Genomic DNA, 57,671 nt, shown 5'->3' with positions numbered 1-57,671 from the left:
AGCTTGGAATTTAATCACTTGGTACTATGGTATTCCAAGTAGTTCTTCGCATGCAATCATTGGCGCAATCGCTGGTGCAGCAATTGCTGCTGCTGGTGTTAACGCATTAAACTATAAAGGGTTTATAAAAATTCTTGAAGCTTTAATCATTTCACCGATTATCGCTTTTGTTATTGGTTATATCGTATATAGTATTTTTAAAGTCGTCTTTAAAAACTTTAACTTAACGAAAACGAACAAAAACTTCCGTATATTCCAGATCTTTACTGCAGCATTACAAGCTTTTACACACGGTACGAATGATGCACAAAAAGCAATGGGAATCATTACGATGGCTCTTATGGCCAATAACTATCATACTTCTGACGACATCCCTTTCTGGGTACAATTAGCTTGTGCAACTGCAATGGGCCTTGGTACTTCTGTCGGTGGATGGAAAATTATTAAAACTGTCGGTGGACAAATTATGAAGATTCGTCCTGTAAATGGTGTAGCTGCCGATTTATCATCATCACTTGTTATTTTCGGTGCAACATTCATTCACTTACCGGTTAGTACGACGCACGTTATCTCTTCTTCTATTTTAGGGGTTGGTGCTTCTCATCGTGTGAAAGGTGTAAAATGGGGAACTGCAAAACGCATGTTAATTACATGGGTTATTACACTTCCAATTTCAGCTTCTTTAGCTGCTCTATTTTATTACCTACTACAATTACTATTCTAATCAAAAGTCGTCTTCCTTATTTTTCTAGGAAGACGACTTTTTTGTGAACAAGCCTATTTCTTATTAAAAAGCGTGTATAATGATTGTTGGATAAGTTATATAGAGGAGTTGGCAATTTTGGAATACATCATGTTACTTTTCATCGGATTAATCGCTGGGACAGTCGGGAGCCTAGTCGGACTTGGGGGCGGAATTATTATCGTTCCGTTATTAATTGGATTGCACAGTTTATCCCCACAACTCGCAGTGGGAACTTCTATGGTAACAGTCGTTTTTACAGGGCTGTCTTCTACCCTTACTTATATGAAACATAAACGGGTAGATTATAAAAGTGGACTTATTTTATTTATCGGGAGTGGTCCTGGTGGTATTATCGGATCATGGGCAAACAAATTTTTAAATCAAGATACATTTTCTTTATACTTTGGGATTTTTCTTATATTCGTCTCCATTCTTCTTATACTACGAGACAAATTGAAACCTCTTTCCCTATCAAATATGACTGTAATTAAGCGATCTTTTACAGATAACGAAGGAAATACTGTAGACTATCAATTCCCACCATTTCTCGCTATCTTTATTGCCTTTATAGTTGGATTTATATCCGGATTATTCGGAATCGGTGGTGGCGCCTTACTTGTGCCAGCGATGATGCTCCTTTTTGCGTTCCCAGCACACATTGCTGTAGCAACTTCAATGTTTATCGTATTTCTCTCAGCAATTGTAAGTTCTTTAACTCACATCTCTCTAGGAAATGTCAGCTGGGCTTATGCATTAATTCTTATTCCTGGTGCATGGATTGGCGGAAAAATCGGGGCTTATATTAACACAAAATTAAGCGGTAATGCAGTAATTAATTTATTACGTATCACATTAATTATTCTTGGAACTAGATTAATCATTACTTCATTTTTATAACGCGTTCTTTCTAGAATGCGTTTTTTCTTATACACATGAATATAAAAAGGCTCCTAGGAGAACAAATAAAACTAAACAAACACTTAATAGCATAAAATTTGAAATATGTACTTTCTTCAAGTTGATCACTCCTATAGCTATGACTGTTATCTTTATGATAGCGAAAAAACAGTTATCTTACAGTTACAAAGTGCTAACAATGCAAAATCATTTATTACAAATTTTATCCTTATATTGCATTTCTTTGTATAATCTATCGATTAAATAAAAAAAGATGTCATATTGACATCTTTTTAGTGAAGAAGTGACCATCCCATAAAGTCTTCATGTACTTGGCACGCCCTCTTATCGTTTCGATCATATAATTCAGCATAACTATCTGTTTCTTCATCATAAGCCATCGTATAAATAATTTGGCCGTCTATTTCAACGGATAAAACGACTCCACCTTTCATCTCTTCTACATGAATGATAGCATTCGCCGGAATTCTCATATCCGTCATCTTCATCGCATCTAACAATATACTAAACCCCCTACAGCGTATTCATTGCTAGTACTATTACACACTAAATAGTATACTACTGTAATAGCATACATTTCGTCAATGAAATTGCTGTTTAAAAAGCATATTATCTTTATACATATACGCTAAAATAGAAGAGATAGAAATGTTTTAATGGGGGGCTAACATTGATTCTACATAAGGGAGATGTATTATTCCGTCAAGGTGAGGACGGTCCTTTATACTTTATAAAAACAGGTTTATTAAAAGTTATTCGATTAGAAGAAGACGGAACACCATTTTTATTTAATATTATCGTTCCTGGTGAAACGATACCTCACCATTCTTTAATTTCACCTAAGGAATATCACGGCACAGCTATCGCTTTAATGAAAACAGAAGTTGAGCCTATAATTAGTAATGAATGGTACGATAAACTTCAGGCGAATCCCGCATCATATGCAAATATCGCTATGCAATTACAATCGAAATTACGAATGATGCAACAGCGTATCGATCAATTGACAACTGTCTCTCCTAAAGAGCGCCTTCATCGTTTACAAGAGTGGTTCACCTTATATTTAGGTGACATCCCTATTTATGAAATATTAACACAAACTGAAATTGGTCAGCTCATAGGTGTACGCCGTGAAACAGTAAATCGATTATTAAGAGAACAAGCAAAAAACGAGGTAAAATAATACCTCGTTTTTTGCTTGGCAACGTTAATCTATTGTAAGCTTGCTGCGGGACCGAAAAATTCATAATGAATGTTCTCTTGTTTAACACCTAACTCGATTAATGCGGCATAAATATGTTTCATAAATGGCACTGGACCACAGAAATAAAATTCTGCTTCAGTTGTCGGAATAATAGATTGTAGCCACTCACCTTCAATGAATCCTTCTTTATCAAAATTCTTCATTTCCACATCTTGCTCTGTCGGTGAAGAATAGCAAGTATATGCTTTAACTTGTTCATACTCTTTTTCTACTGTCTCAACATGCTCTTTCATCGCATGTGTATTACTATTTATCGCCGCATGAACAAAGCATACATTACGCTTTGATTCTTGTTCAATTAACGTATTTAACATACTCATCATCGGTGTAATACCTACTCCACCACTAATTAGTACAACAGGTAATGTTGACCCCATATTTAATACGAAATCTCCCGCTGGTGCACTTACTGGTAAGACATCTCCTTCCCCTACATAATCATGTAAGTAATTAGATACTTTACCATCTGGTGTATCTACACCTTTTTCTTTCTTTACACTAATACGATAATATCCTTTTCCAGGAGCATCAGATAAGCTATATTGACGATTATGCGTATATGTTTCACCTTCAATATTTATTTGAATCGTTACATATTGTCCTGGGATGAATGAAGAAACTTTCCCACCATCTTCAGGTTTTAAATAAAATGATGTAATAACGTCGCTTTCCTTCACTTTTTTAACAATCACAAAGTTGCGGAAATCTTTCCATCCACCTTCTTTATGTGCAGCTTCTTCATACATATCCGCTTCAATGCTAATGAATGCATCAGCAATGACGCCATATGCTTCTCCCCATGCATTTAAAACTTCATCAGGTGCGCCTGCGACCTCTTTAATCGCTCGTAGTAAGCATGTACCTACTATTGGATAATGCTCTGCTTTAATACCTAAACTTCTATGCTTATGACCGATTTGTTTTACAACTGGAATAATAGCTTCTAAATTATCAATGTACATTGCAGCTGCATAAACAGCATTTGCTAACGCTTGTTGTTGTCTTCCCTTTTTCTGATTCGTATGGTTAAAAATATTCAATAACTCCGGATGTTCCGAAAATAAAATTTGATAAAATCTCGTTGTAATTTCAACGCCTTTTTCTTGTAATAACGGTACTGTTGACTTTACGATTTCAATTGTTTTTGCACTTAACATTGCATCCCACTCCTCTATTTCCTTAACTGTTTTTAGTTTAACTGAATTGTGTAATACATATTGTGATTTTAATCACTATTAACATGGTGTTTTTGTGAAAAATATATGAACAATGCACATATTAAATAAATTTTAACTAGTGGCGTGCTCCCATCCGCTACTAATTATTAGCCCTCATTAATTGTGCTCAAAAAAAAGCTAACTAGAATTCTAGCTAGCCTACTACTTTGTTTGTATTGCTTGTTCAATTACTTTTAGATTCTGCCCGTTTCCAAGCTCTGTATACCCCCATATATTCGTTTCACCTTTATATTTATTCATAAGTATATCCAAGTCATGATATACGCGATGAGCATAGATCACATACTCCATATTCTGAAGCTCCACACCTTTTTTTACAATTTCATAACTTCTATTCACATCGCGTTTTATTTTTTCATTTTTTATTTCTTTATGTATATTTTTTAAAGAGGCTTCTTGCTCTTGAAACCATTGTTTAAAATGTTTCCAATCCCCATCTGTATATTTCTCTGCCTTACCATAATTCAAGAAATTATTATAACTTTCATGTGTCGTACGAACAAAATCGAGTGTCTTCTTCTTCTCTTGCACCTCTTCCATTTGTGCTACTGTATTTACTCCAGCAGACTTATTCGCATAATATAATAGTATTTTCATAAGACTATAGCTCGCTATTGCCATCACAGTAATAGCTACCAATACACTTAACAATTTCTTCATATACAGAACTCCTTTTCTACTATGAATATTACAATGTACTTTTACACTTGTAACATTCTCTCGCAGAAATACAATTCCTGTTTAAACCTTTCCTATCATTTCGACACTATTTTTCTACAAACTTCTCTTTGGCAAGTGTTCTTGTAAAACAACATAACCTTCATAAGCTGTATAACCGAGTATAGCCATTAATCCGATATAACAAGCAAATACTGTCCATTTTGTTTTTGTATCGACTTTATAATAATTTTCTTGTTGTTTCTTTTCTGTTTCCCATTCATTTAATTTTCTTTCCGACAGTTCAAACGCTTCTCTTATACGAATTGTATACTCATCTTGTTCATCTTCATATGGAACATAATCAAGTGGCTCAAATTTTGGTAAAAGATACTCTAGCACTTCAATCTTTTGAAGTTCTCCTGTTTTTAATTCTTTTTCACGTTCTCTTTGTCTTAATACATTCATCTCATGGTGAATCATATAAATCGTTCGATGCACCGCACCAGTTTCTTTTAATTCCTCTTCAAGCCTAGCAACATATTCTTTCATTCCATCGATTTTATATCCTAATTCCTTAATCGGCTCATCTCTCTTTATTACTCTATATAGTTCCATACAGCCGATAATAAAAATAAATCCTCCTAAAATACTCTTGAAGTAAATAGAATAGCCGAGTAGTAAAGCTAGCCCTGCTCCCCAAATTTTCGTGCTTACAACTGAAATTATTCGTCCACCATCTAACGGAGAAACTGGAATTAAGTTAAAGAAATTAATCATACTTCCAAGTAAAATAATAAGCGCCCAAAACGGCTCTTTCGTTATTATATACAGTGGGATCGCGGGTAAAAATGAAAGCAATCCGAAAAGAGGTCCCATATATGCAATGTAAGCTTCATCTTTTGCATTTTTCGGCATCTCTTTCATCCCAATAAGAGCTCCCATAAATGGTATGAAGATTGCTGGCGATGTTGGTATACCTTTCTTTCTCGCTGCCCATAAATGCCCCATCTCATGTACAAACAATAAATACACGAGTGCTACCCCAAACTTCCAACCATATATGACTGCGTATGCACCAAGCGATAAAAACATACTAAATACTGTTGAAAATTTTGCTAACTTAAAAATTGCAAATACCCATTTTAACTTAGATAGTAAAAATAACCCTATTGCAACAATAATTCCCCATAACCCTTTTTTATTATTTTTCATATTCCTCTCCTTTATCTCGCTTTACTGAGCCATATACACTCATCAAAACTTATTCTTTTCTCTATTATGACATATTTTTTTCTATTGTTAGAAATAATGTTTATTTCATCCATTTTTAGCCAAAAATAAAAATAAAAGGAGGTAAATACAAATGAAATTACAATCTCTTATGATAGGCGCTCTATCGTTTTTAGCTTCAACTCTTATTTTTTATACCGTCAGTTACGTATTATTATTAGATTGGTTGCCAAATCACTTATTTATAGCCCTTATTATTCTTTCTGCTCTTATGATTTCCTTTCTAATTACACGAAAATCAATGAATGAGCCATCTGCAAAAGCAAAATAATAGAGGGGACCTTTCCCCTCTATTATCATTTCCTAGGAAAGGCCATATAGACTTTATGATTCTTACTGCCCGCTATTTGCGGGTAGTAAGAATCCCACCTCAAAATTCGGCTGGAGCAAAGAAGTTAGGTGGGAGTCATGCTAATAATCAGCGGGGGCCCCCCACTGATTAAAGTTTCACTTTATCTTTGTAAATTCATTTTTTCACCATACTCTTTAACAATTTGAATAATGTTTTGAAATGCTCCTACTTTTTCTTTCTTACTATTTAATATTTGCAAATCGTAATTATCATAATAGGTTTCTAGTGATTTTAATTGTGATTCTGAAGCATCTTTTATCGGAACAGTAACATTCAATTCATACTGTTTATACCCTTCCTTTACTTTTTCAGCTGAAATTATTTCACTCTCTTTTGCGCTAATTAATTTTTGAACCTTTTCCGGGAAAATTAATTGCAAATAATATTCTTGTTCCTTTGCTAACTTATTATATAGTGATTGTGAAATCGTATAACGTACTGTATAATTCATTTTTTGATCACCTGCTTTAATATGAAACGCAGTAATCTGCATGTCTTTTTTTGTTACTTCCGTTAAAGTACCTACCTGCATCTCATCTTCTTTTTGTTCTGGAATCTTTGGAAATATAGCCAAAAGCTTTTCCGTATCTTTTTCGTTAAGCATATACATATCTTTCTTATACTGTACCCATCCTCGGCGGTCTTCTCCTCTTAACCATGCATAATATGTTTCTTTTTTTCCATCTCTACTAATTTGTATTTCATATTCCGGTTCACCAAAACTACCCGTTACTTCTTGTTTTTCCGCTTTGTTTATAATATCCACCACCAACTCCGCATCCATTTTCTTTAAATTTTTTTCTTCTTTACCTTTTTGCATAACAGTTACTTGTAATGGTTCTTTCACTTCATTCACTGTCTCCTCTACTTGTTTTGATTCTTTCTTTTGCTCGGCTTGACCACACGACGCGAGTAAAATAACACATAAAAACATTAAATATTTCCCTTTCAAATCGATTCTCCTTTTCCAATAAGAAATTCTTATAATCCTCATACATAAAACAAAAACGTTACATTATATAGAATGAGCTATACTATACATTGAAGGGAGGATTTTACAATGTCCATTAATTTTCATGATGCAAATAATAAGTATACGTATGCAAATCGTAACGCACATATTTCATGGCAGGACACAATAAATAATATTGCAGATGTGCAAAATAAAAAAGTAATTGATATAGGTTGTGGTGGCGGCATTTATACGAAAGAACTTGCTCTTATGGGAGCCAAAAGTGTTGTTGGGCTTGATTTTTCAAAAGAAATATTACAAGCTGCAAAAGAAAATTGTAATGCCTTCCCAAACATTTCATTCATTCACGGTGATGCGCATAATATTCCATACCCTAACGAAACATTCGACCTTATCATTTCGCGTGCAGTCATTCATCACTTACAAGATATTCCTATTTTTATACGAGAGGCTTCTCGCATATTAAAAAAAGACGGTACACTTATTTTACAAGACCGAACTATTGAAGATTGTACAATTCCAGGAAATCCTGAACACATTCGTGGATATTTTTTCTCTGTATTTCCAAAACTCATTGAAATAGAATCAAAAAGAAGACCAAAAACCACTACCATACAGCAAGAATTACAAAAATATTCTCTTCAAGTATTCCCCATACAAACACAATGGGAAGTACGAAAAACACATGATTCTGTAGAAGCATTGCTGCAAGATTTATCTCCTCGAACCGGACGATCCATTCTATATGAATTAACAGATAATGAACTTTCTCAACTTCTACATCATATCCAAACCGCATTACAAAACGTCTCTCCTATCATCGAAAGAGATCGTTGGACAATTTGGAGCGCGAAAAAATTGTAAGGAAGGAAGCCTCACAAAATAATGTGAGGCTTCCTTCTTTCATAATCTAATTTTGCAACACTCTTGATATCCTCCACTCCTGGCCTGTGCACTTCCACACTTCGGACATACTAAATATCTAGACTGATTTGTCAACAAACTACCTTTTTGGAAGAGTAAAACTTCTGCTTGTTTAAACGAACGCGAATAATATAACCACATAAAACCAATTATAGCAATAATGCCAAATAATACTCCCATCGCAAGCATTTCAGTCACCTCTTTTGGTTTGTTCTTTCCAGCAAGTGGATTGTTGTATTATTCTCTGCAAATTCAAACAATTCCTCCCTTACTCCTATAAATATCGATTTTCTCCATAAACTTTACAATTCTCTATAATGTTTTACAGCATTTTTACAAACAGCATTAACCCTTATATTCTCAGCTATATTTCTATAGGAAAGTGTATTTCCCAAAAAATATGTTGACTTTCTAAAAAAAACATGTGAAAATATTGTCAGAATACTTGAATAAAAATTCATTGACGAGAACGAGTATGTTATAGAGCTGTTCCCCAGAGAGTTGGTATTTTGCTGAAAGCCAATGCTCAGTTCGTAACCGAAAATCATCTCCGAGAAGTAGAACCGAATGCTGAAGTAAGTTCTTACCGGTCGTCCCCCGTTACAAGGAACACGTATCATGTTGTACGTTGTAAAGCCGTATACATATAGATATATTTCTACATGTATAAATTAGGGTGGTATCGCGGGTAAATATAACTCGTCCCTTTCTTAAGGGACGAGTTTTTTGTGTTCTTACAATGAATTTACAAAAAAGGAGGAAAAAACAATGAACACTGTATCAAAAAAACATGTTTTTTTCACAGGTCTTATGCTATTTTCTTTATTTTTTGGAGCAGGCAATTTAATTTTCCCTCCAATGCTTGGACAAAATGCTGGTGAAAACTTTTGGCCAGCAATGATTGGTTTTTTACTAACAGGAGTCGGCTTACCGCTACTTACTGTTATCGCCATTTCTCTATCAGGAAATGGAATGCAACAACTTGCAAGTCATGTTCACCCATTATTCGGAATATTCTTTACGGTGGTTGTATACATTGCAATCGGTCCGTCTATGGGCATCCCACGTGTTGCTAATGTCGCTTATGAAATGGGAGTTAGTTCTTTCTTACCAGAAACTATTCGCTCTAGCAGCCTAACGCTATTTTTATACACAGTCATCTTCTTTGCTATCGTATTTTGGCTTAGTTTAAATCCTTCTAAACTCGTCGATCGTATTGGAAGTGTATTAACACCTATTTTATTACTCTCTATTTTCTCATTATTTGTTAAGGGTGTATTTACACCCCTCGGGCAATCCGGACCAGCAATGCAAGAGTATCAAATTTCTCCAATTTTCAAAGGTTTTATGGAAGGATACTTAACGATGGATACCATTTCAGCACTTGCATTTGGAATTATCGTTGTAAATACAATTCGCTCAAAAGGTGTGAATGACCGTAAATCAATTGCCATCGCAACAGCAAAAGCAGGACTTATTGCCGCTACTGGTCTCATACTTGTATATGGTGCACTTGGCTGGCTCGGTACAACTAGTGTCTCTCTCGGATACGCAACAAACGGCGGACAGCTACTTACCGTTATCGTACAACAATTACTTGGTCCCTATGGTCTAATTCTATTATCTCTTATCGTTACACTCGCTTGCTTAACAACATGTATTGGACTTGTATCTGCATGCAGTCAATACTTCTCAACATTATTGACAAAATTTTCATACAAAATGTTAGCAAGTGTCATTTGCACATTAGGATTATTAGTTGCCAACTTAGGTTTAACAAAAATCATCGCAATCTCTGTTCCTATTTTACTTGTTGTATATCCAATTGCGATTGTACTTGTATTACTATCCTTACTTCATAAATATTTCGGTGGATATCGTTCTGTTTATGTAGGTGCGTTAATCGGATCTGCAGTTGTGAGCGTATTTGATGGATTAAAACAAGGGAATATTCCTGTTTCATCTATCACATCTTATTTCGAGTTTATTCCATTATATAATGAAGGAATCGGCTGGTTAGTACCAGCATTAGTTGGGGCTATTATCGGTCTTGCTATTGCAAAATTAAGTGGTGCAAAAGCAGTACCATTAACGGATCATTCACCTGAATCGAAAGTATCATAAAAAAACTCCCATTTCGGGAGTTTTTTACATTTGATAAGAAGTATGATTAAAGCTACTTACTTTATAAGCTTTCGTATAGTAATCAATATTCGTATCCACTGTTTCTACTTTTACAACATCATAGCAATCTTCTTGCTTCACTAGAAATAAATAATATTCTTCTGTTGCCTCAATAATTGCAATACGATCTGTTTCAATATCATATTGTTCACAAAGTGCTTGCAACGCATTCACATAGTTACCTAATTTTTTCGTTTCATCCATTCCAAATATCGTTTGAACTAACATACACTCTCTCCCCTTTGTATGTACTGTTAACACCTTAATGATAACGCTTACATAAATGACCGTCAACAAAAAGCTTTGACCATATATAGTCAAAGCTTCCTTCTTATTTCGTCAATTGGTGTCTAAACGCATAAATAACCGCCTGTGTCCGGTCACTTACATTTAGCTTATTTAATATATTACTCACATGTGTCTTTACTGTTTTAAGGGCAATAAACAACTCATCTGCAATCTCTTGATTACTTTTCCCCTCTGCAATTAATAACAAAATTTCAGACTCTCTTTCTGTTAACTCCTCATGCAAAGGGTGTTCTTTCTTCTGACGCATACGAGACATCATTTTGCCAGTAACTTTCGGCTCTAATACCGTTTCCCCATCATAAGTAGCTCTTACAGCGTCTGCAATATCACTCGCTCTTGATGTTTTTAATAAATAACTTGTCGCTCCCGCCTCAATAACAGGATATAACTTTTCATCATCTAAAAAGCTCGTTACAACTACAATTTTCGCTTCTGGCCATTCTTGAATAATAGCACGTGTTGCTTCAACCCCGTCCATCTCATCCATAACAAGGTCCATTAAAATAATATCCGGTCTTAATTGCAAAGCTAACTCTGAACCTTTTCTTCCATTTTCAGCTTCTCCAACTACTTCAATATCTGGCTGCGTTGATAAATATGCTGATACACCCATTCGAACCATTTCATGATCATCAACTAGTAATACTTTTATCATGATTCTCCCCCCCCTCTCTCAATCATAATAGGTACTTTCACTTCTATTTGCGTACCTTTATTCGGAAAACTAAGAACTTTTAATGTACCACCAATTTCATGAACTCGCTCTTGCATTGACCTTAAACCGTATGAACCAGCCTTATTAACCCCAACTTTAAACCCAACACCGTCATCAATAATTTTCAAAATCGCATATTGATCAATTTTACGAAGGCGTACTTCGGTTTTCTTTGCCTTCGCATGCCGTAAAGTATTAGACAGCGCCTCTTGTACAATACGGAATAAATGATCCTCTACACCTTTTTTTAATTGAATCGGTTCAATTAACCATTCAATTTTCATATGTTGCTTTCTAGACAGTTCTGTTAATAATTCTTCTATACCCTCTGTTAGTTTCTTACCTTCTAACTGCACTGGGCGTAAATGAAGGAGCAATGCTCTCATTTCTGATTGTGCATTTACAACCATATTCTCAACAAGCTGCAACTGTTTTTTCGTCGTGTCTGGAATTTCAGCTACTTGTTCATTAATGGCTGACATCATCATCGACATTGCAAAAAGCTGCTGACTTACAGAATCATGCAGCTCTCTCGCTAATCGATGCCTTTCTTGAGAAATCGCTTCTTGTCTCATCTCTTCATTCCAATGGGCTCGTTCATTCGTTACTTTTTGAAATAGCCCAGCTTGCTCCTCTAAGCGACGAGCAAGACCAATTACTTTTCGTTCCACTTCATGAAATTCATCGTCCGCAGTAAATGAAACATCACTCGGAAAATTCCCTCGCTCTACTTCAAATAGAAAAGTATTTAATCCTTGTATACGCTGTTCTATATAATAACCGATTGCATATCCTACAATTCCTCCGATAAGAAGACTCGTACTCATAATAAACAAGCCAATTGGAACAGAAGCAATGGATTCTTTCCATAGTAAATCATAAACTTGTTGCTCGCTTTTCCATACATATACAATTGTACAAATAAGTGCGATACTTACAGAGGACAACATAGAATAACGAATATACATCCACGAAATATTCCTTTGTTTTTTCATTATACTTTCCTCACTTCCGTATCGCCTACGACAAGCGAAGAAATAATTTTAATACGACGAGGGGCTTCTTTATACTGTTCTGTTCTAAACGTAACATTACGGTTAAATCCTGTTTCTTCGTGTCCTGGCAGGAGCACTCGCCCAACAATAACAGAATGATTTAAAGACAATTCAATATCATATGGTACATATAAACGAATATTACCAATGACGCCCCGAATAACAATAACCGTTTCCCCCTCCGGAATCATAGCAGTTGTTAAATCAATCTCGACATCACAAGCGCCATATTGGACGTTAATATCCTCTAGTTCATAAATATGATCCATCATTCGTACATTACCTACAAACATATTTTTTATATACGGTTCTGTACGATATATTTGTTTTTCTTCATCTATATATCCCTTTTCTTTAATTTCAACTTTCATTGCTTTTTGCTGATGTCCTTGTTGAATAAGTTGATAACCAATTAAAGCTAAACAAGCAAACACAACAAGTACGAATGCTGCTGATGAAAATAAGAAGAATAAGAATACAATACCACCAACAAATAAAAATACATTCCCTCTTACATAACGGTTCTTCTTTCGATAATGTCTTCCAAACATAATCATAATAAATGCAAATATTAGACCACCTGGTTCAAAATGTCCAAGTAGCATATCAAGAAAAAGACCGAATCCAAATATGATGAGGAGCATCCCCATTAATTGTGTTTTTGAAAAGTGCTTCTTCATTTCAGCTCCCCCCTCTTTGTCACCTATACATAGAAGAAAAGGCATTGCTTTCCAACACCTTTTCTTCTATCACTATATCATAAGCCAGTTTTATTATATACTACAATTATTTTGTTACTTCTTTCGTTAACGATACTTCATTTTTCTCTTTCATTTCACGCTCTAGTTTTGCAATTTTCATATCAAATGTATCACGCTCATGCTCTTCATTTATACGAAGCTCTATGTCACGAATGTGATCTTCAATTTCTTCGAATCGTAAGAACGGATTATTTTCATCCATTTTATGCATAGCAGTATTCATACGGCGGTTTGCATGCGCCATATTTTCACGTGCCATTAATTCCATACGCTTTGCGTTCATTTCTTTTAATTTATTTTTCATTTCTGAAAGACGACGCTCTAACTCATCAATTTGCTCTACAACACCAGCATACATTTCTTCTAAGCGAGTTACTTGCCCTTCATAATACGCTACTTCTTCTAATGCACGTTCATGCAATTGCAATTCGCCTGCTTCTTGTGCGATGATAGCTTGCTTTGATCTTTTATTAATGAAATAACGTGCTTGCTCAAGCTCACGAGCGAAGTTAGATTTTAATGTTTTATGACGCTGAATTAACTTCTCAATTTTTGTTATTTCACGCTCACTATCGCGTAAATATTGGTTTAACATAGCAATTGGATTTTTTCTTTCTTTCTCATCTAACACATTATGAAAATCAGCTAAAATTGCATCGCGTACACGTCCTAATAAAGATTGTTTCATTATAATCTTCCTCTCTTCTACTTTATAATTTGATTTATTTTATATTAGTTTTTCATTAACTTGTTCCACTCATCTTCAAAGTTGCTATATGGTTTAGAACTTTCTGGAGCAGAATCAACAACTACATTTTTTCCTTTTTTCCACTCACGGTATCCGTAGTATAAAACTACTAATGCTGCGATACCGATTAATGCTGGGGAATGAGAAAGTGCAATGGACAAGCCGATCAAACCAACAATACCCCAAGCTAACTTTCCAAAAAATGATTTAGCTCGCACAAATGATTTATAGCTCCAGTACACAACTCCTGCTCCGATTGCGAATCCTATAATACCAGCAAGACTACCAAGAGCAATTAAAGCCAAAATACCGGCCGCGATAAACGCTAGAAATTGTTTCATCTTGTGCTTGCCTCCCTTCGATTTGATACTCTTATCTTAACTATTTTTTCATTTTTTCATAACGAGCTTAAGAACTGTTTTCAACTCAGACTTAAGACTGAGTTGAATTCAGCCTCTCTCAAAACGAACATGTATTCGATGTGTATAGATACAGAAAAATTCTTATTCAATAACGGGTGATAATCTCAACTTGCGCGTCCAAAAAATTAGCAATACGTACAAACGTTTATTAAATTACATTAAAAATATTATTAAGAAAATTATGTTAAAATACATCAGAAGGCTATATTTAAATTAAAGGGGATATATCATGAATTTACACATTACGAAAGAAATCAATACCACCGCTAAAAACTATATAAACAATCAGCTTTATGAATATAATTTAAAGCACTTTCCATCTGATTTAAGAGACAGATACTTAGAGATTCATTTATTTCTTAAAGATGAAAATAGTAAGATACGCGGGGGAATATTAGGTGAAGTCTGTTGGAATTGGTTAGAGATTCACTCTTTTATCATCGATGAAGATATACGTGCATTAGGGTATGGAACTAAACTGTTATTAGAAGTAGAAAAAATTGCTTTAGAAAGAAATTGTGATTTTATAAAAGTTGACACTTTAAGCTTTCAAGCATTAGATTTCTATAAAAAATACGGTTATAAAGAGTATGGTATCCTCGATAACGTAGGAAGAGATTATAAGCACTACTATTTGAAAAAGGATTTATAAATAATAAAAAACGCTCAGAGAATGTTCTCCGAGCGTTTTCAACTGCTAATAATAAATGTCTCTTTATTTTATGCAGTTTTATGATACTCTTTTTTTTCCGCCACTTTAGAAAACCTCGGGAAACCAATTAATATAGAAATGATTCCACATACTCCAACTAAAATTGGATAAAATGCATATGGTAACAATTCGACCGGAGATAACGCAGCAAATCCTGCCGCTGTTAACATTTGAGCACCATATGGGATTAACCCTTGTATACAGCAAGAGAAAAGATCCAGTACACTCGCTGATTTACGGGGATCAATTTCATACTGATCCGCAATATTTTTCGCAAGCGGACCTGTAAAAATGATAGAGATTGTATTATTTGCTGTACACATATTCGTCATACTCACTAAGCCAGCAATACCAAACTCCGCTCCTTTTTTCGAACGAATATTACGTGTTAAAAGATTCATTAAATATTGAATGCCGCCATTATACTGGATAAGTTCAACCATACCACCGATTAAAATGGCAAGTAACACTAACTCCATCATACCGCCCATTCCAGTCGTTACACTTTTAAAGAAACTCTCTAACGTATAACTTCCATCTATAAGACCGATAACACCAGATAGTACAGTTCCACCAGTTAATACAATGAGTACATTCCAGCCAAGTAGCGCCGTAACAAGTACACCTGCATATGGTAAAATCTTCACCCAATCAAACGTATGAGCTTTAATTTCTGTATCATTTCCTAAAGTAATCATTACTAATAGTACAATTGTAATGACTGCAGCTGGCAATACAATTAAAAAATTCGTTTTAAACTTATCTTTCATTTCTGTTCCTTGCGAACGAACAGCAGCAATTGTCGTATCAGAAATAAATGATAAATTATCGCCAAACATCGCTCCGCCCACAACAGTAGCCATCGTAAGCGCAATTGAGATATCAGTTTGCCCACTAATACCTACAGCAATCGGTGCTAATGCAGCAATTGTTCCCATTGAAGTTCCCATCGCTAATGAAATAAATGCCCCTATAACAAAAATTCCAGCAACGATAAATCCTTGGGGTAAAATAGATAACGCTAAGTTAACAGTGGAATCGACTCCGCCCATCCCTTTTGCTGTTTCAGAAAACGCCCCTGCAAGTACAAAAATCAGAACCATGATCATAATATCAGGGTTTCCTGCACCTTTAGCAAATCGTTCTACTTTCACATTAAAGCTTTCTTTACGATTCATCACTAAAGCGATTCCTACAGCAATTGAAATCGCTACAAGTATCGGCAATTTATAGAAATCACCTGTAATAATCCCAGAACCAATAAATAGCGCCAAAAATATTCCAAGTGGTAATAAAGCTAAACCATTTCCTCTCGTTTCTTTCAAAGTATCATCTCTCCCTAGTTTTCAACCTTTTCTAATAAACAACAAAAGACCTCTTCCAATGAGAAGAGGTCTTATACATCTATAAGAAACGCTCTTCTCATCTTTCAAGCACATGCTTGCTGGATTTGGCACAGCACTCTGAAATCGAGTCCGCTGCCGAGGCATCGTAGGGCCAGTCCCTCCGCCTCTCTTTATAAGAAGGTTTCATATTTAATTTTTAATAATAATTTCTTTCCTAACTTTACTCGCTTACAAAACAAAAGTCAATTATTTTTTGTATAGTTTTTTTGGTAATTATACAAAAAGGTGAATAAACCAATCATTTTAACTTTTTAATTTCTTTATCCAATATTGAGATCCAATAAAATTTTCTATTTTTTATAGTCGCTATAATCCATTTTGTTGTATTCCATGCTAACTCATATTCTTCCTTTGTAACATCACCAATTTTATAAGCATCCTCTAACTCGTCTTCATCCAATACATAGATTTCACCGTTCGGTAACAATACTACATCTAAGTATAAATCATCAAAATAAGGTAAACCACGATCGTCTATTTTAAATTCTTTCGTCACATCGATATAATATTGCACTAATTGTTTTTGATTGTCTAACATAGCTGTAATTGCAAAGTTTTTCCCGTTTATAAAATATTGCATCCATGTATACCCATCACCTGCAATGCAAAGCTCTTTACTATTGTATTCTTTATAACTAGGCTCTCTCACCTTTTTTATATCCAATATTCCTAACATACCTGCTTCAGCTTGTTTTACTGTGTATGTCTTCTCTAGTAATCGCTTCCACGTAGAACCATCACCGTACTTACGTTTCATAACTTTCTCTCCTCTTCTACATACAGAAAAGCTCTCACATAATATGTGAGAGCTTTTCAAATCATAATTAAGCCGCTTGACCCTTTTCAGATATCTCTTTTAAATAGGCTTGTCCTTTTTCAGCGTCATATTGACCTTCCCACTTAGACATAACTACAGCCGCTAAAGAGTTACCTACAACGTTAACTGCTGTACGAGCCATATCTAGAATACGGTCAATACCTGCGATAAACGCTAAGCCTTCTGCCGGGATACCTACTGTACCAAGTGTTGCTAATAATACAACGAATGATACGCCTGGTACACCCGCGATACCTTTTGATGTAACCATTAATACAAGTAATAATGTAATTTGTTCTGTAATGGATAATTCAATACCGTACATTTGTGCTAAGAAAATTGCCGCAATTGCTTGATATAAAGTTGATCCATCTAAGTTAAATGAATAACCTGTCGGAATAACGAAAGATGTAATTGCTTTCGGACAACCGAATTTCTCCATTTTCTCCATAATTTTCGGTAAAACTGTTTCTGAACTCGCAGTAGAATACGCAAGAATAAGCTCGTCTTTTAAAATTTTAAAGAATTGGAAAATGTTAATACCGAATATTTTCGCTGTAAGTCCTAATACAACTACAACGAAGAAGATCATTGCTCCGTATACTACAATGAGTAATTTCCCTAATGGAATTAATGAAGATAAACCGAATGTAGAAACTGTTACACCAATTAATGCGAATACACCAAACGGTGCAAATTTCATAACTTGGTTAGTCACGTAAAACATCGCATCTGCTACACCTTGGAAAAATTGAAGAACCGGTCTTCCTCTTTCACCAATCGCCGCAACTCCTAAACCAAATAGTACAGAGAAGAAGATAATAGCAAGCATATCGCCTTCAGCTAATGATTTCATAATATTCGTTGGAACGATATTCACAAATGTATCTGCAAACGAATGACTTTGTACTTGAGCCGTTGTTTCTGCATATTTAGAAATATCAGTCTTCGTCAATTGATCCATATTCACGCCTTTTCCTGGTTGGAAAATGTTCGCTATTAATAGACCAACAACAATTGCAAGTGTTGTAATAATTTCAAAGTAAAGAATTGTTTTTCCGCCTAGTCGGCCTAACTTCTTAACATCGCCAACACCAGCAACACCAACAACGATACTTGCTACAACAATCGGTACAACGATCATTTTAATTAATCGGATGAAAATATCACCAATTGGTTGTAAGTACTTCACCACTTCCGGATTGCCAAAGAAAATCGCCCCAACTGCAATACCAAGCGCAAGTCCTATTAAAATTTGCCATGCAAGTCCTATTCTTTTCATACTTGTTGTAACCCCCTCTTCGATGTGTCACTCTATCTCTCATTCTATCTCTATAAAACATGAAATTAAGAGTATTACATATTATTCGACAATTCACTACATTTTGTCCCTGTTAAAAATCATAAATCAAAATTTAAAATCTGACAACAAAATAAGTTTGCCCGAATACAAATAATTTTCTTGACAAAAACAAAGCCCATGTCAGAAAACCTCACATGAGAACGATTCCTTACTAGTGATTTAAAGGTTTTCAAAGTAATGTTTCACCATGGAAAACTCCATCATTTCCCATGACTTTTTTAGAAAAAATAGAAATTGATACCTTTTTCTATACATTCAAGAATTTTAACTTTATGACAAACACTACGAAAAGATACTAAATTCCGACAAAACTTAGCAAATTTATAAAGTTTTCTTTACATTATGATTACAACGATAGACACCCTTCTTCTTCTTATGATATATACATTCATAGGGAAAGGAGCAAGACAACAATGAAAAAGAAATTTGCAGCATTTAGTGTTTTAGCAGCTGGAACGATTTTCGTTTCCCCGTTACTTTCACCCGTATACGCTGAAACGAATGAAAATAAATTATCTAATATTCAATCCGAATTAGAAGGCAAACAAAATGACTTACAAAATAAATCAGCTGAGAAAGAACAAATAGAAAAAGAAATCCAGGAATTACAAAAGAAAATCGACGAATTAACTACTTCTATTAATAAAAACGAAGCTGAATTAAACGATACAAAAAAAGAAATTAGCAACACACAGCAAACAATTGCTGAAAAAAAGAAACATATCGAGCAATTACAAACAAACATAGATACACGTCAAGAGGTTATTAAACAACGGCTACAATCTATGCAAGAGAAGCCTCGTACGAGTATCATTACAGAAGTAATAACAAGCTCTGCAAATATTGCCGATCTTGTTGATAATATGTACTCCGTAAGTTTAATTTTAAATAACGATACAGATATTGTGAAAAAGCAAACAAGTGATCAAAATGCCGTGACGACAGAAAAAGAAGCTGTTGAGAAAAAAGAGCAACAATTGAAAGAATCTGAACAAAAATTAGAACAAAAACAACAAGAGTTACAAAGTAATCAACAACAGCAACAAACTCTTATTAAAGATCTACATACGAAAGTATCAAAAGTAGATTCCGAGATTGAAGGATTAGAAGAGTCACAAGGTATTTTAGAAAACCAGCGTCAAGCTGTTCAAAAAGCAATTGAAGAAGAAAAACGTGCGGAAGAAGCTCGGAAAGCTGAAGAGGCACGCAAGGCTGAGGAAGCAAAAAAACAAGCCGCCGCTTCTGCTAAAGAAAGCACACAATCCACACCAACACCGCAAGATACGAACAAAGGTGGATTTATTAAGCCAGCCGCTGGATCAAAAACTTCTGGATTCGGCGCACGTTCTTTAGATAACCATAAAGGAATCGATATCGCAGCTTCGGGAACAGTTCCAATTATTGCCGCTGCAGATGGCGTTGTTATCCGTTCAGAATTATCCTCTAGTTACGGAAACGTTGTTTACTTATCTCACCGTGTTAACGGAAAAACATATACGACAGTGTATGCACATATGAATAGCCGCTCTGTATCCAATGGACAAACTGTAAAACAAGGCGATCAACTTGGCTTTATGGGAAATACCGGTCAATCTTACGGACAACATTTACACTTCGAACTTCATATTGGGGAATGGAATGTTGGTAAGACAAACGCAGTTGATCCGTCTCCTTATATCGGATTATAAAAAAACTCGGTGCATACCGAGTTTTTTTTACTACTTCACACTTTTTAGGCATTTTACATAAACTACAACTAAATGCCTATATTTTGCGGGGTGATAAATATGAATACACAATTACAAGAAGAAATAGAAGAAGCTAGAGAAACATACATCGGCCGGTTATTTACATTCGGGGGCTCAGCGTTATTTTTAATTGGATCATTTATCGCAGTTGTCACAGCTTATAAAGCATATAATCGCTTATTAAATACTTCTACAACATAATAAAAAGACGGAGAAATCTCCGTCTTTTTATTATGCAAATATTTTAAATACGCCTACCGCATTTAAAAATACGATAATTACAGTTACCGGAATGACATAACGAAGTAAGAAGAACCAAATGTTAAATAATGTTTTCCCTTTCGTATCCGTAACTTCTAATTCTTTCATTAATAACTCTTTACTCATTTTATTTGGTACGAATAGCGAAATGGCTAGTACTCCTAATGGCAGTAATACATTACTTACCGAAAAATCGACGAAATCAAAGAATGTCTTACCAAATATTTTCACATCACTCATAATTCCAAACGATAACGCTGATGGAATTCCAACTGCAAAAATAAGAATACCAATTAATAACGAAGCTGACGGACGCTTCTTCTCATTATCTTTCGCAACAGATGCTACTACAATTTCAAGCATTGAAATAGCAGATGTTAAAGTCGCAAAGAAGAATAACACTAAAAACATAATGAAGAAAAATTGTCCAAATGGAATTTTCGCAAAGACAGCAGGAAGAACGATAAACAGTAGCCCTGGTCCTTCTGTCGGTTTAACTCCTAATGCGAAAATCGCCGGAAAAATCGCTAATCCTGCAAGTACTGTAATAAATACAGTTAAACTTACAATAGATGTTGCTGATTTAGCTAAATGCTCTTCTTTCTTTAAATACGAACTATACGTTACCATTACCGAGGCACCTACCGTTAGTGAGAAGAAAGATTGTCCCATCGCATATAAAATCGTATCTGCTGTAAGCTTTGAAAAATCTGGTTTTAAGAAGAACTCTACCCCAGCCATAGCACCATCAAGTGTTAACGCACGAATAATGATAGCAATAAATAAAATGAATAATAGCGGCATCATGTACTTACTTGCTTTTTCTATGCCTTTTTCCACACCTTTACTAACAACAAAAATGGTACAAAGCATAAAGATGAATTGCGCCCCAATCGCACTTACTGGATTTGAAATTGTTTCAGCAAACAATTTCCCATAATCGACTACTCCGTTCCAGAAACTACCTGTGACACTATAGTATAAATAAAGTAAAATCCATCCACCTACAACACTATAAAAAGATAGTACGCTAAAACAAGTAACAACTCCCATACGACCAATCCAAGGATATAACTTGCTATTCGGTACTAATACTTTATAAGCTGTAACTGCCTCTTTTTGAGTACTACGGCCAATAACAAATTCAGCTAAAAGAAGAGGCATACCAATAAATAAAGTTAATAGTAAGAATACAAGGAAGAATGCGCCTCCCCCTCCATTACCTGCAACATATGGAAACTTCCATATTGCACCAAGACCTACTGCGGCTCCGGCTGCTGCGAGTACAAATCCAATTTTCGACGTCCATTGCTGTGTTTCTTTCATCATAATTTCTCCTTTTCTGAATATTATAACTTTTATTAATTATACACTTTCATTTCATACTCGCACACCTCCTTTAGAAAATAAAAAAGTCCCCTACACGCAAATATGCATGTAGAGGACGATATATGTAATATAAATACCGTGGTACCACCTCAATTGGATTGATAAATCCCACTTGTTCAAGCACAGGAAAATTCCGATACTCTATCCTTTTAACGGCGGAACCCGGGTTGCCTACTGCAATGTTCAGCATACCTCTCGCAAGCCCATTCTGTATATTTTATCGTACCGGGCTCACACCTTACCCCAGTTCTCTGAACGCCTCAAATATACGTACTCTTCTTGCTCATCGATTTCATCTATTGAAGTTACTTGTGATTATAAATTATATTTTTATATTTGTAAAGCACAATTCACTCACTATCCTATATAAATTCCCCTCTCTAATTCTTGTAAAAAAAGCTCTCTTTTTTGTTCACTTTGAACATATATCGACTTTAATACTTCTTGCAACAATATATTTTTTTGCCTTTTCTCTACTTGTAATTCTTTCACTTTTATTCTAACTTCATATAAAAAATCAAGATACGATTCATACTTCTCATCATATTTATTTGCGATATCATCACGGATTTTTTTTGCAAGTTTCGGACTTGCCCCTCCAGTAGAAACAGCTACATTAAGTAGTCCACGATGAATTGCCGCCGGAAAATGAACATTTCCACTTTCCGGATTCGTAATAACATTTACCAATTGATTTACCGAGGCATCTTCAGCAATTTGTTCATTTAGTACCGAATCGCTAGTCGCTGCAACTACTAAAAAAGCATCTTTAATATCACTTTTCTCATACTCTCTTTGATACCAACGAATTTGCTTTTCTTCTACAAGTTTCACTAAATTCGCATCTAATTCTGTACTTACCACAACTATATCCGCACCTTGTTTTAGTAAAGGAATAATTTTAAACCCTGCTACTTTCCCTCCACCAATGACAACAACACGTTTCTTATCAACTCGCACTGTAAGTGGATACATATTGATCTCCCTTCAATATTTCCTCTGTTTTCTGAATTAACATCTCTCGAAACGCTACATTCTTTCCTAAATATGGACTTATTTTTATCTCTCCCGACTCATATTGACACACTTCTTTCTCAACATGCTTCATGAGTAAGCCTGTAAATAATAAGTAAGGTAACACAACAATGTTTCGTTCTTTTTGTTCTACAATTTCTTTCAACTTCTCATCAAACTTCGGCTCCGCGGCTGCTAAATAACAGACTTCCACCTCTTTAATGTTCTCTTCTTTTTGAAATAAAGAAGAAATCCACTTTATGTCTTGTAAAGTTTCCGGATCACTACTCCCTCTTGCAACAAGCAAAAGTGTTACTTCTTCATATTCTTTAATGCCACTGCCGTTATATACCGCTTTTACAAACACTTCTGATACACCAAATGGATTACCATACACTATTTTGATATCCGGATATTCCTCGTTTAACTTTCGTAATTCAAGCGGAATATCTTTCTTTACATGTCCTGCCGCTAATAAAAAAACAGGAATAGCAACAATCTCTGTAGCACCACGCTTCACACATGTACGAAATCCTTCTTCAATAGAAGGACTCGCTAGCTCTAAAAAACAAATTTCTTGAATATTTGCCTCTACACGGTTCATACATGACGTAATAAATGCAACCGCTTCTTCTTTTGCTGCTTTCAAACGACTTCCATGACATATATATATAACAGCCTTCATTTTACAATACTCCGCTTACTTGATATGCATTTTCCGTTTGTTTCTCAAACCAATGTATCTTTTCTCTAAAACGGACAACTTCTCCAATAATAATCATACTCGGATTTTGAATTTGTTTTTTTTTGGCAACATCTACAATTGTTCCTAACGTCGCTGTAACGGTGCGCTGCATAGATGTCGTTCCCCACTCAATGATAGCGGCGGGTGTACTTTGATCTTTTCCATGTTTTATTAGTTGTTCACATATGTAAGGTAAATTACTAACCCCCATATAGACCGCTAATGTATCTACACCTTTCGCTAAACTTTCCCACTTCACTTCCTCTTCAGCCCCTTCTTTCCGGTGCCCTGTCACAACAGCAAAACTTGCACTTGCATCGCGGTGCGTTACTGGAATTCCAGCGTAAGCAGGAGCAGCTATACCAGCTGAAATACCAGGAATAATTTCAAATGGGATACTTTGCTTCGCTAACGCTTCAGCTTCTTCTCCACCTCTTCCAAATACAAATGGATCTCCACCCTTAAGCCTCGTTACAACTTTTCCTTTTTTCGCATATTTAATAAGAAATGTGTTAATTGTCTCTTGCTTCATCGTGTGATAATTCGGGAGTTTCCCGCAATAAATTAAATCTGCTTCAGGCTTTGCATAAGAAAGTAACTCTTTATTCACAAGGCGGTCATACAAAATAACGTCCGACTTCTCGATACATTTCAATCCTTTAACAGTAATTAAATCTGGATCACCAGGACCCGCCCCAACGATATAAACCTTCCCCATCATCTCTCCTCATTTCTACTATAAAATGAAACTTCCACTCTTCATCACGAATGGAAGTTACTCTTATTTCGTGTTACACTGCTCCTTACTCGTGAATAACAAATGCCGCACCTTTTCGAATCTTCTTTTTTTCATATAAAGAGAGTTCTTTCACTTCTGGTAGCGGTAAAAAGTATTTTTCAAGTTCTATCTCTGCAAGCTTAAATGCTTGTTCTTCACTTTGAGCAACAACGACTATCGGAACAACACTATTCGCTAATACAGCTTCAAATCGATATAAATCCATATTGTCCCTCCTAAGACTCTATTACTTCTTCTAATACACGATTTAGTACAATTTGTAATTCTTCCACTCCAACACGTCCTACGAAATCATAAAACGTTTCGGCTAGTAATTTATTCTTTTGGAAATAACTTAAAAAGGACACGAGAACATCCGGCAAATCTTCTCCATCTATTTTCCCTTTTAATTTTTCGTTATATGCTCCTCCGTCTAATAGCGTTCCGCCCACATATATTTCAAACGCCTCAACGATTCCCTTTTCCTTCGTTTTCAGTTTTACCCCTTGCAAACCAATATCAGCAATTTGACGTTGACCACAGGAGTTCGGGCATCCTACCATATGAATTCGAACTGGAACATCGAGTGCAATTTGTGTATCTAAGTACTCTGCGATTTTGCGTAATCTTTCTTTCGTTTCTACTAACGCAAGATTGCAATACTCAATACCAGTACATGAAACCGCATGACCAATAAATGATTTCGGATTTGCAGAAATTGCTTCAAACAACGGTTCACTTAATAATCCTGCAACATTTTCTGGCGGAATATTCGGAACAATGAAGTTTTGAGAGTTACAAGTTCGAATTTGCCCGTTTCCATATTTCTTTGCAATTCTTGCAATCTCAAACATTTCCTCTGCATGCAAACGCCCTACTGGTACATTAAAGCCGACATACTTTAATCCTTCTTGTTTTTGATCTTGAACGCCATAAAAGTATCCTGCATTCCAGCCTTTGAGAGCACTTTCCCCTTTACTTTGCAATGGGCCTGTGTATTCTACTAGTTTCTCTTTAAATTTCTCAGCGCCCCAGTCAGCGACAAGAAATTTCAAACGTGCTAAGTGGCGTTTTTCACGATATCCAAAATCACGGAATATAGTAGCAATTGCAATCGATACTGCCTTCACTTCTTCTGGTAAAACGAATACATCTAATTCTTCCGCTAAGTACGGACGAGCTGATAAGCCTCCGCCTACTTTTATATGAAAACCAACTTTTTTCTCACCATCTATTTCTTTCGTAGCAGGTGTAAATGCCACACAGTTAATCTCTGCATTTGCTGAATTATAAATGTTAGAACTAATAGACATTTTAAATTTACGTGGTAGATTAGAAAACTCTTCATTATGTTGGAAGTAATCGTATATTTCTTTAACAATCGATGTTGTATCAAATAGTTCATTCGCATCAATTCCAGCAAGTGGATTACCTGTAATATTACGCGTAATATCACCACATGCCCCTGCTGAAGATAAACCAACTCTCGCTAATCTTTTAAAAATATCCGGAATTTGCCCAATTTCTAACCAATGAAACTGAATCGCCTGTCTTGTCGTAATATCTAACACATCACGCCCATAATCTTCAGCGATAGAAGCAAGTGCTTCTGCCTGTGCATTTGTAATAATCCCAGAAGGAATATTAACACGCATCATAAAATATCCTGCTTCTTTCGGACGTTGTAAATACAATCCTGCCCATTTAAAGGAGTCCCACTCTTCTTGCGGAATAGATTCAAATCCATTCTCCGCATAATACGGAATATCATTAAAGATTTCTAATCCATCTTTTTCTAATTTCTTTTTCTCGGACGGATTCATTTTTTCATTATTTGCCCATACTTTTTCATACCTCATCTTTTATCCCCCTATATAAAACTACGCTCTTGTAAGTAATTCACAATTTGTTCTGCACATTCTTCAATAGAATTCATGTGCGTTTCTACAATTAATTCCGCCTTTTCAGGTTCCTCGTAAGGTGAATCAATACCAGTAAACTGTTTAATATCACCTTGTCTTGCTTTTTTATAAAGCCCTTTCGGATCACGTTTCTCACACTCTTCAATCGGACACTTCACAAAGACTTCAATGAATTCATCTGCCGCTAAAAGGTCTCTAACTTGTTTACGATCTACTCGAAATGGTGAAATAAACGCTGTAAGGACAACTGTTCCTTGATCTACAAATAACTTCGCTACTTCACCAATGCGTCGTATATTTTCCATACGATCACTTTCAGAGAATCCCAAATCCTTATTTAAACCATGGCGAATGTTATCCCCATCTAGTACGTAATTCCCTATATTTTTTCCGAATAATTTTCGAGCAACTGCATTTGCTACAGTAGATTTACCTGAAGCCGACAAACCAGTAAACCAAACTACAAAACTATGATGCCCATTCTTCAATCTTCTCTCATCTTTTGAAACAGACGCTGTATGCCAAGTAATATTCGTATCCATGTCGTTCTCTCCCTATTCTGTTACTACTTCTTTTTTCAAACCTTTAATTAACACTTCTACTACCTCTTTACGACTAAATGTACTTGGCGGAATCTCACCATTTCTTAACATTTCTCTTACTTTTGTACCTGATAAAATGACACGGTCCTCTTTTCCGTGCGGACACGTTTTCGTTGAAGCCATTGCTTCACATCTAGTACAGTAAAAACTATGTTCAAAGAATAGCGGCGTAATCCCTAACTCTTCTACTGTAAAATTCGTAAAGATTTCCTGTGCTTCGTATGTTCCGTAATAGTCTCCTACCCCAGCATGATCACGCCCTACAATAAAGTGGGTACATCCAAAATTCTTTCTTACTAATGCATGAAATATCGCTTCCCTTGGACCTGCATATCGCATCGCTGCAGGAAATACCCCTAAAAAAACACGATCTTTTGGATAGTAATTCTGTAGTAATACTTCATAACTTTCCATCCTTACATCAGCAGGAATATCATCTGATTTCGTTTCACCAACGAGCGGGTTTAAAAAGAGACCATCTACAATTTCAAGTGCCGACTTTTGAATATACTCATGGGCACGATGTACCGGGTTTCTCGTTTGAAATCCGACTACTGTTTTCCAACCACGTTTTTTAAATCCTTCTCTCGTTTCAATTGGATCTAAATGATAAGAAGGAAATAGATTATTTTCAAAGCGTTTTATAAGAGTAATAGCTCCTCCAACGTAAACATTTGATCGTTCATATAATTTTTTCACTCCTGGATGAGCCTCATCCGGCGTTTTATATACAAGTAACGCTTCTTTTTCTTTATCTGGTACAAAAATATCTTCTATTCTAATGACACCATATACATTTCCGGCGTTGACAAGTTTTACTTCCTCTCCAACCTGCAGTTTCTCTGCTACTTCTTCTGTTACCGGTAATGTAATCGGTATACTCCATACGCTACCATTTGCTAAACGAAGCGTTTCTACTACTGAGTCATACTCTCTCTTCCCTAAAAATCCTGTAAGAGGGCTATATCCTCCTGTCGCCAAAAGTTCTAAATCACTAAGTGCAATTTTGTCTAGCTCGATTCCCTTTACAATGTTCGATATGTCATATGTTTCATCAATGCGATTTACTAATTCATTTGTTGTACTCATCTTCTTATATCCCTTCTTAGCTTTATTTCAAAATCTATCTCATTGAAAGTGAAGTCCACATTCTGTCTTCATTTTCCCAGCCCATCTTCCATCTCTTGAGTCGCCACCATCACCTACAGGTAATGTACATTTCTCACACCCAATACTCGGATAGCCAACATCATGCAATGGGTTATATGGCAAACTATGTTTGTATACATATCGCCAAACTTCTTTCCAAGTCCAATGAATGAGCGGACAAACTTTAATAGATTGAAAACGACGATCTTGATTTATAAACTGTGTATGCTTACGCGTTTCTGATTGTTCCCTTCTAAGGCCTGATATCCACGCTTTTTCGGCTGCTAATGATTTTTCTAGCGGCAAAATTTTTCTTATCTTACAACAGAGATTCGGATTACTTTCCCATAACTTCTCTCCATGAAGCTTCGCTTGTTCATCAAGTGTAAGTTCTGGCTGTTTTTCTATAATATTTAATGAAGGAAATCTCTCGCGTACCTTCTTAATTAATTCGTATGTTTCTTGAAAATGAACATTTGTATCTAAAAATACAACTTTAGCAGATGGATTTACTTGGTTTATAAGATACAATAAAACCATTCCCTCCACCCCAAAGCTACATGCATATACAATTTCATCTTTATACTCTCTATAAGCCCAACTTAATACCGATAACGCACCCTTCGTTTCATTTTCTTCAGAAAATGAAACACTATTTTCTTTCCACGTTTCGTACGTCAACATGTTTTTTCCCCCTGTAAAAGCAAAAAGACGGTTTTAATCTAATAAAATAGATTAAAACCGCCTCTAGTTTTTCTAGTCAGCGCTTTTTACTTTAAACGGACCTTTTCACTTTTCTCTAATTGAATCACTTTTCCATCTTGCACAACAATTGTAATTGAACCATATTTCATATCAGCAAGCATCGTTTGAATTTTTTCGGACACTTCATCAAAATGTTCCCGTACGCTCACGCAAACAGCCCCCCTTTTTATTCATAAAAAAAATCTTTCCCATTTCGAAAAGACTGTTCGGTAATATATTTTACCTTATCTTTCAAAATGGATTCCATTTTGCTGGATTTAGCACCTTGCTTTCTATAAGCAGGTTGCCGAGCTTCGTAGGGCCAGTTCCCTCCGCTTCTCTTGATAAGCTTTGTATTTGTATTTTATCACAATTCTGATTTTTTTCAATCCTAGTTTTCCGATATATTTTATTTATTTTATAAAAAAAGAATTGCCCATCCTGAACAACTCCTTTTTTCATATTTAAACAAGTTCTTTAATACGTATGCGATCGTTCCCAATAATATTTTCATATGTTTCACGTTCTACAACAATTTGTGATGTTCCGCCTTTTGCGAAGACTACAGCCGGTCTACGAATACGATTATAATTATTAGCCATCGAATACCCATATGCTCCCGTGCAAGAAATTGCTAGTAAATCAGAAGAAGCAACTTGCGGTAGATTAATATCCCAAATCAGCATATCTCCACTTTCACAGCATTTCCCAGCAATCGAAACAAGTTCCTCATTCTCATCATTCCCTCGATTCGCCAACATGGCTTCATAACGCGCTCCATATAGAGCCGGTCTTAAATTATCTGTCATCCCACCATCGACTGAAACATATTTCCGAATACCAGGAATCTCTTTCACCGCTCCGACTGTATAAATTGTTGTTCCAGCATCACCTACAATACTACGCCCTGGCTCAATCCATATTTCAGGAAGCGGATATTCACATAATGTAAACTGCTCTCTCACCGTACTTGTTACAGCGTGCACATACGTTTCAAGTGTTAACGGTGTATCAGACTCCGTATAACGTATACCGAAACCTCCGCCGACATTTAATACTTTCACTACATAATTTGTTCGCTCTCGCACTTCTTCTAAAAATTGACGTAATACTTCAATTGCTCGAACAAAACCAGCCGTTTCGAATATTTGCGATCCGATGTGCGAGTGAATCCCTAGCACATTATAATTTGATTTTTGCAAAGCTAGCTCAATTGCTTGCATCGCTTGACCATTTGAAACACCAAATCCAAATTTCGAATCCTCTTGACCTGTTGTTATATATTCGTGTGTATGTGCCTCTACTCCAGGCGTTACACGGATTAATATGTTCACAAATTTCCCATGTTGCACTGCTAAATCATGTAAAATTTCTAATTCTAAGAAATTATCTACCACAAAACAACCAATATTCGCCTGAAGAGCCATAATCATTTCTTCTTCTGTTTTATTATTTCCGTGAAAATGAATGCGCGATGCCGGAAATCCTGCTTGGAGTGCAGTATATAATTCTCCTCCAGAGACAACGTCTAAAGACATATTTTCTTCACGAGCTACTCGGCACATCTCCATGCACAAGAACGCCTTGCTAGCATATGCTACTTGATAAGAGAAACCACTTTCCTTAAAAGCACGATGAAACGCACGACATTTCCCTCGGATTGACTCTTCATCGTATACATAAAGTGGTGTTCCGTATTGTTTTGCTAGTTGCGTCGTATCGCACCCTCCAATTTCTAAGTGTCCTTGCCCATTGATTCGGCTTGTGCCGTGAAAATACATTTGAATTCCTCCCTTATTTCCTCTAAAACTCATAACCCCAATCTTCTATTCATTGCAGCACGCTTTTAGATAGACAAAAAACGCGCGGAACAATGTTCACACGCGTTTCTTATTAGGAAAAATATATATTGAAAAAATAAACGAGTTGTTATCTTCTCAAAATAAGAAACCGCATCAACATCTCCAAATAGTTCTCCATAAAATAAATATTATGACAGTACTACATTTATTCAATGCAGTCCCAATATAAGAATAACGTGGTTATTCTTATATTTCGGCAATAGTCCCTTTCAACCTATGGTCACAGATTCCACTAAATCTCCCATAGCTTACTCTTTCCTATCGCGGCCTCTACCTTTGAGAGTAGATGAGGTAAGTCTATTTAATTTTCAAACATCTAATTGTTGCTATTAACAATACCAAAGGAACATTTTATTTGTCAAACAATTTTTTATATTGTTTTTTTACAGTTTAATTTCGTGTCATTTGGTAAGCGCTTTATAGAGATTTTTGTAACAGTCCATTCTCCTTCTTCATTGTTAAACGTCATACTTATCTTCTCAAACGGCGGAAGTACTTTTCCACCTATTCCTGATTCATATTTCGTTATTTCAATTACTGCTTGAAATAAATATGTACCGCTATAAAGTTTTTTTAGACTAATAATTTTAGGACAATCAAACGGTTTTAATTTTCCATATTGTTTCTCAATCGCTTCATTTATTTTTGGAAATAACACAGAATAAAGAGCATCTTCCATGAGCGGTGCATCATATTGTGCTACTGATACACTCGGTGAAACAAAAAGCATAAAACTAATGCATACTATAAAATATAATAATTTCCGCATCATAACCTCCGTATCATTACGCGATACTTTCCATGTTTAACGAATGATAATAATCATACATAGAAATTCCATTTTATTGTCTCCCACTTCGCTTTTTCTACTCAATTGTTACAAAAAAAGCCCACAACTCCCCTTTATTTTCGTATAATGATACTCATAGTATAATAATCATAATAATAAAGGACTGTTCGTATATATATAGTGAGACGATTTTCAAACAAACTCACATGAACTGTCATGCTTTTAAGAGAGGAGTATATTATGCTAAAACATTTGTTTCCAAAACTGCGATTTGCACTCGTTGCGGTCGTTTTATTATGGATTAAAACATATATTGTGTACAAGCTAGCATTTGATATTAAAATTGATAACTTCTTTGAAGAATTTATGCTTTTTATTAACCCAATAGCTTCATTACTTTTATTTTTCGGTTTAGCTTTACTTGCATCTAAGTACCGAAACCGAATTATTATTGGAATTAGTTTTATACTGTCATTTATTTTATTTGGAAATGCAATGTTTTACGGGTTCTATAACGATTTTGTTACTTTCCCTGTTTTATTCCAAACAAATAATATGGCTGACTTAGGAACGAGCATTAAAGAGCTCTTTACGTACAAAACATTACTTTTATTTGCAGATGCAATTATTTTAATGTTTATTTCACGTAAATTCCCATCATTTTGTGACAGGGCGCCACTTTCTCGTTCTGAAAAACGGACTTTCTTTAGTGGTGTAACAGCGCTATTGGCACTGCAAATTGCTGTTTCAGTTATTTACAAACCACAAATGTTCTCACGCTCATTTGATCGTCAAACTGTCGTGAAAAATTTAGGTTTATACACATATCATCTATTCGATATTACACTTCAATCTAAATCTTCGGCTGAACGTGTATTTGCAAGTGGCGACGGATTCTCCGAAATTAAAAATTATACTGACGCAAAAGATAAGCAAGTTGATAAAAACTTATTCGGAGCTGCAAAAGGTAAAAATGTAATTTTAATTTCAATGGAATCTACACAAAGTTTTGTTATTAATAAAAAAATAAATGGAAAAGAGATTACTCCATTTTTAAATGAGTTTATAAAAGATAGTTTTTACTTCGATAACTTCTATCATCAAACGGGACAAGGTAAAACTTCCGATGCTGAATTTATCGTTGAAAACTCCCTTTATCCGTTAGATCGTGGTTCTGTATTCTTTACTCATGCAACAAATGAATATACTGCCACACCAGAACAGTTAAAGAAATATGGATATTCTTCCGCTGTCTTCCATTCAAACGATAAAACATTTTGGAATCGTGATGTAATGTATCCTGCACTTGGATATGATCGTTATTTTAATTTAAATGATTACGTAGGCACTGAACAAATGTCTGTCGGTTGGGGATTAAAAGATAAAGAGTTCTTTGAACAATCTATTCCAAAGTTAAAATCTTTACCACAACCGTTCTATACAAAATTTATTACTTTAACAAATCATTTTCCGTTTCTTCTAAATCCAGAAGATCAATATGTTGATGAGTTTAATTCAGAAAGCGATGTTCTAAACCGCTATTTCCCAACGGTCCGCTACACGGATGAAGCTCTTAAATTATTCATTAACCAATTGAAAGAAGAAGGATTATACGATAATTCCGTTATTGTCATTTATGGTGATCATTATGGTATTTCTGAAAACCATAATGCAGCTATGGCTCAGTTCCTTGGGAAAGACGCTATTACACCGTTTGATTCTATGCAATTACAACGCGTACCTCTCATTATTCATGTGCCAGGTCAAGAAGGAAAAGTCATTTCTAAAGTATCAGGACAAATTGATATTAAACCAACGCTACTTCATTTACTTGGTATTAAAACAAATCAATCCATTGAATTTGGAACTGACTTATTTATAAAAGAAAAAGACCCTCTTATGGTAATGCGCGATGGTAGTTTTGTAACAGAGGATTATGTTTATACAAAAAATATGTGCTACAAAAGAAGCTCAGGTGAAGAGGCAGATGTAACACTATGCCAGCCGTATATTGAAAAAGCAAAAACAGATTTAAAACTCTCCGACAAACTGATTTATGGAGATTTATTACGATTCGATCCTAACAATCGATATAAAACTGGAACGATGACAACGAAATTTGAATAATGAAAGAAGCAACTTTATGAAAAGTTGCTTCTTTTTTACTTACACTTCAAATCTTTCACCAATTGGGAATTTTTTTCGTATGAGAAAGAAATTTATGGTATGATAAAATAAGTAAACTTTCATACACTAATTAAGAATTTATAACAGAAAGCAAGGGATCAGATTTTGTATAGAGCAGCTATTCCAAACTTATTTACGCTCGGAAATTTATATAGCGGATTTTTGTCAATCGGCTATGCATCTTTAGGATATTATAAATCAGCTGCTATTTTAGTACTGATCGGGATGATGTTAGACAGTCTTGATGGTCGTGTTGCTCGTTTATTACGCGTTGATTCACAAATGGGAAAAGAGCTTGATTCACTCGCGGATGTTGTAACATTTGGCGCAGCACCTGCTGTTTTAATGTATTACACATCTTTTTCCAACTACGGAATCATTGGACTATACATAGCGGGATTATTCCCTCTGTTCGGAGCATATCGCTTAGCACGATTTAATGTAACACCATCTTCTACTTCTATGAAATATTTCACTGGAGTTCCGATTACTGCAGCAGGAGGGCTTGTCGCTTTCTTAACATTATTTTCACATACCATTCCAAAAATCGTTCTCATTACCGTATTTGTAACGTTCGCATTTTTAATGGTGAGCCGTGTTCGTATCCCAAGTTTAAAAGACGTACCAATTCCACGATATAGCATAATTATTACACTATTTTTAGTTGGAATTATTATTACAATGTACCAAACAAGTTTTGGCAACATTTCTGTTTTCTTATTCATTGCCATTCCACTATACATTTTGTATATGTTATCTCAATTTATTAGACAAAGACCTTCTAAAAAAGCAAATAAAGAAAAATAAGAAAAACCTTCCGTTTCGGAAGGTTTCTTTTTATCTCGCTATTTACGGGTAGCCCGATTGGTGAGGGCTAATAATCAAAGAGAGGATGGACACCCTTATTTTGTAACCAATACTTTTTGATTTACAGGTGTTACAGGTTCTTCACCATTTAATACAGCTAAAATATTTCTTACTGCCATTTCAGCCATTGCATCACGCGTTTCGAATGTTGCATTCCCTACGTGAGGAGCAAGTACCACATTCTTTAATCCTTTTAGCTCTTCTGTAATTTTCGGTTCAAATTCAAACACGTCAAGAGCTGCACCTTCAATTTCATTTGTTTTTAGTGCATGAGCAAGTGCAAATTCATTCATAATTGGTCCACGTGAAGCATTTACAATATATGCTGTTTTCTTCATCATTTTAAACTGTTCTTCATCAATCATATGATGTAATTTCGGGTTATAAGCACAGTTAATTGTAATAAAGTCTGCTGTTTGTAATAATTCTTCCAATGTTACATATGTTGCTCCCAGTTCACTTTCAGCTTCAGGCTTACGATTTGGCCCTGTATATAAAATATCCATTCCAAATGCTTTCACACGCTTTGCAACTGCCTTCCCAATTTCTCCAAGGCCAATAATTCCAATTGTCTTACCGTGCACTTCACGACCCAAGAAAAATAATGGTGCCCAGCCGTTAAATCCAGTTGTACGACATAACGTATCCCCTTCAGGAATTCTACGTGCCGCTGCTAAAAGAAGTGCAAATGTTAATTCTGCTGTCGCTTCAGTTGATACTTTCGGTGTATTCGATACTGTAATTCCTTTTTCTCCTGCATACGTGAAATCAATATTATCGTAACCAGCACCGTAGTTTGCAACAATCTTTAAATTAGATGCCGCATCAATAACTTCTTTCGTCACCTTTGTAGAAAGTAAACTTAACAATGCATCTTTATCTCTTACACGCTCTGTTAATTCCTCTAAAGAAATTAACTCTTCTTTATCGTACATTTCTACATCATGATTCTTTAATAGTTCTAATCCGATTTCTGGAATTTTCCCTGCTACTAATATTTTCGCCACTACTAACACCTCTTCTATAGAAAATAAGATATCTCTTATATTTCATTGTAAGAAATCCACATATAAAAACCAAGGAATTTGATTATAGTTTTGAAAATCGACACTTTTCCATAAAAAAAGAGGAGATGCAACTCTCCCCTCTTTTTACGCTTTTTCTTGCGATTCTTTCCCAAGCTTCGCATCGATTGTTCCTTCTGCAACTGTATCGCTAATTTGTTCCTCAATAACAGAGTTAGCTGTATTACTCGTTTCAGAAGTATAGGCTTGCTCCGCCACTTGTACGTTTTGTTTATTTTGTTGTTCCGCCATTTTCCACCCTCCTTTTTATTCTTTCTTATTTTGAACAAAAAGGGTGGTTTTCATCAAAAAATCGTGCTTCATTTTAAAATTGTCACTTCTTCTTCAAGCAATCTCATCGTTCTTACTCGTTTCGTAAATGTAGCTATGTGAGAAATATCATGATTGCGTAATGTCTTTATATTCTCTTTCACATACTTTCCTAAATCATTCGGATAATGAGCATCTGAGGATAGAGTAATCGGAACTCCATGTTTAGCTAATACTTGTAAATAAAGCGGACTTGGACACATTTCGCGCACAGGATAACGATAGTACAACCCTGCATTTATTTCTGTTGCTGTATTTGTTTCCACTAAAGCACGAGCGATTTCCTTATAATAAGAAAGCTGTTCATTCTCATCTAACCGGTAATTAAATACTTTTATGTTATCGAGGTGAGCTATAATATCAAAGAGCTCAGAACGAACGGCACTTTCAACTGTAGCGAAAAACGTGTGATATAAAGTATGTAACTCATGCGTACCAAAATACTCTTTCGTATCTGGATTATCAAATCCCCATCCATCTATAAAATGGACCGAACCGATTACATAATCAAAGTCTCCTAATGCTAGTAAGCCTTTTAACTCTTGTTCACCCCCGATAAAATAATCCGCTTCAATTCCAAGTTTGAGCGTTACCCCTTGTTTATTCCATCTCTCTTTTGCTTCTTCTATCGCCTTTGTAAAATCATAAAGAGACGTTACTCTTACTTGATCTAACCATTCTTTTTGTAAACGACCAAGCTTAGAATCACTAATATCTACATACTTTTCATAATATCCTTTCGCTTCATGAAAACGATATAAATGATCGACAATACCAACTTCTTTTATACCTTTTCGCAAAGCCTCTTCTAAATATAAATCAATCCATTTCGCTGTAAATGGACCTTCCTTCACACGTTTTTTCAGGCGTTCTTGTGTTTTCATAAGCCATTCCATTGAATGTTTATCTTCTTTAAGCGGTTCAAAATATTGTAGTGCATCATTTATTTTAGCAAGCCAGCCTATTGAATATGGGCCTTCCTCTAAATGAAGATGATAATCTACTTTCATCCATATTCCCCCCCTTATAATGTATCTATTTCTCTTCGATCCCCTACTCTCGAAAGCTTTCCATTTCTTTCTTTCACTTCTTGCATGACATCTTCTAATGAAATATTTTTTTCAGCTAATAGAACAAAACAGTGATAAAACACATCAACCATTTCTTTTACTAGTTCTTCTTTATCATTATTTTTAGACGCGATAATTACTTCTGTGCACTCCTCACCAATTTTCTTTAAAATTTTATCTTCACCTTTTGAAAATAAATAATTCGTATATGATTCAGAGAGTGGATTTTTCTTTCGTTCTTCAATTGTTTCAAATAATAACTTAAGGATATCTTCCATATGTATCCCCCTATATAATTTTATAGTGAAAACACGTTTTTTCTCCCGTATGGCAAGCAGGCCCTACTTGCTTTACGACAACAACGATTGAATCTTGATCACAGTCTAAATAAAGTGATTGAACATATTGGACATTTCCCGATGTACCTCCTTTATTCCATAACGATTGTCTCGAACGGGAATAAAACCATGTTCTTTTCGTTTCCAGCGTCTTGTCATACGCTTCTTCATTCATATAAGCTAACATTAAAACTTCTTTCGTATCTTCCTCGACAACAACAGCTGGTATCAATCCTTTTGAAAAGTTAGGTTTCATAACCTCACCTCAACGTTTGCTTCTCTTAATTTCCTCTTCACATCCTGTACAGTCGCTTCACCATAATGAAAGATTGATGCTGCTAATGCTGCATCAACTGTTGTTTTTTGAAATACTTCTATAATGTGATCCGCATGGCCACATCCTCCTGACGCGATTACTGGGACGGAAACGCTGTTTGAAATTGTTTCTGTTAAACGAAGATCATATCCATTTTTCGTTCCATCTGCATCCATACTCGTCAGTAAAATTTCTCCTGCTCCGAGCTTAACAACGTGCTTCGCCCATTCGATTGCATCCATTCCAGTATTAAGTCTTCCACCATTTACATATACATTCCATTTATCCTCTTCTACTTTTCTAGCATCGATCGCTACGACCATACATTGCGATCCAAAGTGTTCTGCCCCTTCCTGGATTAGCTTTGGATTTCTTACGGCAGCTGAGTTAATCGAAACTTTATCTGCTCCAGCTCTTAGTAAATTGTACATATCTTGAACATCTGAAATCCCCCCTCCAACAGTAAGAGGAATAAATACTTTTGAAGCCGTTTTTTCTACAACATCTATAATCGTTTTTCGCCCTTCATGCGTTGCAGTAATATCTAAAAATACAATTTCATCTGCTCCCGCATCATTGTATAAAGCAGCTATTTCAACAGGATCACCGACGTCTTGTAATCCTATAAAATTTACTCCCTTTACTACCCGCCCTTCTTTTACATCTAGACATGGTATAATTCGTTTCGCTAACATAGCTTTGTAACCTGTAACACTTCTTCTAAATCAATCGTTTTCTCGTAAAGAGCCTTACCAATTATGACTCCATATATATTCATATCATTTAATCTTTTCACATCTTGAATAGATGCCACTCCTCCAGAAGCAATCACACGAATGCCCACGCTTTTTTGCAGTAGCTCTAATTGTTCAAAGTTCGGACCTGCAAGCGTCCCATCTTTTGAGATATCTGTAAACACAATCGTTTGAACACCTAAACTTTCCATTTGCTTCGCTAAATCAATGTAAGAAATTTCAGATACATCTAACCAGCCCCTCGTTGCTACGAAACCATTTTTCGCGTCAATTCCAACAATGATTTTCTCGTTATATAGACGAACTGTTTCTTCTAAAAATGACTTATCATAAAGTGCAGCTGTTCCTAAAATCACTTTTTCTACACCCACTGACAATAACTTCTCTACTGCTGCAAGTGACCGAACACCTCCTCCAACTTGCACCGGAATGCGTACCGCTCTGCATATTTTTTCAATGACAGGCAAATTTACTGCCTCCCCAGCAATTGCACCATCTAAATCAACAATGTGTAATCTTTTCGCTCCAAGTTGTTCAAATACGATTGCTTGTGCGACTGGATCTTCATTCATCACCGTTTCTTTACTAAATTCTCCTTGATAAAGCCTTACACATCGCCCTTCTTTTAAATCGATAGCTGGGAAGATTTCCATGCTTCTACCACCCCTTTGAAATTTTTTAACATTTGCATTCCAATTTCACCACTTTTTTCAGGATGAAACTGTGCGCCAAATATATTTCCTTTTGCTACAAAACCAGGTACTTGCACTCCATACTCACTTGCCCCATACACAATTTCATTCGGACAATCTGCATAATAAGAGTGGACATAATATACGAAAGAACCGTCCTCGACTCCATTCCAAAGCGATATTTCTCCTTCTTTTTTTAATTCATTCCACCCCATATGTGGAATTTTATAAGGAACTTTTAACTTTCGAATGACACCTGGCAATAAATTTAATCCGTTACAATTTTGTAGTTCCTCACTTTTTTCAAATAATAACTGCATTCCTAAGCATATGCCAAGGAGCGGTTTTCCTGAGCTCCCAACTTCTTTTAGCACACATACTAAATCTTTTTCTTCTAAAACGTCCATCGCTTTCGGAAATGCGCCTACTCCAGGTAAAATAACTCCATCACTTCTCAATATTTCTTCTTTATCATCCGTTATGATGTACTCTGCTCCAATATACTTTAATGCTTGTTCCACACTGCGAATATTTCCCATTCCATAATCTATAATTGCAATCAATTACAACATCCCTTTCGTTGAATTTACACCATTAATGTTGGCATTTTTATCGACTGCCTCTCTAAGCGCTCGACCAAATGCTTTAAATAAAGCTTCAATTTTGTGATGTGTATTGCTTCCGTATAGAATGCGAGCATGTAATGTAATATTTGCCGCATGAGCAACTGCTCTAAAAAATTCTTCCGTTAATTCTGTGTCAAAATCTCCAAGCTTCGGATTTGTTAATTCACCTTGAAATACAATATATGAGCGCCCGCTTATATCAATCGCGACAAATCCTAAAGATTCATCCATCGGTACATACGCTGAGCCGTAACGGTTAATCCCCTCTTTATTTTGCAATGCTTCTTTCAAGCAAGTTCCGAGTACAATTCCAACATCTTCAACCGTATGATGCGCATCAACGAATACATCACCTTCAGCTTCAACTTGCAAACCGAATCTTCCATGCCTAGCAAATAAAGTTAGCATATGATCAAAAAAACCAACTCCCGTTTGCACAGAAACATTCGTACTTTCATCGAGCTGCAAACTTAATTTAATCTTTGTTTCAGTCGTCTCACGTGCTTGACTGGATTGGCGCATTATTCTTCCTCCTTAAACCTAATTTGGATCGCTCTTGCGTGTGCATGTAAACCTTCTTTATTTGCAAGTTCTACAATATGATGCTGTACACTTCTTAACGCTTCTTTCGTATAAGAAACGAAGCTTGATTTTTTCACAAAATCATCGACGGATAACGGAGAGAAAAACCTTGCCGTTCCACTTGTCGGTAATACGTGATTCGGCCCCGCCAAATAATCTCCGAGCGGTTCAGGTGCATATGGACCAAGAAAAATTGATCCAGCATGCTTTACATAAGCTAGAGCATTCATTGGCTCTTTTATGTGTAACTCTAAATGTTCTGGAGCGATTTCATTTGATAAATGAAACGCCTCTTCTAAAGAAGGGACAATAAAAATTGCTCCATTTCTTTTTATTGATTCACGAGCTATTTCACTTCTTGGTAACGTCTCTAGCTGTCTTTCTATTTCTCTTTCTACTTCTTTAGCAAGCTGTACATTCGTTGTAATACAAATAGCAGTCGCTCTTTCATCATGCTCTGCTTGTGATAATAAATCCGCAGCAATATAATTGGCATTTCCTGTTTCATCTGCGATAACTACAATTTCTGATGGTCCAGCAATCATATCGATATTGACTATCCCATATACTTCTCGCTTCGCTAGAGCAACATACAAATTTCCAGGTCCAACTATTTTATCTACTTTAGGAATCGATTCCGTTCCATATGCTAGAGCAGCAATTGCTTGAGCACCACCGACCATATAAATTTCATCTACACCTGCAAGACTTGCAGCAGCTAAAATATGCGGATCAATTCCTCCTTGCCTCGGCGGTGTTACCATTACAATTTTTTTCACTCCTGCGAGTTTTGCTGGCAATGTATTCATTAATACTGATGAAGGATACGAAGCAGTCCCGCCTGGCACATATACACCTACATTTTCTAACGGCCGAATGAGCTGTCCTCTAATTACCCCTTCACTCACGCAATCGAACATAGATTGTCTTTTTTGCTTTTCGTGATACGAGACAATGTTTTTCTTTGCCTCTTCTAACGCTTCTAAAAAAGCTTGTTCTACAAACTTACTTGCTTGTTTTATTTCTTCTGCACTTACACGAAAATTTTTTATCTCTACACCATCAAACTTTTTTGTATAGAACGATACAGCTTCATCTTTACTCTCCCTTACGTTTTGAACAATTTCGCTTACACTTCTTTGAACAGTTTCTTCTATTATATTAGCGCTTTCTCGTAGCAATTTTATTTTCGATAAAGCCTCTTGGAAATCTTCAAAAACTATCTCCATTTAAATTCCCCCTATTTCCCTGACAAAATTTCTTGTTCCATCATATTTATAATACCGAATATTTCGTCTTTTTTAGTTTTCAATGCAGCCTTATTCACAATCATTCGAGCTGATATAGAGCACATTTCCTCAAATACAATTAACCCGTTTTCTTGTAATGTTTTTCCTGTTTCAACAATATCAACAATTGCATCTGCCAAACCTAGAAGTGGAGCAATCTCTACAGATCCTTCTATTTTAATAATTTCTACATCCTCCCCTTTATCATGAAAATATGTAGAAGTAATGTGCGGATATTTCGTAGCAATTCGTTTTTTTCGATAACTCTTCGGATTATACGTAGGAATAGAAGCGACACAAAATTTACACACGCCTACTCCTAAATCCACCATCTCATATATATCTTTCTCAAATTCCATTAATATATCTTTTCCAACGACTCCAATATCAGCTACGCCATGTTCTACATAAGTAGCAACATCTACCGCTTTCACTAAAATAAATGAAATGTTTGTGTTTTTACTTTTAAACACAAGTTTTCTTCCTTTATCTTTGAGCTCCGAACAATCAATTCCAATTTTTTCAAACAGTGGAATAACATGCTTTTCTAATCTTCCTTTCGTTAACGCAATTTGAATGTTACGCATGAAGCCTCCCCTTCTTTCTGGATGATCCATTTCTCTCTCCATACATATTCCACTAGTGACTCACTCTTCGCCTCAACGACTGTCATTATTTTATTCTTGTTTGCAAATTGAAAAGTATCATTTAAATTAGAGAATAAAGATAACTGGGCATTCTTCCCGTCCTTTTGAAGTAAATTTCGTAACCTTTCCCCTTCTGCTAATCTATTTAACTCATAATGAATCATAATATCTATTCTCTTTCGTTTATATGGTTCTTGCTGCTCTTGAAGTGCCTTAACTATTTGATTTACTTGCACCGCGAGCCCAACAGCTGGCATCATCTCTCCAAAATTTCCAATTAACTCATCATATCTTCCGCCACTAACAATCTCTTCTCCAATTTCATATATATACCCTTTGAAAATAACACCCGTATAATAATCCAAATGTTGAACCATACCTAAATCAATTGATATGTAAGAGGCATATCCTAACTGTTCAATTGTTTCATATATTTCTTTCACTCTTGCAATGGCCATTTTCATTTCATTACTTGAGGCGAGTTTTTCTGCTTCCTCAATAACATCTAAACTCCCGAATAACCTTGGCAACTTCTCAAGTAATCTTACTGTTTCATCACACCGATCTAATTTTTTTTCTTCGATAAAATTTGAGAGACCGGCATAATTTTTACTCTCAATATATGTTCTAAGTAACCTCTCTTCTTCATCATGAATGGAGAGTTTTTTTACAATACATTTGTATAACTGCACTTGCCCAATCTCAATTGTAAAAGATTGTACCTTCAATTTTTGAAGTGCTTGAATTACGCTTATGACACACTCAATTTCCGCTCTTACATTATCAATCCCGATAATTTCAATACCACTTTGTACCATTTCATTATATTTTCCAGAAAGAGACTCATTCGCTCGAAATACATTTCCACTATATGTAACTTTAAGAGGAGTGTCCCATCTCTGCGTTCCAATTACTCTTGCTAAAGGAATTGTCATATCTGGGCGTAAAACGATAATCCGCCCTTTTTCATCAAAAAATTTATACATCTTTTCTTCATCTATTGGCCTATTTTGAAATGCAAAAACATCGTAAAATTCAATTGTTGGTGTCCTTATTTCTTCATAACCTCTCTCTAAAAAGGTCCGTCTTAATTTTTGTTCCACTTCTTCAATTAACGTACATTCTTCGAATAAGTAATCCCTCGTTCCATTCGGATTTGCACGCTTCCACTTTGTCATCTCATTTCACACACCTTTCCTTCTCTAATGTATGCTCATTCCATTCACCTAAACCGAAAATAAAAAGAGCCTTGTAGAAAAATACCTACAAGGCTCTTTAGTAGAGTGTAGGTACAACGGGAATAACCCTTGTGCCTACACGTTTTCACGTTAGGTTCAAGGGTTTCATGTATGATGATGTAGTTGTGTAAGCATTTTAATAGATTGCACGATATTCATAATACTTACTCCCTTTCTCCTCTGATTTTCACATAGTATATAACAGTTAATTCTGAATGTAAATATTTTTTTAATATTCCGTCTTTTATTAATATAAGGCTATCTCTCTTTCATACTCTCCAATTTCTCGTTCGTATTGCATCGTAATGCTAATTTCATCTAAACCATTTAATAATTTCTCTTTCCACATTTTCTCGATTGTAAAATGAAACCTATGCGTATTCGTTGTAATTACCTCATTCTCTAAATCTACTTCTATTTGTTCTCTCGCATCCGTTTTAGCAAGTTGTTCACGCATTTCTTTATCCATTACAATCGGCAACATACCATTTTTCATGCAATTCATATAAAAAATATCTGCAAATCCCCCGGCGATAATAACGCGGAAACCATAATCAGCAAGCGCCCACGGAGCATGTTCTCTTGAAGAACCGCACCCAAAATTATCACCCGTAATTAATATACTTGCTCCTTTTCGTTCTTGCGCATTAAGAGGGAAATTAGGATTTTCATGGCGCTCATTATCATAACGCCACTCATCAAATAAATATTTTCCAAATCCCGTCCTTTCAATTCTCTTTAAATATTGCTTCGGAATAATTTGATCTGTATCAATGTTATCATTCATAAGTACTGCGGCAGTACCTTTATGAATACGAAATGGCTCCATCATAATTCTCCTTTCTAATATCAACAAAATGACCATATAACGCAGCCGCTGCTGCCATAGCTGGGCTTACTAAATGTGTTCGTGCTCCTTTCCCTTGCCTTCCTTCAAAATTACGATTTGAAGTAGATGCACAATGTTCCCCTTCAGGCACTTGATCCGGATTCATTCCAAGACACATTGAACATCCAGGCTCTCTCCATTCAAATCCCGCTTCTTCAAATATGTGATGTAATCCTTTTTGCATCGCTGCTTCTCTTATCCTTTTAGAACCAGGCACAACGAGGGCTCGCACACCGTCTTTCACTTTTTTCCCTTTTACAACAGATGCTGCAATTTCTAAATCAGATAATCGAGAATTTGTACAAGACCCAATGAAGACATGCTGAACTGGAATTTCAAAAGTACTTTGTCCAGGACTCAATCCCATATACGAATATGCTCTTTCATCATTTTTATCATGTTTTTCTGGTAATTTTTCATCAATTCGAACACCCATACTAGGATTTGTTCCCCAAGTGACATACGGTGCTAAATCCGTAACATCTATCGAAATATGTAAATCATAAATTGCATCTAAATCTGTATAAAGCTCCGACCATTTTCCCATAAACGTTTCATAGTCTTTCGGTGCATATTCACGCCCTTTTACATAAGAAAATGTTTTCTCATCTGGTGCAATGATGCCAGCTTTCGCTCCCCCTTCAATTGTCATATTGCAAAGTGTCATTCTCTCTTCCATTTCCATAGCATGAATCGTCTCACCGTAAAATTCCATTACATACCCAGTTCCAACTGCTACACCGTACTTTGAAAGGAGATGCAAAATAATATCCTTTGCATAAACGCCTTTTGGTAACTTTCCTTTTAATTCAATTCCCATCGCTTTCGGCTTTCGTTGCCACAACGTTTGCGTTGCTAATACATGTTCTACCTCACTCGTACCAATGCCAAATGCTAACGCTCCGAAAGCACCGTGGGTTGCTGTATGACTATCACCACAAACAATCGTTTTCCCTGGCTGTGTGAGTCCAAGTTCTGGTCCTATAACGTGAACGATTCCTTGCTCTTCATCACCAATATCAGCTAATGACACCTGAAATTGTTTACAGTTCTCACGAAGTGTATCCAATTGCTGCTTCGCAATACGATCGGTAATATTCCAAACATCTATCGTTGGAATATTATGGTCCATCGTTGCAAACGTTAATTCCGGTCTCCGTACAGTTCGATTTGCAAGCCGCAAGCCTTCAAAGGCTTGCGGTGACGTTACTTCATGAACGAGATGAAGATCGATATATAATAAATCCAATCCATTTTCATTCGTTGCAACTACATGTCTTTCCCAAAGCTTATCTAGTAATCTTTTTCCCATTATCGTCCTCTCCCTACTAGCGCTTGCTCTTCCATTTCTTGAATAACCGCTTTCGTAAATGAAGTTGTCGTCTCATCTCCCCCAATATCAGCTGTACATTTTCCAGATTGAAGAACTGCAGATATTGCAGATTCAATTGCATACCCTTCTCTCGTTAATCCAAATGATTGCCCCAGCATCATCGCAACTGAACGCATCATCGCAATTGGATTTGCTTTATTTTTCCCTGCAATATCTGGTGCTGATCCGTGAATAGGCTCATATAAAGACGGCCCGTTTTCCGCATGACTCGCTGATGGAAGCATTCCTAATGACCCAGCTAATACAGAAGCCTCGTCACTTAAAATGTCACCAAATAAATTTTCTGTTACGATAACGTCAAATCTCCTTGGGTTCCGAATTAACTCCATAGCAGCTGCATCTACTAAAATATGCTCTAATTCAACACCTGGATAACGTAGCGCTACTTCTTCTGCCACAGTTCTCCATAGTTTGCTAGACTCTAAAACATTCGCCTTATCAATGGACGTTACTTTTTTCTGTCTCTTACTCGCTAATTGAAAAGCATACGAAACGATGCGTTCAATTTCATGACGATGGTACGTAAGTGTATCAGTTGCCGATTCTTCCGTTCTTTCTTTCGGATAAGAGAAATAAATACCACCTGTTAGTTCACGAACGACAACGAAGTCAATTTCATCAGTATTTTTTAATGGTGATAAATGCGAGGTTGCACTTTCTACCGTCACAGGACGAACGTTTGCAAATACACCAAGCCCTTTTCTCAGAGCTAGTAAGCCTTTTTCCGGTCTTTCTTTCGCAGCGTCCCACCGTGGTCCACCAACTGCTCCAAGTAATACTGCATCACTCGCTAAACAAGCTGCAAGCGTTCGTTGTGGCAATGGCTGCCCGCTTAAATCAATAGCAGCTCCGCCAAAGTGCTCATCCTGCAAATAAAAACGATGACCGTATAATCTCTCTACCATATACAATACTTCTTTCGCACTTTCCATAATTTCCGGCCCTACACCATCACCAGCTAAACAAACGATACGGTTTTCCAATTCGAGCACCCCTTTGACTGAATTTTCAGAACTTCATTTCGATAGGTGGGGAAAGACTTCCTCACCTATCAAATACTTATTTCACAAGAGTTATAAAAGATTTCAATTTTCCAGCCGCATGGACATACGCTCTCGCCGATGCTTCTAATACGTCTTGTGCAACACCAAAACCTGATACTTGATGCGTTCCTTCTTTTAATTCAACATGTACATGAGCAAGTGCATCTTGACCTTGCGTAATAGATTGGATGCGATAATCCGCCAATTCACATTCTAATCCTAAAATTCTTTGAATTGCATTATAAATCGCTTCAATACTTCCAGAACCAGTTGCTGCATCTTCGTATACATTTCCTTCCTCATCTTTCAGTACAACTGTTGCGCACTGTGTACTATTTGATACGAAGTGTACTTGCAATTGTGTAATGCTATATTGTTGTGCCGAAAATGCTGCTTCACCAAGCATAAGCGCACGTAAATCTTCTTCTGTAATTTCCTTTTTTCGATCAGCTAATTTTTTAAATGCTTCAAATATAGCATCTCGTTCTTCGTTCGTAAATTCATAGCCAAGTTCTTTCATTTTTTCGGTAAATGCATGACGTCCAGAATGTTTTCCAAGTACAAATAGGTTTTGAGATTCACCTATAAGCGCCGGTTCAATAATTTCATATGTCGTCACTTCTTTTAAAACACCATCTTGATGAATACCTGATTCATGAGCGAATGCATTTGCTCCAACAATCGCTTTATTTTTCGGTACAATCATACCTGTTAAACGACTTACCAATGTGCTTGTCGCTTTAATTTCTTTTAACGTCATAGAGGATTCTGCTTCATAGAAATCTTTTCTAATATGGAGAGCAACTGCGACTTCTTCTAAGGCTGCATTTCCTGCCCTTTCTCCAATTCCGTTAATCGTTCCTTCTACTTGTAACGCTCCGCCTTCAACTGCAGCTAACGAATTCGCTACTGCCATCCCAAGATCATCGTGACAGTGACAAGAGAAAATTGCTTTTTCATACGAAGGAACGGATTCTTGTAAATATTTAAAAAGAGAATAATATTCTTCTGGATTCGTATATCCAACTGTATCAGGAATATTGATTACATTCGCTCCTGCACGAATCGCTACTTCTACTGCTTCAGCTAAAAATGCTCTCGATGTTCTTGTCGCATCTTCTGCTGAAAATTGTACTGTTGGAAATAATGATTTTCCGAGTGTAACTGAGCGATGAATGCTATCTAATACATCTTCTTTAGACATACAAAGCTTATATTTCATATGAATATCACTCGTAGCTAAAAATACGTGTAAACGAGGCGAGACAGCACCTTTCACTGCGTCATATGCTCTTCGAATATCGCTTTCCTTTGCTCTAGCTAAACTCATAACCGTAGCACTTTGAATGGTATTTGCGATACGTTTTACCGATTGAAAATCACCTTCAGAAGCCGCTGCGAATCCAGCTTCCATTACATTAATTCCAAGTCTCTCTAGTTGCCTCGCAATTTGTAATTTTTCTTGTTCATTTAAATTAACTCCTGGTGATTGTTCGCCATCACGAAGCGTCGTATCCATGAACAAAATCTGCTTCATATTATTTAATCCCTACCTTTACTCGCGGCTGTACAAAAGGCATCATTTCACGTAATTTACGTCCAACTACTTCGATTTCATGTTCATTTTCTTTCTCATTTGTCGCCTGGAAATTTGGTCTTCCTGCTTTATGCTCTGCAATCCAGCCTCTTGCAAATGTACCATCTTGAATTTCTGCTAATACTTCCCCCATCACTTTCTTTGTATCTTCAGTAACAACGCGTGGTCCCGATACGAAGTCACCCCACTGCGCTGTATCTGAAACTGAATATCTCATATTTTCAAGTCCGCCTTCGTACATAAGATCAACAATTAGTTTCAGTTCATGTAAACATTCAAAATATGCAAGTTCAGGTTGATAGCCAGCATCAACTAGCGTTTCAAATCCCGCTTTTACAAGTGCAGTCACTCCGCCGCAAAGTACAGCTTGCTCTCCAAACAAATCTGTTTCTGTTTCTTCTTTAAACGTTGTTTCTAGTACACCCGCTCTCGTCGCTCCAATTCCATCTGCATAGGAGAGTGCCTTTTCAGTCGCAATTCCTGTTGCATCTTGATATACTGCAAATAATGCAGGAACAGCTCCCCCTTCCGCAAACGTACGACGTACTAGATGTCCTGGACCTTTCGGTGCTACTAGAAATACATCTACATTAGCTGGCGGTTTTACTTGATCAAAGTGAACATTAAATCCATGCGCGAAAACGAGAGAATTGCCACCTTGTAAGTTTGGTGCAATTTCAGCTTCATATACTTCCGGCTGTAATTCATCAGGTAGTAGAATCATTACTACATCTGCTTTTTCTGCTGCTTCCGCTACTGTATATACAGAAAAACCGTCTTCTTTCGCCTTATCCCATGACTTCCCTTTCCTCAGTCCTACTACCACATCAAATCCGTTATCACGTAAGTTTTGCGCATGCGCATGGCCTTGCGATCCATATCCGATGATTGCTACTTTCTTTTCCTTTAATACATTTACCGTTACGTCTTTTTCATAATAAACTTTCGCCATTTTCATTTCCCCCTATTTTTTAAATAATTATTGAATTAACATAACTTGTTTATCTTGTTTTTTCATACTACGTGTAAATGCCGTTACACCTGTTCTAGCAATTTCTTTCAAACCGTATGGACGAAGTAATTCAATTAACGCTTCTACTTTCTCCTGAGTACCTGTTACTTGCACCACTATGGAATCCTTCCCAACATCTATTACAGTGGCTCGAAATGGTTCAATTAAACTATATAATTCTGCTCTTGCTACAGACGTTGCTACTTTAATAAGTGCAAGTTCTCTAGCGATCATCGCTTCTTCTGTAATATCTGATACTTTCAGTACATCGATTTGCTTATGAAGTTGTTTAATTAACTGCTCAACTTGCTGTTCATTTTCAACGTGTACAACAATCGTCATTCTCGAAATATCCGATGATTCCGTATGACCTACTGAAATACTTTCAATATTAAAATGTCTACGTGTCATAACACCTGTAATTCGATTTAACACACCGCTTTGATTTCGAACTGTCGCTGTTACAATTCTCTTCACCTTTTCTCCACTCCCTCCATTTGGTGAACCCCTTTCCCTGGGGCAACCATCGGCATAACCTTTTCAGATTGAAGTACACGGCAATCAATTACAACAGGCTCTCTTAATTCAATTGCATACTGTAATTGTTGCTTTGCAAGAAGTGGGTCTTCAATACGAATACCTTTTATGCCATATGCATTGGCAAGCGCGACAAAATCTGGTTGGCATGAAAGTAAGGAGTGCGAATATCGCCTATTATAAAATTCCTCTTGCCATTGTCTTACCATCCCTAAAGCTTCATTATTTAAAATAAAAACTTTAACTGGTAAAGAATGCTCTTTTAACACACTAAGTTCTTGTAGTGTCATTTGAAATCCAGCATCACCGACAATTGCAATAACTAGTTCTTCAGGCTTTGCGATTTGTGCACCTATTGCTGCTGGAAACCCGAATCCCATTGTTCCTAATCCTCCAGAGGTTACCCATCTATCTGGGTTTTTCAGTTGATAATATTGAGCTGCCCACATTTGATGTTGCCCAACATCTGTTGTTACAATCGCTTCTCCTTTCGTAATTTCATATAACATATCAATTGCATATTGAGGTTTAATACGTTCCGAATGTTCTTTGTAAGCAAGAGGGTATTTTTCTTTTCTACTATTCAATAACGAAAGCCAATCATTGTGATCTACTTCCCCTTCTTTAAAAGTGAGTAGAGCTTCTAATGCTTGCTTCGCACTTGCAACAATAGGAATTTCAGTCGGCACATTTTTCCCAATTTCCGCTGGATCAATATCTATATGTGCGACAATCGCTTCTTTAGCAAAATAAGCTAAATTCCCAGTAAGACGATCATCAAATCTTGCGCCTATATTAATAAGTAAGTCACATTCATATAACGCCATATTTGCGGTGTATGAACCGTGCATTCCTCCCATCCCTAAAAATAGTTCATCATCTGGCGGAAACCCACCAAGACCAAGTAATGTATGAACAACTGGAATATGATATTTGCGAGCAAAACTTGTTAATTCTTTCGATGCTTTCGCATGCAATACACCTGCTCCAGCTAAAATTAATGGCTTTTTTGAGACCTCAATCGCTTGTAATAATTTGTTTATTTGTAGTAGATTCGGTTCATAATTAGGCTGGTATCCTGGTAAATCCATTTGTACGTCGCTACATCTCTCGCCTTGCTCTACGACCATATCTTTCGGAAGATCAATTACGACTGGGCCTGGTCTTCCTGTTCTAGCAATATGAAACGCTTCTTTAATAATTCGAGGTAAATCCGATGCTTTTCGCACTTGATAATTATGTTTTGTCACCGGCATCGTAAGCCCCATAATATCTGCTTCTTGGAAAGCATCACTTCCGATTAACGTTGTTGCTACTTGCCCTGTAAATACAACAAGCGGTAATGAATCAATCATCGCATCAGCTAGACCAGTAATAACATTTGTAGCACCCGGTCCACTTGTTGCAATTACCACTCCTGGATTTCCTGTAATTCTTGCATATCCTTCAGCAGCATGAATTGCACCTTGCTCATGCCTTGTTAAAATATGTGGAATTTCACAATCATAAAGCGCATCATATAGAGGTAAAACCGCACCACCTGGATAACCGAAAATCACTTCTACTTCTTCCTTTTCTAGCGCTTCTAACAATAGCTGTGCACCAGTTGCCAGTTTCTCTTCCGTTTTTGCAGACATTTTTCTTATAAGCCCCCTTTTTTTAAACATTTATAAAATAAAAAATCCTACGTCCACACTCCAGCTATGTGCTGAAGGGACGAAAGATTTCGCGGTACCACCCTTCTTTGCAAGATTACTCTTGCCTCAGTGACTCGGGATGAGTCTAGCTAATAACGGAGCTACCGTCTAAGCCTAAACAAACGCTTCAGCTTAGCACTCAAGGGTGATGTTCGTCGACGTGAACCATCGGTTTCCAGCAACCACCGACTCTCTGTGAGGCTTCACAGTCAACTACTCCTCCCTATCAACGCTTTATCATGTCATAAAGAGCTATTATCCAACTTTATTTTCTTCGTAAATTTTCTCTCCATCTTCTATAACTAATTTACGGAATTCTTCTAATAAACGATTCGTATGTGGCCCTGTTCTACCTAAACCAATCGTTCTCCCATCTACTGTCGTAACAGCAATTACTTCAGCAGCTGTTCCTGTTAAAAACACTTCATCAGCTACATATACATCGTGCCTTGTAAATAATTCTTCTCTTACGTCATATCCAAGTTTTTCGCCGATTTCTAAAATCGCGTTTCGTGTAATACCTTCTAACGCTCCAGCAGAACTTGGTGGTGTAATTAATTTATTTCCCTTCACAATAAATACGTTATCTCCAGAGCCTTCAGCTACGTACCCTTGATCATTTAACATAAGTGCTTCTTGTACTCCAGCTAGTTTCGCCTCAATGCGAACTAGAATATTATTTAAGTAATTTAAAGATTTTACTTGAGGTGATAAAACATCCGGGCGATTGCGACGCGTTGCAACTGTTACAATCGGAATTCCTTTTTCATAATATTCTTGTGGGAATAAAGATAATTGTTCTGCAATTACTACTACATTTGGTTTCGTACAAGAATCAGGATCTAATCCAAGATTCCCTGGTCCTCTTGATACTACGAGGCGAATATATCCATTAGATAGTTTGTTTTGTCGAATCGTTTCAACAACGATCTTCGTTGCTTCTTCTAACGTATATGGAATTTCTAGCATAATGGATTTCGCTGATTCATATAACCGGACAAGATGCTCTCTCAAACGGAAAACATTACCGCTATATACTCTAATCCCTTCGAACACCCCATCGCCATATAAATAGCCATGATCATATACTGAAACTTTTGCTTCGTCTTTTGGAACAAATTCTCCATTTAAGAAAATCCACTGCTCGTTCACTTGAAAGCGCCCCCTATGTTCTATGAATTTTTTATTGTTTCCTAGTTTACTCTCCTTTTCAAATAAATCAAGTGAATTTTTAGAAAATTTATAATTTTTAATCGTACGTACATCTTTGATTATATTGATTTAACAACATTGTTAGCGTTTACAAAAAGTCAAAATATTTTTTTCGCTAATTTCCACTAAAAAAATTATTTGTTTAAGAGAAGGATTTTCGTTAAATGGTGCGAATCTATTGTATTCAATAAACGGACCTCCGATTTTATATATTCGGGAATAAACAACGACTTTTGGTGAAAAAGGGGGAAAATAACAAAAATAACGCTGTCTAAAAATAACATTCATATTTTTCATTTCGCAATCATAATCCTATTTTTAAAAAACAATTTGTCAAAATGAAGGAGGAAATAAAAATGGCGTATGTACAAATTAAAGGCACGAGAGAAGAGGTAGTAGAAATGCTGCAACTATTTGATCTAATGGATACGAAAGGTTTTTGTAAATTCGATAATTACGTAGAAGTAGAACCAAATAGCAGAGAATATAATAACTTTACTGCTTCAATCGATATTCAGCCTAATAACGCTTCAACACAAGATACATTAAATGATCAATTCGTTACTCAAATGCTTACTGGTGTATATAACGACTAAACGCATATACTCTTCTACCATCTTTTTATAATATATGCTAAAAACTTGAGCATACTAACAACTAGATGGTAGGAGGTGAGAATTATGGCTAGAATTGGCGTTGAAAATTCGTTAACAGATGTTCAACAAGCTCTTCAGCAACATGGACATGAAGTCGTTACACTTAACTCAGAACACGATGCACAAGGGTGCGATTGTTGTGTTGTAACTGGGCAAGATTCTAATGTGATGGGTATTGCAGATACATCAATAAAAGGATCGGTAATTACAGCTCATGGTTTAACAACAGATGAAATTTGTCAGCAGGTTGAAAGTCGCATTTAAATTTTTACAAATCACAATACACAAAAGAAAGAGGGCTCCTTTTCACAAGGAGCCCTCTTTTTTATATTCACCTAACGGGAAAGTAACATATACTGGATGAAAGCCCTACCTCTCTCTCATCATTACGGTTCCACTGACCGCTCCTTGATTCACTAGTATACATATAAAGCTTACAAACACAATTTATAGGGTCTGTTCACAAAAGTTGTTGATAAAATTACCCGATCTTTCGCAAACTTTTCATATTGTATTCATAAGAAATATTCACTTTACACTAGTTGTAACCGAGACACGAATTAATATTTTATCACCGATACTACATACTGTCAACATTTTTTACAAATTAAAAACAGACATTAACGGTTTGTCTGTTTTAAAATGGAGCTTTTTCTTTTATTACATATACAACAAATCCGCTTACTAGCATAAATAAGCCGACTACCAAATTTTTGATATTAATCATAAATTCCTCTCCCTTATTTCGCACATCATATATATTTACATTTCAATTATTTCAATCGTCCTTAAGCGCACTTTTTCTAATATATCACAATTCCTAAAAAATGCAAGTTCACCTTTAGCGACCGTTCACAAATTTATCTACAGTGCTTGGTACAGCATTTAAAGCTTTTTCGATTAAATGGGTGCTACTATTGAGATGCAATACCTGTACACCGTTAGAACCAACTACTAAAAAAGCCACTGGGCTAATGGAAACCCCAGCCCCACTTCCGCCTCCAAATGGATGCCCTTGCTTGTTCTCTTTATGCTGCCCTTGTCCACCATTATGTTTTTCAGAAATAAAATCCCCTTTAAAGTCACTTCCACCAGCTCCAAAACCAAAAGCTACTTGAGATACTGTTAATACTACATTTCCGTCAGCTGTTGAAACCGGACTTCCAACAATCGTATTTACATCTACCATCTCTTTTAAATTTGTCATTGCTGTTTTCATTAAATTTTCAATTGGATGTTCCATTATGTACTACACCCTTTCCTCATTATTCTTTTTTATACTTTCCAAAATAGAGAAAGTCATACTAAGCTTTCCTATTTTGAAAAAACATTTTTCACTTTCCAATTGGATATTACTCCCTGTACAGGTTCGGATAAAAACAGTAAAGAGAAACATACTACTATTGAACCTTGTTATGAAAGGAGTCCTTACTTTGACTGAGAAATTTGATGAATATAAAAAAAGAGATCGGATAGATAGTGATTATAAAGAAGAATACGCAGCTGAAGTTGCACCACAGCGTATTGATTATGATGATAAAGATAACGATGATGTAAGGTCATCTGCAGCTGGATCGACTGCTGGTTTTATTGCTCTTGCCTTAGCAATATTATCATTATTCACATTCCCAACACTATTTGGTCTTGTGTCTGTTCTACTTGGTATTTACGCTTATAATCGTGGAGCTACTGTAACTGGCGGTATCGCTGCCATTGTGGGTGGTATCGCTGCACTCATTGCGATTTTATTCCGAGTGGCGCTTATTGGTTTATTGTTCTCTCTTTTTTAAAAAGAAAAAGGTATCTCGCTTTATGCGGGATACCTTATCCTGTAAATACATCTTCTGATGGATATTTAATTTTTTGTTTCGCTGGTCGTGCCAAAGAGAACACAAGTGTTAACGGTCCGATTAATCCACAAAACATAACAAACATAATAATACATTTTCCAAACGCCGATAGCTTCGCAGTAATCCCCATTGTTAACCCTACTGTGCCAAACGCTGAAATTGTCTCAAATAATAACTGAATAAAACTGAAGTCTTCTGTAAGCATTAATACAAATACCGCTGTAAAAATAAGTATTTGACTAGCAACGACAATTGCTAACGCTCTCGTTACTGTCGACATTTTAATCGTACGCTGAAATAAAACAAAATCCTCTTTCTTTCTAAAGAAAGAAAGAACTGATGTAATTAAAATAACAAATGTCGTTAACTTAATTCCACCGCCTGTCGATACACTTCCCGCACCAATAAACATTAATACCATCGTAAATAGTATCGATGACTCTTCCATCCCCCCATAATCTACCGTGTTAAAACCGGCTGTACGAGGTGTAATTCCTTGGAAGAACGAAGCCCATAACTTTTCATTTAAAGATAAATGTCCCAAAGTCTTCACATTATTATATTCCAATACAAAAATCACAATCATCGCAATAACATTAAGTGCTATTGTTCCAACAATCATGATTTTGGAGTGCAGCGATAATTTTCGGAAACTACGGCTATACCATATATCAATTAATACAGTAAACCCTAATCCTCCTATTACAATTAAAGAACAAATCCCAATATTAATAATAGGATCTCCTACATATCTTGTTAAATTATCTGGCCAAAGCGCAAAGCCGGCATTATTATATGACGCAATAACGTGAAAAATACTATAGTATAAACCTTTTCCAAAACCAAACTCTGGAATAAAGCGAATCGATAAAAAGATAACCCCAATTAGCTCAATACAAATAGAAAAAATAAAGACACGTTTCACTAATTTCACAAGACCACCAATATTTGTTTGATTAAATGCTTCTCCAATTAATAATCGGTGGCGTAAACCGATTTTTTTACCTAATACCCAAACAATTAAAATGGCAATCGTCATAAGGCCGAGACCACCCGTTTGAATTAAAAACATAATAACAATTTCACCAAACATCGTAAACGTACTTGCAGTATCTACAACACCTAAACCGGTTACAGTCGCTGCCGACGTAGCTGTAAAGAAAGCATCTACCCAACTAATATGTACTTTCGTTGCAAACGGTAACTTTAATAACAATCCTCCGACCACAATTAAACAAAAAAAGCCTAATGCTAAAATTTGTGGTGGATTTAATCGTATAAAGCGATTATAAAACCCTTGTTTTTTTGCTACTTCCATATCACTAACTCCCTTTATCAATTGAAGCTTTTATCCCCCCATAAATAAAGACTCTTTAAGAGCCTACAAGTAGCGGGATAAACCTTATATTCTCATAATATAGTTGAGCATAATCCTTTTTTTCATAGATTTCAACTTTTATTTATATTCAGACTCCTATCGTTTTACAAAAGAATATTTTCTATTATATCTCCACTTATACTATAACTCTTACAACAACAACTATTTTATCCCTTTTCAAATTCCCATATCTTTCACTCCAAGTTCACACGAGGGTCACATCTACCTTTTATAGTATACGTATCGGAGCTGTTCCTCCCTAATTTATAAGACATTCCCCAGTGTCTTGAACAGCTTTCCATCCCTAATTAAATTGACATAAATTGTCCCCTTCCTTGACCATCCTATATGTGATGGTCTTATTTTTTTGTTCTTTCTATCTTTTATTTGAAACTCCCTCTCTCTTTCACTCCATGTTCACATCTAGGTCACATCCACCTTTTATAGTATACGTATCGGAGCTGTTCCTCCCTAATTTATAAGACATTCCCCAGTGTCTTTGAATAGCTTCCATCCCTAATTAAATTGACATAAATTGTCCCCTTC

General features: G+C 36.0%; 65 protein-coding genes, 3 riboswitches and 3 other annotated features (1 of these 71 running past the window's edge). Of the genes, 14 read left to right on the top strand and 51 right to left on the bottom strand.

Annotation, left to right across the window (positions count from 1 at the left end; translation table 11 throughout):
* Together MR071_RS19240 and MR071_RS19235 are read left to right on the top strand one after the other, a co-directional pair.
* On the top strand, positions 1–724 hold the 3' portion of the coding sequence (locus tag MR071_RS19240; protein WP_105584053.1) for an inorganic phosphate transporter. It extends 275 nt beyond the left edge of the window; 724 of the gene's 999 nt are visible here — the last part of the coding sequence; its start codon lies beyond the left edge, outside the window; the stop codon is at positions 722–724.
* A 117-nt stretch (positions 725–841) separates the two neighbouring features.
* On the top strand, positions 842–1,642 hold the full coding sequence (locus MR071_RS19235) for a sulfite exporter TauE/SafE family protein (RefSeq protein WP_002158631.1): 801 nt from the start codon (positions 842–844) through the stop codon (positions 1,640–1,642).
* 293 nt (positions 1,643–1,935) lie between these two features.
* On the opposite strand, the gene MR071_RS19230 is transcribed toward MR071_RS19235, so the two are convergent.
* Positions 1,936–2,163: a hypothetical protein gene (locus MR071_RS19230; RefSeq protein ID WP_000883004.1), complete on the bottom strand. Its 228-nt coding sequence runs from the start codon at positions 2,161–2,163 to the stop codon at positions 1,936–1,938.
* Between the two features lie 170 nt (positions 2,164–2,333).
* Here MR071_RS19230 and MR071_RS19225 point away from each other — a divergent pair, with 170 nt between their 5' ends.
* The gene (locus MR071_RS19225; protein ID WP_105584054.1) at positions 2,334–2,846 is read left to right on the top strand and encodes a Crp/Fnr family transcriptional regulator; all 513 of its coding nucleotides are present in this window, start codon (positions 2,334–2,336) and stop codon (positions 2,844–2,846) included.
* Between the two features lie 29 nt (positions 2,847–2,875).
* Here MR071_RS19225 and hmpA read toward each other — a convergent pair whose 3' ends face one another.
* From hmpA to MR071_RS19210, 3 genes are all read right to left on the bottom strand, one after another.
* Positions 2,876–4,084, bottom strand: coding sequence for an NO-inducible flavohemoprotein (gene hmpA / locus MR071_RS19220; protein ID WP_105584055.1), 1,209 nt, complete (start codon positions 4,082–4,084; stop codon positions 2,876–2,878).
* 222 nt (positions 4,085–4,306) lie between these two features.
* A complete protein-coding gene (locus MR071_RS19215; protein ID WP_242237604.1) occupies positions 4,307–4,825 on the bottom strand; it encodes a hypothetical protein in 519 nt (172 codons plus the stop codon).
* A 114-nt stretch (positions 4,826–4,939) separates the two neighbouring features.
* The gene (locus tag MR071_RS19210; RefSeq protein ID WP_242237602.1) at positions 4,940–6,037 is read right to left on the bottom strand and encodes a site-2 protease family protein; all 1,098 of its coding nucleotides are present in this window, start codon (positions 6,035–6,037) and stop codon (positions 4,940–4,942) included.
* Between the two features lie 151 nt (positions 6,038–6,188).
* Between MR071_RS19210 and MR071_RS19205 the strand changes: the two genes are divergently transcribed.
* Positions 6,189–6,386, top strand: a complete 198-nt coding sequence (locus MR071_RS19205; protein WP_000776287.1) for a hypothetical protein — start codon at positions 6,189–6,191, stop codon at positions 6,384–6,386.
* A 181-nt stretch (positions 6,387–6,567) separates the two neighbouring features.
* On the opposite strand, the gene MR071_RS19200 is transcribed toward MR071_RS19205, so the two are convergent.
* Positions 6,568–7,419 carry a YhfM domain-containing protein gene (locus tag MR071_RS19200; protein WP_105584059.1) on the bottom strand — a complete coding sequence of 284 codons (852 nt, stop codon included), beginning with the start codon at positions 7,417–7,419 and terminating at the stop codon, positions 6,568–6,570.
* 108 nt (positions 7,420–7,527) lie between these two features.
* Here MR071_RS19200 and MR071_RS19195 point away from each other — a divergent pair, with 108 nt between their 5' ends.
* Entirely contained in the window at positions 7,528–8,304 is a 777-nt protein-coding gene (locus MR071_RS19195) for a class I SAM-dependent methyltransferase (RefSeq protein ID WP_105584060.1), read from the top strand.
* A gap of 39 nt (positions 8,305–8,343) precedes the next feature.
* Here MR071_RS19195 and MR071_RS19190 read toward each other — a convergent pair whose 3' ends face one another.
* The gene (locus MR071_RS19190; protein WP_000880630.1) at positions 8,344–8,553 is read right to left on the bottom strand and encodes a hypothetical protein; all 210 of its coding nucleotides are present in this window, start codon (positions 8,551–8,553) and stop codon (positions 8,344–8,346) included.
* A gap of 262 nt (positions 8,554–8,815) precedes the next feature.
* Positions 8,816–9,074 (top strand) — a binding site (T-box leader).
* Positions 9,075–9,132: 58 nt separating this feature from the next.
* Between MR071_RS19190 and brnQ3 the strand changes: the two genes are divergently transcribed.
* Positions 9,133–10,488, top strand: a complete 1,356-nt coding sequence (gene brnQ3, locus MR071_RS19185) for a branched-chain amino acid transport system II carrier protein BrnQ3 (RefSeq protein WP_105584061.1) — start codon at positions 9,133–9,135, stop codon at positions 10,486–10,488.
* Positions 10,489–10,512: 24 nt separating this feature from the next.
* Here brnQ3 and MR071_RS19180 read toward each other — a convergent pair whose 3' ends face one another.
* The 6 genes from MR071_RS19180 to MR071_RS19155 form a co-directional block, all read right to left on the bottom strand.
* On the bottom strand, positions 10,513–10,869 hold the full coding sequence (locus tag MR071_RS19180) for a DUF3992 domain-containing protein (protein WP_002126339.1): 357 nt from the start codon (positions 10,867–10,869) through the stop codon (positions 10,513–10,515).
* A 10-nt stretch (positions 10,870–10,879) separates the two neighbouring features.
* On the bottom strand, positions 10,880–11,512 hold the full coding sequence (locus MR071_RS19175) for a response regulator (protein WP_103591984.1): 633 nt from the start codon (positions 11,510–11,512) through the stop codon (positions 10,880–10,882).
* A complete protein-coding gene (locus MR071_RS19170) occupies positions 11,509–12,567 on the bottom strand; it encodes a sensor histidine kinase (RefSeq protein ID WP_105584062.1) in 1,059 nt (352 codons plus the stop codon). The genes MR071_RS19175 and MR071_RS19170 overlap by 4 nt, the downstream gene beginning before the upstream one ends.
* Positions 12,567–13,307, bottom strand: coding sequence for a cell wall-active antibiotics response protein LiaF (gene liaF, locus MR071_RS19165; protein ID WP_105584063.1), 741 nt, complete (start codon positions 13,305–13,307; stop codon positions 12,567–12,569). Before liaF ends, MR071_RS19170 begins: the two co-directional genes overlap by 1 nt.
* Positions 13,308–13,413: 106 nt before the next feature.
* Positions 13,414–14,076 (bottom strand): PspA/IM30 family protein, encoded by a 663-nt coding sequence (locus MR071_RS19160; protein ID WP_242237600.1) that lies wholly within the window; start codon positions 14,074–14,076, stop codon positions 13,414–13,416.
* Between the two features lie 44 nt (positions 14,077–14,120).
* Positions 14,121–14,477 carry a lmo0954 family membrane protein gene (locus tag MR071_RS19155; RefSeq protein ID WP_105584065.1) on the bottom strand — a complete coding sequence of 119 codons (357 nt, stop codon included), beginning with the start codon at positions 14,475–14,477 and terminating at the stop codon, positions 14,121–14,123.
* 310 nt (positions 14,478–14,787) lie between these two features.
* On the opposite strand from MR071_RS19155, the gene MR071_RS19150 reads away from it, so the two are divergent.
* The gene (locus tag MR071_RS19150) at positions 14,788–15,210 is read left to right on the top strand and encodes a GNAT family N-acetyltransferase (protein ID WP_105584066.1); all 423 of its coding nucleotides are present in this window, start codon (positions 14,788–14,790) and stop codon (positions 15,208–15,210) included.
* Between the two features lie 68 nt (positions 15,211–15,278).
* Here MR071_RS19150 and MR071_RS19145 read toward each other — a convergent pair whose 3' ends face one another.
* The 3 genes from MR071_RS19145 to gltP all read right to left on the bottom strand — a co-directional run bounded on the left by MR071_RS19145 (position 15,279) and on the right by gltP (position 18,775).
* Entirely contained in the window at positions 15,279–16,595 is a 1,317-nt protein-coding gene (locus MR071_RS19145) for a Na+/H+ antiporter NhaC family protein (protein WP_105584067.1), read from the bottom strand.
* 94 nt (positions 16,596–16,689) lie between these two features.
* Positions 16,690–16,795: riboswitch (SAM riboswitch) on the bottom strand.
* 119 nt (positions 16,796–16,914) lie between these two features.
* The gene (locus MR071_RS19140; RefSeq protein WP_105584068.1) at positions 16,915–17,433 is read right to left on the bottom strand and encodes a ribonuclease FAU-1 family protein; all 519 of its coding nucleotides are present in this window, start codon (positions 17,431–17,433) and stop codon (positions 16,915–16,917) included.
* A gap of 67 nt (positions 17,434–17,500) precedes the next feature.
* On the bottom strand, positions 17,501–18,775 hold the full coding sequence (gltP, locus tag MR071_RS19135) for a glutamate/aspartate:proton symporter GltP (RefSeq protein WP_105584069.1): 1,275 nt from the start codon (positions 18,773–18,775) through the stop codon (positions 17,501–17,503).
* Positions 18,776–19,269: 494 nt separating this feature from the next.
* Here gltP and MR071_RS19130 point away from each other — a divergent pair, with 494 nt between their 5' ends.
* A complete protein-coding gene (locus MR071_RS19130; protein WP_242237598.1) occupies positions 19,270–20,544 on the top strand; it encodes a murein hydrolase activator EnvC family protein in 1,275 nt (424 codons plus the stop codon).
* 99 nt (positions 20,545–20,643) lie between these two features.
* Positions 20,644–20,805 carry a hypothetical protein gene (locus tag MR071_RS19125; protein ID WP_002158647.1) on the top strand — a complete coding sequence of 54 codons (162 nt, stop codon included), beginning with the start codon at positions 20,644–20,646 and terminating at the stop codon, positions 20,803–20,805.
* Positions 20,806–20,835: 30 nt separating this feature from the next.
* Here MR071_RS19125 and MR071_RS19120 read toward each other — a convergent pair whose 3' ends face one another.
* The 12 genes from MR071_RS19120 to MR071_RS19065 form a co-directional block, all read right to left on the bottom strand.
* A complete protein-coding gene (locus MR071_RS19120; protein WP_242237595.1) occupies positions 20,836–22,191 on the bottom strand; it encodes a sodium-dependent transporter in 1,356 nt (451 codons plus the stop codon).
* Between the two features lie 111 nt (positions 22,192–22,302).
* Positions 22,303–22,550: a binding site (T-box leader), on the bottom strand.
* 61 nt (positions 22,551–22,611) lie between these two features.
* On the bottom strand, positions 22,612–23,229 hold the full coding sequence (locus MR071_RS19115; RefSeq protein ID WP_105584072.1) for an NAD(P)-binding protein: 618 nt from the start codon (positions 23,227–23,229) through the stop codon (positions 22,612–22,614).
* Positions 23,204–23,953, bottom strand: a complete 750-nt coding sequence (locus MR071_RS19110) for a sirohydrochlorin chelatase (protein WP_242237594.1) — start codon at positions 23,951–23,953, stop codon at positions 23,204–23,206. Before MR071_RS19110 ends, MR071_RS19115 begins: the two co-directional genes overlap by 26 nt.
* Before the next feature lies 1 nt (position 23,954).
* Positions 23,955–24,731 carry a uroporphyrinogen-III C-methyltransferase gene (gene cobA, locus MR071_RS19105; protein WP_242237592.1) on the bottom strand — a complete coding sequence of 259 codons (777 nt, stop codon included), beginning with the start codon at positions 24,729–24,731 and terminating at the stop codon, positions 23,955–23,957.
* A gap of 85 nt (positions 24,732–24,816) precedes the next feature.
* Positions 24,817–25,017, bottom strand: coding sequence for a DUF3906 family protein (locus MR071_RS19100; RefSeq protein WP_070141468.1), 201 nt, complete (start codon positions 25,015–25,017; stop codon positions 24,817–24,819).
* A 10-nt stretch (positions 25,018–25,027) separates the two neighbouring features.
* Complete coding sequence (locus MR071_RS19095; RefSeq protein ID WP_242237589.1) at positions 25,028–26,650, bottom strand: nitrite/sulfite reductase; 1,623 nt, start codon at positions 26,648–26,650, stop codon at positions 25,028–25,030.
* A gap of 11 nt (positions 26,651–26,661) precedes the next feature.
* Positions 26,662–27,255 carry an adenylyl-sulfate kinase gene (cysC, locus tag MR071_RS19090; RefSeq protein ID WP_105584076.1) on the bottom strand — a complete coding sequence of 198 codons (594 nt, stop codon included), beginning with the start codon at positions 27,253–27,255 and terminating at the stop codon, positions 26,662–26,664.
* 12 nt (positions 27,256–27,267) lie between these two features.
* Positions 27,268–28,404: a sulfate adenylyltransferase gene (sat, locus tag MR071_RS19085; protein ID WP_242237586.1), complete on the bottom strand. Its 1,137-nt coding sequence runs from the start codon at positions 28,402–28,404 to the stop codon at positions 27,268–27,270.
* A gap of 39 nt (positions 28,405–28,443) precedes the next feature.
* The gene (locus MR071_RS19080; RefSeq protein WP_105584078.1) at positions 28,444–29,148 is read right to left on the bottom strand and encodes a phosphoadenylyl-sulfate reductase; all 705 of its coding nucleotides are present in this window, start codon (positions 29,146–29,148) and stop codon (positions 28,444–28,446) included.
* Between the two features lie 86 nt (positions 29,149–29,234).
* Positions 29,235–29,378 (bottom strand): YezD family protein, encoded by a 144-nt coding sequence (locus MR071_RS19075; RefSeq protein WP_002149491.1) that lies wholly within the window; start codon positions 29,376–29,378, stop codon positions 29,235–29,237.
* 72 nt (positions 29,379–29,450) lie between these two features.
* A riboswitch (SAM riboswitch) is annotated at positions 29,451–29,559 on the bottom strand.
* 113 nt (positions 29,560–29,672) lie between these two features.
* On the bottom strand, positions 29,673–30,989 hold the full coding sequence (gene lysA, locus MR071_RS19070) for a diaminopimelate decarboxylase (RefSeq protein ID WP_105584079.1): 1,317 nt from the start codon (positions 30,987–30,989) through the stop codon (positions 29,673–29,675).
* 180 nt (positions 30,990–31,169) lie between these two features.
* Positions 31,170–31,351, bottom strand: a riboswitch (Lysine riboswitch).
* Positions 31,352–31,440: 89 nt separating this feature from the next.
* Positions 31,441–31,839: a DUF3888 domain-containing protein gene (locus MR071_RS19065; RefSeq protein WP_105584080.1), complete on the bottom strand. Its 399-nt coding sequence runs from the start codon at positions 31,837–31,839 to the stop codon at positions 31,441–31,443.
* Between the two features lie 261 nt (positions 31,840–32,100).
* Here MR071_RS19065 and MR071_RS19060 point away from each other — a divergent pair, with 261 nt between their 5' ends.
* Positions 32,101–33,987, top strand: a complete 1,887-nt coding sequence (locus MR071_RS19060) for an LTA synthase family protein (protein WP_105584081.1) — start codon at positions 32,101–32,103, stop codon at positions 33,985–33,987.
* 165 nt (positions 33,988–34,152) lie between these two features.
* The gene (gene pssA / locus MR071_RS19055) at positions 34,153–34,854 is read left to right on the top strand and encodes a CDP-diacylglycerol--serine O-phosphatidyltransferase (RefSeq protein ID WP_002011698.1); all 702 of its coding nucleotides are present in this window, start codon (positions 34,153–34,155) and stop codon (positions 34,852–34,854) included.
* Positions 34,855–34,949: 95 nt separating this feature from the next.
* Here pssA and MR071_RS19050 read toward each other — a convergent pair whose 3' ends face one another.
* The 21 genes from MR071_RS19050 to MR071_RS25640 form a co-directional block, all read right to left on the bottom strand.
* A complete protein-coding gene (locus MR071_RS19050; RefSeq protein ID WP_242237582.1) occupies positions 34,950–35,921 on the bottom strand; it encodes an NAD(P)-dependent oxidoreductase in 972 nt (323 codons plus the stop codon).
* 144 nt (positions 35,922–36,065) lie between these two features.
* The gene (locus tag MR071_RS19045) at positions 36,066–36,230 is read right to left on the bottom strand and encodes a YozQ family protein (RefSeq protein WP_105584083.1); all 165 of its coding nucleotides are present in this window, start codon (positions 36,228–36,230) and stop codon (positions 36,066–36,068) included.
* A gap of 68 nt (positions 36,231–36,298) precedes the next feature.
* On the bottom strand, positions 36,299–37,318 hold the full coding sequence (locus tag MR071_RS19040; RefSeq protein ID WP_105584084.1) for a histidinol phosphate phosphatase domain-containing protein: 1,020 nt from the start codon (positions 37,316–37,318) through the stop codon (positions 36,299–36,301).
* A 14-nt stretch (positions 37,319–37,332) separates the two neighbouring features.
* Positions 37,333–37,656 carry a phosphoribosyl-ATP diphosphatase gene (gene hisE / locus MR071_RS19035; protein ID WP_105584085.1) on the bottom strand — a complete coding sequence of 108 codons (324 nt, stop codon included), beginning with the start codon at positions 37,654–37,656 and terminating at the stop codon, positions 37,333–37,335.
* Positions 37,657–37,666: 10 nt separating this feature from the next.
* On the bottom strand, positions 37,667–37,972 hold the full coding sequence (gene hisI, locus MR071_RS19030; RefSeq protein ID WP_105584086.1) for a phosphoribosyl-AMP cyclohydrolase: 306 nt from the start codon (positions 37,970–37,972) through the stop codon (positions 37,667–37,669).
* The gene (hisF, locus tag MR071_RS19025) at positions 37,969–38,727 is read right to left on the bottom strand and encodes an imidazole glycerol phosphate synthase subunit HisF (protein ID WP_105584087.1); all 759 of its coding nucleotides are present in this window, start codon (positions 38,725–38,727) and stop codon (positions 37,969–37,971) included. The genes hisI and hisF overlap by 4 nt, the downstream gene beginning before the upstream one ends.
* Positions 38,721–39,440, bottom strand: a complete 720-nt coding sequence (gene hisA / locus MR071_RS19020; RefSeq protein ID WP_105584088.1) for a 1-(5-phosphoribosyl)-5-[(5-phosphoribosylamino)methylideneamino]imidazole-4-carboxamide isomerase — start codon at positions 39,438–39,440, stop codon at positions 38,721–38,723. Before hisA ends, hisF begins: the two co-directional genes overlap by 7 nt.
* A complete protein-coding gene (hisH, locus tag MR071_RS19015) occupies positions 39,413–40,042 on the bottom strand; it encodes an imidazole glycerol phosphate synthase subunit HisH (protein WP_105584089.1) in 630 nt (209 codons plus the stop codon). Before hisH ends, hisA begins: the two co-directional genes overlap by 28 nt.
* The gene (gene hisB / locus MR071_RS19010; protein WP_105584090.1) at positions 40,043–40,627 is read right to left on the bottom strand and encodes an imidazoleglycerol-phosphate dehydratase HisB; all 585 of its coding nucleotides are present in this window, start codon (positions 40,625–40,627) and stop codon (positions 40,043–40,045) included.
* Entirely contained in the window at positions 40,627–41,916 is a 1,290-nt protein-coding gene (gene hisD, locus MR071_RS19005; RefSeq protein ID WP_105584091.1) for a histidinol dehydrogenase, read from the bottom strand. The genes hisB and hisD overlap by 1 nt, the downstream gene beginning before the upstream one ends.
* Positions 41,917–41,927: 11 nt before the next feature.
* Positions 41,928–42,563, bottom strand: coding sequence for an ATP phosphoribosyltransferase (gene hisG, locus MR071_RS19000; RefSeq protein WP_002158672.1), 636 nt, complete (start codon positions 42,561–42,563; stop codon positions 41,928–41,930).
* Entirely contained in the window at positions 42,539–43,801 is a 1,263-nt protein-coding gene (locus tag MR071_RS18995; protein WP_242237578.1) for an ATP phosphoribosyltransferase regulatory subunit, read from the bottom strand. Before MR071_RS18995 ends, hisG begins: the two co-directional genes overlap by 25 nt.
* Positions 43,802–44,108: 307 nt before the next feature.
* Entirely contained in the window at positions 44,109–44,690 is a 582-nt protein-coding gene (leuD, locus tag MR071_RS18990) for a 3-isopropylmalate dehydratase small subunit (RefSeq protein ID WP_002158674.1), read from the bottom strand.
* Entirely contained in the window at positions 44,668–46,062 is a 1,395-nt protein-coding gene (leuC, locus tag MR071_RS18985) for a 3-isopropylmalate dehydratase large subunit (RefSeq protein WP_105584094.1), read from the bottom strand. The genes leuD and leuC overlap by 23 nt, the downstream gene beginning before the upstream one ends.
* Positions 46,062–47,126: a 3-isopropylmalate dehydrogenase gene (leuB, locus tag MR071_RS18980; protein ID WP_242237575.1), complete on the bottom strand. Its 1,065-nt coding sequence runs from the start codon at positions 47,124–47,126 to the stop codon at positions 46,062–46,064. The genes leuC and leuB overlap by 1 nt, the downstream gene beginning before the upstream one ends.
* 76 nt (positions 47,127–47,202) lie before the next feature.
* Positions 47,203–48,723 carry a 2-isopropylmalate synthase gene (leuA, locus tag MR071_RS18975; protein ID WP_105584096.1) on the bottom strand — a complete coding sequence of 507 codons (1,521 nt, stop codon included), beginning with the start codon at positions 48,721–48,723 and terminating at the stop codon, positions 47,203–47,205.
* Between the two features lies 1 nt (position 48,724).
* Positions 48,725–49,735 (bottom strand): ketol-acid reductoisomerase, encoded by a 1,011-nt coding sequence (gene ilvC, locus MR071_RS18970; RefSeq protein ID WP_242237572.1) that lies wholly within the window; start codon positions 49,733–49,735, stop codon positions 48,725–48,727.
* Positions 49,736–49,762: 27 nt separating this feature from the next.
* Complete coding sequence (ilvN, locus tag MR071_RS18965) at positions 49,763–50,272, bottom strand: acetolactate synthase small subunit (RefSeq protein WP_000822949.1); 510 nt, start codon at positions 50,270–50,272, stop codon at positions 49,763–49,765.
* Positions 50,269–51,969, bottom strand: a complete 1,701-nt coding sequence (gene ilvB / locus MR071_RS18960) for an acetolactate synthase large subunit (protein ID WP_242237569.1) — start codon at positions 51,967–51,969, stop codon at positions 50,269–50,271. The genes ilvN and ilvB overlap by 4 nt, the downstream gene beginning before the upstream one ends.
* Positions 51,970–52,041: 72 nt before the next feature.
* Positions 52,042–52,268, bottom strand: a binding site (T-box leader).
* A gap of 16 nt (positions 52,269–52,284) precedes the next feature.
* The gene (gene ilvE, locus MR071_RS18955) at positions 52,285–53,181 is read right to left on the bottom strand and encodes a branched-chain-amino-acid transaminase (RefSeq protein WP_242237566.1); all 897 of its coding nucleotides are present in this window, start codon (positions 53,179–53,181) and stop codon (positions 52,285–52,287) included.
* A gap of 141 nt (positions 53,182–53,322) precedes the next feature.
* On the bottom strand, positions 53,323–53,538 hold the full coding sequence (locus MR071_RS25640; RefSeq protein WP_105584100.1) for a hypothetical protein: 216 nt from the start codon (positions 53,536–53,538) through the stop codon (positions 53,323–53,325).
* Between the two features lie 59 nt (positions 53,539–53,597).
* On the opposite strand from MR071_RS25640, the gene MR071_RS18950 reads away from it, so the two are divergent.
* Together MR071_RS18950 and MR071_RS18945 are read left to right on the top strand one after the other, a co-directional pair.
* A complete protein-coding gene (locus tag MR071_RS18950; protein WP_242237563.1) occupies positions 53,598–53,837 on the top strand; it encodes a DUF3911 family protein in 240 nt (79 codons plus the stop codon).
* Positions 53,838–53,921: 84 nt separating this feature from the next.
* Entirely contained in the window at positions 53,922–54,161 is a 240-nt protein-coding gene (locus tag MR071_RS18945) for a YkuS family protein (protein WP_142395724.1), read from the top strand.
* Between the two features lie 373 nt (positions 54,162–54,534).
* On the opposite strand, the gene MR071_RS18940 is transcribed toward MR071_RS18945, so the two are convergent.
* Entirely contained in the window at positions 54,535–54,624 is a 90-nt protein-coding gene (locus MR071_RS18940) for a hypothetical protein (RefSeq protein ID WP_000608227.1), read from the bottom strand.
* Positions 54,625–54,738: 114 nt separating this feature from the next.
* Positions 54,739–55,140, bottom strand: a complete 402-nt coding sequence (ytfJ, locus tag MR071_RS18935; RefSeq protein ID WP_105584104.1) for a GerW family sporulation protein — start codon at positions 55,138–55,140, stop codon at positions 54,739–54,741.
* Between the two features lie 172 nt (positions 55,141–55,312).
* On the opposite strand from ytfJ, the gene MR071_RS18930 reads away from it, so the two are divergent.
* Positions 55,313–55,687, top strand: a complete 375-nt coding sequence (locus MR071_RS18930; protein ID WP_097881431.1) for an imidazole glycerol phosphate synthase — start codon at positions 55,313–55,315, stop codon at positions 55,685–55,687.
* Positions 55,688–55,721: 34 nt separating this feature from the next.
* Here the strand turns inward: MR071_RS18930 and MR071_RS18925 are convergent, their stop codons facing one another.
* Positions 55,722–57,065, bottom strand: coding sequence for a TrkH family potassium uptake protein (locus MR071_RS18925; protein WP_242237556.1), 1,344 nt, complete (start codon positions 57,063–57,065; stop codon positions 55,722–55,724).
* Positions 57,066–57,671: the final 606 nt, after the last annotated feature.

The organism is Bacillus cereus group sp. BfR-BA-01316 (assembly GCF_022664195.1).
Classification (GTDB): Bacteria; Bacillota; Bacilli; order Bacillales; family Bacillaceae_G; genus Bacillus_A.
This window is presented reverse-complemented; position numbering and strand designations above follow the sequence as displayed.

Excerpts from the sequence above, each read along its gene's own strand:
- hmpA (WP_105584055.1), bottom strand. The coding sequence starts at position 4,084 with ATGTTAAGTGCAAAAACAATTGAAATCGTAAAGTCAACAGTACCGTTA.
- MR071_RS19215 (WP_242237604.1), bottom strand. The coding sequence starts at position 4,825 with ATGAAGAAATTGTTAAGTGTATTGGTAGCTATTACTGTGATGGCAATA.
- MR071_RS19210 (WP_242237602.1), bottom strand. The coding sequence starts at position 6,037 with ATGAAAAATAATAAAAAAGGGTTATGGGGAATTATTGTTGCAATAGGG.
- MR071_RS19205 (WP_000776287.1), top strand. The coding sequence starts at position 6,189 with ATGAAATTACAATCTCTTATGATAGGCGCTCTATCGTTTTTAGCTTCA.
- MR071_RS19195 (WP_105584060.1), top strand. The coding sequence starts at position 7,528 with ATGTCCATTAATTTTCATGATGCAAATAATAAGTATACGTATGCAAAT.
- MR071_RS19190 (WP_000880630.1), bottom strand. The coding sequence starts at position 8,553 with ATGCTTGCGATGGGAGTATTATTTGGCATTATTGCTATAATTGGTTTT.
- brnQ3 (WP_105584061.1), top strand. The coding sequence starts at position 9,133 with ATGAACACTGTATCAAAAAAACATGTTTTTTTCACAGGTCTTATGCTA.
- MR071_RS19175 (WP_103591984.1), bottom strand. The coding sequence starts at position 11,512 with ATGATAAAAGTATTACTAGTTGATGATCATGAAATGGTTCGAATGGGT.
- MR071_RS19170 (WP_105584062.1), bottom strand. The coding sequence starts at position 12,567 with ATGAAAAAACAAAGGAATATTTCGTGGATGTATATTCGTTATTCTATG.
- liaF (WP_105584063.1), bottom strand. The coding sequence starts at position 13,307 with ATGAAGAAGCACTTTTCAAAAACACAATTAATGGGGATGCTCCTCATC.
- MR071_RS19160 (WP_242237600.1), bottom strand. The coding sequence starts at position 14,076 with ATGAAACAATCTTTATTAGGACGTGTACGCGATGCAATTTTAGCTGAT.
- MR071_RS19155 (WP_105584065.1), bottom strand. The coding sequence starts at position 14,477 with ATGAAACAATTTCTAGCGTTTATCGCGGCCGGTATTTTGGCTTTAATT.
- MR071_RS19150 (WP_105584066.1), top strand. The coding sequence starts at position 14,788 with ATGAATTTACACATTACGAAAGAAATCAATACCACCGCTAAAAACTAT.
- MR071_RS19140 (WP_105584068.1), bottom strand. The coding sequence starts at position 17,433 with ATGAAACGTAAGTACGGTGATGGTTCTACGTGGAAGCGATTACTAGAG.
- gltP (WP_105584069.1), bottom strand. The coding sequence starts at position 18,775 with ATGAAAAGAATAGGACTTGCATGGCAAATTTTAATAGGACTTGCGCTT.
- MR071_RS19130 (WP_242237598.1), top strand. The coding sequence starts at position 19,270 with ATGAAAAAGAAATTTGCAGCATTTAGTGTTTTAGCAGCTGGAACGATT.
- MR071_RS19125 (WP_002158647.1), top strand. The coding sequence starts at position 20,644 with ATGAATACACAATTACAAGAAGAAATAGAAGAAGCTAGAGAAACATAC.
- MR071_RS19120 (WP_242237595.1), bottom strand. The coding sequence starts at position 22,191 with ATGAAAGAAACACAGCAATGGACGTCGAAAATTGGATTTGTACTCGCA.
- MR071_RS19115 (WP_105584072.1), bottom strand. The coding sequence starts at position 23,229 with ATGTATCCACTTACAGTGCGAGTTGATAAGAAACGTGTTGTTGTCATT.
- MR071_RS19110 (WP_242237594.1), bottom strand. The coding sequence starts at position 23,953 with ATGAAGGCTGTTATATATATATGTCATGGAAGTCGTTTGAAAGCAGCA.
- cobA (WP_242237592.1), bottom strand. The coding sequence starts at position 24,731 with ATGGGGAAGGTTTATATCGTTGGGGCGGGTCCTGGTGATCCAGATTTA.
- MR071_RS19100 (WP_070141468.1), bottom strand. The coding sequence starts at position 25,017 with ATGGATTTATATCGATTTGAAGCTGTATTAGCGAATAGTGTTGTTCCG.
- MR071_RS19095 (WP_242237589.1), bottom strand. The coding sequence starts at position 26,650 with ATGAGGTATGAAAAAGTATGGGCAAATAATGAAAAAATGAATCCGTCC.
- cysC (WP_105584076.1), bottom strand. The coding sequence starts at position 27,255 with ATGGATACGAATATTACTTGGCATACAGCGTCTGTTTCAAAAGATGAG.
- sat (WP_242237586.1), bottom strand. The coding sequence starts at position 28,404 with ATGAGTACAACAAATGAATTAGTAAATCGCATTGATGAAACATATGAC.
- MR071_RS19080 (WP_105584078.1), bottom strand. The coding sequence starts at position 29,148 with ATGTTGACGTACGAAACGTGGAAAGAAAATAGTGTTTCATTTTCTGAA.
- lysA (WP_105584079.1), bottom strand. The coding sequence starts at position 30,989 with ATGTATTTTCACGGCACAAGCCGAATCAATGGGCAAGGACACTTAGAA.
- MR071_RS19065 (WP_105584080.1), bottom strand. The coding sequence starts at position 31,839 with ATGCGGAAATTATTATATTTTATAGTATGCATTAGTTTTATGCTTTTT.
- MR071_RS19060 (WP_105584081.1), top strand. The coding sequence starts at position 32,101 with ATGCTAAAACATTTGTTTCCAAAACTGCGATTTGCACTCGTTGCGGTC.
- MR071_RS19045 (WP_105584083.1), bottom strand. The coding sequence starts at position 36,230 with ATGGCGGAACAACAAAATAAACAAAACGTACAAGTGGCGGAGCAAGCC.
- MR071_RS19040 (WP_105584084.1), bottom strand. The coding sequence starts at position 37,318 with ATGAAAGTAGATTATCATCTTCATTTAGAGGAAGGCCCATATTCAATA.
- hisE (WP_105584085.1), bottom strand. The coding sequence starts at position 37,656 with ATGGAAGATATCCTTAAGTTATTATTTGAAACAATTGAAGAACGAAAG.
- hisI (WP_105584086.1), bottom strand. The coding sequence starts at position 37,972 with ATGAAACCTAACTTTTCAAAAGGATTGATACCAGCTGTTGTTGTCGAG.
- hisF (WP_105584087.1), bottom strand. The coding sequence starts at position 38,727 with ATGTTAGCGAAACGAATTATACCATGTCTAGATGTAAAAGAAGGGCGG.
- hisA (WP_105584088.1), bottom strand. The coding sequence starts at position 39,440 with ATGGAAATCTTCCCAGCTATCGATTTAAAAGAAGGGCGATGTGTAAGG.
- hisB (WP_105584090.1), bottom strand. The coding sequence starts at position 40,627 with ATGCGCCAATCCAGTCAAGCACGTGAGACGACTGAAACAAAGATTAAA.
- hisD (WP_105584091.1), bottom strand. The coding sequence starts at position 41,916 with ATGGAGATAGTTTTTGAAGATTTCCAAGAGGCTTTATCGAAAATAAAA.
- hisG (WP_002158672.1), bottom strand. The coding sequence starts at position 42,563 with ATGCGTAACATTCAAATTGCGTTAACGAAAGGAAGATTAGAAAAGCAT.
- MR071_RS18995 (WP_242237578.1), bottom strand. The coding sequence starts at position 43,801 with ATGACAAAGTGGAAGCGTGCAAATCCGAATGGAACGAGGGATTACTTA.
- leuD (WP_002158674.1), bottom strand. The coding sequence starts at position 44,690 with ATGGAGCCATTTCGTATTCATAAAGGTACTGCCGCAGTACTTATGAAT.
- leuC (WP_105584094.1), bottom strand. The coding sequence starts at position 46,062 with ATGGGAAAAAGATTACTAGATAAGCTTTGGGAAAGACATGTAGTTGCA.
- leuA (WP_105584096.1), bottom strand. The coding sequence starts at position 48,723 with ATGAAGCAGATTTTGTTCATGGATACGACGCTTCGTGATGGCGAACAA.
- ilvC (WP_242237572.1), bottom strand. The coding sequence starts at position 49,735 with ATGGCGAAAGTTTATTATGAAAAAGACGTAACGGTAAATGTATTAAAG.
- ilvB (WP_242237569.1), bottom strand. The coding sequence starts at position 51,969 with ATGTCTGCAAAAACGGAAGAGAAACTGGCAACTGGTGCACAGCTATTG.
- MR071_RS25640 (WP_105584100.1), bottom strand. The coding sequence starts at position 53,538 with ATGAAAAATATGAATGTTATTTTTAGACAGCGTTATTTTTGTTATTTT.
- MR071_RS18950 (WP_242237563.1), top strand. The coding sequence starts at position 53,598 with ATGGCGTATGTACAAATTAAAGGCACGAGAGAAGAGGTAGTAGAAATG.
- MR071_RS18945 (WP_142395724.1), top strand. The coding sequence starts at position 53,922 with ATGGCTAGAATTGGCGTTGAAAATTCGTTAACAGATGTTCAACAAGCT.
- MR071_RS18940 (WP_000608227.1), bottom strand. The coding sequence starts at position 54,624 with ATGATTAATATCAAAAATTTGGTAGTCGGCTTATTTATGCTAGTAAGC.
- ytfJ (WP_105584104.1), bottom strand. The coding sequence starts at position 55,140 with ATGGAACATCCAATTGAAAATTTAATGAAAACAGCAATGACAAATTTA.
- MR071_RS18930 (WP_097881431.1), top strand. The coding sequence starts at position 55,313 with ATGAAAGGAGTCCTTACTTTGACTGAGAAATTTGATGAATATAAAAAA.
- MR071_RS18925 (WP_242237556.1), bottom strand. The coding sequence starts at position 57,065 with ATGGAAGTAGCAAAAAAACAAGGGTTTTATAATCGCTTTATACGATTA.